The 55,275-nt window shown below is 64.9% G+C and carries 55 protein-coding genes and 1 pseudogene (1 of these 56 only partly in view); 17 read left to right on the top strand and 39 right to left on the bottom strand.

All coding sequences use genetic code 11. The annotated features are described in order from the left end of the window. Window positions 1–539, bottom strand: partial view of a helix-turn-helix transcriptional regulator gene (locus XI08_RS37105; protein ID WP_271578210.1) — the 5' portion only. The gene continues 442 nt to the left of window position 1, outside the view; only the first 539 of its 981 coding nucleotides appear in the window; the start codon lies at window positions 537–539; its stop codon lies beyond the left edge, outside the window. 87 nt (window positions 540–626) lie between these two features. On the opposite strand from XI08_RS37105, the pseudogene XI08_RS37100 reads away from it, so the two are divergent. Beyond that, window positions 627–1,270: pseudogene (locus XI08_RS37100) on the top strand (glutathione S-transferase family protein). Window positions 1,271–1,287: 17 nt separating this feature from the next. Beyond that, a complete protein-coding gene (locus XI08_RS37095) occupies window positions 1,288–1,713 on the top strand; it encodes a DUF6157 family protein (RefSeq protein ID WP_271578209.1) in 426 nt (141 codons plus the stop codon). On the opposite strand, the gene XI08_RS37090 is transcribed toward XI08_RS37095, so the two are convergent. From XI08_RS37090 to XI08_RS37070, 5 genes are all read right to left on the bottom strand, one after another. Then, window positions 1,714–2,499, bottom strand: coding sequence for an enoyl-CoA hydratase/isomerase family protein (locus XI08_RS37090; RefSeq protein WP_271578208.1), 786 nt, complete (start codon window positions 2,497–2,499; stop codon window positions 1,714–1,716). It lies immediately after the preceding gene. 12 nt (window positions 2,500–2,511) lie between these two features. Continuing rightward, window positions 2,512–3,621, bottom strand: a complete 1,110-nt coding sequence (locus tag XI08_RS37085; protein WP_027543360.1) for a cyclic nucleotide-gated ion channel — start codon at window positions 3,619–3,621, stop codon at window positions 2,512–2,514. Between the two features lie 145 nt (window positions 3,622–3,766). Next, window positions 3,767–3,985, bottom strand: a complete 219-nt coding sequence (locus XI08_RS37080) for a hypothetical protein (protein WP_271578207.1) — start codon at window positions 3,983–3,985, stop codon at window positions 3,767–3,769. Between the two features lie 123 nt (window positions 3,986–4,108). Next, a complete protein-coding gene (locus tag XI08_RS37075; protein WP_271578206.1) occupies window positions 4,109–5,554 on the bottom strand; it encodes a TAXI family TRAP transporter solute-binding subunit in 1,446 nt (481 codons plus the stop codon). A 158-nt stretch (window positions 5,555–5,712) separates the two neighbouring features. Next, window positions 5,713–5,973 carry a hypothetical protein gene (locus tag XI08_RS37070; RefSeq protein ID WP_198033715.1) on the bottom strand — a complete coding sequence of 87 codons (261 nt, stop codon included), beginning with the start codon at window positions 5,971–5,973 and terminating at the stop codon, window positions 5,713–5,715. Between XI08_RS37070 and XI08_RS37065 the strand changes: the two genes are divergently transcribed. After that, a complete protein-coding gene (locus XI08_RS37065; protein ID WP_049823259.1) occupies window positions 5,960–6,307 on the top strand; it encodes a DUF3307 domain-containing protein in 348 nt (115 codons plus the stop codon). The two genes, XI08_RS37070 and XI08_RS37065, sit on opposite strands and share 14 nt — an antisense overlap. A gap of 221 nt (window positions 6,308–6,528) precedes the next feature. Then, window positions 6,529–6,927: a hypothetical protein gene (locus XI08_RS37060; protein ID WP_271578205.1), complete on the top strand. Its 399-nt coding sequence runs from the start codon at window positions 6,529–6,531 to the stop codon at window positions 6,925–6,927. Here XI08_RS37060 and XI08_RS37055 read toward each other — a convergent pair. Next, a complete protein-coding gene (locus tag XI08_RS37055; RefSeq protein ID WP_177234507.1) occupies window positions 6,924–7,247 on the bottom strand; it encodes a YkgJ family cysteine cluster protein in 324 nt (107 codons plus the stop codon). The genes XI08_RS37060 and XI08_RS37055 overlap by 4 nt on opposite strands. A gap of 5 nt (window positions 7,248–7,252) precedes the next feature. Continuing rightward, the gene (locus tag XI08_RS37050; RefSeq protein WP_027543355.1) at window positions 7,253–7,951 is read right to left on the bottom strand and encodes a helix-turn-helix transcriptional regulator; all 699 of its coding nucleotides are present in this window, start codon (window positions 7,949–7,951) and stop codon (window positions 7,253–7,255) included. Between the two features lie 124 nt (window positions 7,952–8,075). On the opposite strand from XI08_RS37050, the gene XI08_RS37045 reads away from it, so the two are divergent. Together XI08_RS37045 and XI08_RS37040 are read left to right on the top strand one after the other, a co-directional pair. Next, window positions 8,076–8,339 carry a hypothetical protein gene (locus XI08_RS37045; protein ID WP_271578204.1) on the top strand — a complete coding sequence of 88 codons (264 nt, stop codon included), beginning with the start codon at window positions 8,076–8,078 and terminating at the stop codon, window positions 8,337–8,339. A gap of 35 nt (window positions 8,340–8,374) precedes the next feature. Continuing rightward, a complete protein-coding gene (locus XI08_RS37040; RefSeq protein ID WP_025575322.1) occupies window positions 8,375–9,103 on the top strand; it encodes a glutathione S-transferase family protein in 729 nt (242 codons plus the stop codon). A 151-nt stretch (window positions 9,104–9,254) separates the two neighbouring features. Here XI08_RS37040 and XI08_RS37035 read toward each other — a convergent pair whose 3' ends face one another. The 10 genes from XI08_RS37035 to XI08_RS36990 all read right to left on the bottom strand — a co-directional run bounded on the left by XI08_RS37035 (window position 9,255) and on the right by XI08_RS36990 (window position 18,853). Further along, window positions 9,255–10,406 carry an ABC transporter substrate-binding protein gene (locus XI08_RS37035; RefSeq protein ID WP_025575320.1) on the bottom strand — a complete coding sequence of 384 codons (1,152 nt, stop codon included), beginning with the start codon at window positions 10,404–10,406 and terminating at the stop codon, window positions 9,255–9,257. An 81-nt stretch (window positions 10,407–10,487) separates the two neighbouring features. Then, the gene (locus tag XI08_RS37030) at window positions 10,488–10,907 is read right to left on the bottom strand and encodes an acyl-CoA thioesterase (protein WP_271578203.1); all 420 of its coding nucleotides are present in this window, start codon (window positions 10,905–10,907) and stop codon (window positions 10,488–10,490) included. 10 nt (window positions 10,908–10,917) lie between these two features. Then, window positions 10,918–11,679 carry an SDR family NAD(P)-dependent oxidoreductase gene (locus XI08_RS37025; RefSeq protein WP_025575316.1) on the bottom strand — a complete coding sequence of 254 codons (762 nt, stop codon included), beginning with the start codon at window positions 11,677–11,679 and terminating at the stop codon, window positions 10,918–10,920. Between the two features lie 25 nt (window positions 11,680–11,704). Then, window positions 11,705–13,588, bottom strand: coding sequence for a feruloyl-CoA synthase (locus XI08_RS37020; protein WP_271578202.1), 1,884 nt, complete (start codon window positions 13,586–13,588; stop codon window positions 11,705–11,707). Then, window positions 13,585–14,394 (bottom strand): crotonase/enoyl-CoA hydratase family protein, encoded by an 810-nt coding sequence (locus XI08_RS37015; protein WP_027543352.1) that lies wholly within the window; start codon window positions 14,392–14,394, stop codon window positions 13,585–13,587. Before XI08_RS37015 ends, XI08_RS37020 begins: the two co-directional genes overlap by 4 nt. 127 nt (window positions 14,395–14,521) lie before the next feature. After that, on the bottom strand, window positions 14,522–15,193 hold the full coding sequence (locus tag XI08_RS37010) for a DUF2270 domain-containing protein (protein ID WP_333929064.1): 672 nt from the start codon (window positions 15,191–15,193) through the stop codon (window positions 14,522–14,524). Between the two features lie 88 nt (window positions 15,194–15,281). Continuing rightward, window positions 15,282–15,743 carry a DUF3237 domain-containing protein gene (locus tag XI08_RS37005; protein ID WP_271578200.1) on the bottom strand — a complete coding sequence of 154 codons (462 nt, stop codon included), beginning with the start codon at window positions 15,741–15,743 and terminating at the stop codon, window positions 15,282–15,284. Window positions 15,744–15,755: 12 nt separating this feature from the next. Next, entirely contained in the window at window positions 15,756–17,075 is a 1,320-nt protein-coding gene (locus XI08_RS37000; protein ID WP_025575307.1) for a TRAP transporter large permease, read from the bottom strand. Between the two features lie 2 nt (window positions 17,076–17,077). Continuing rightward, window positions 17,078–17,587, bottom strand: a complete 510-nt coding sequence (locus tag XI08_RS36995; RefSeq protein ID WP_271578199.1) for a TRAP transporter small permease — start codon at window positions 17,585–17,587, stop codon at window positions 17,078–17,080. 249 nt (window positions 17,588–17,836) lie between these two features. Further along, complete coding sequence (locus XI08_RS36990; protein WP_027543347.1) at window positions 17,837–18,853, bottom strand: TRAP transporter substrate-binding protein; 1,017 nt, start codon at window positions 18,851–18,853, stop codon at window positions 17,837–17,839. A gap of 261 nt (window positions 18,854–19,114) precedes the next feature. Between XI08_RS36990 and pobA the strand changes: the two genes are divergently transcribed. Together pobA and XI08_RS36980 are read left to right on the top strand one after the other, a co-directional pair. Further along, window positions 19,115–20,284, top strand: coding sequence for a 4-hydroxybenzoate 3-monooxygenase (gene pobA / locus XI08_RS36985; RefSeq protein ID WP_271578198.1), 1,170 nt, complete (start codon window positions 19,115–19,117; stop codon window positions 20,282–20,284). A gap of 255 nt (window positions 20,285–20,539) precedes the next feature. Beyond that, complete coding sequence (locus tag XI08_RS36980; protein WP_271578197.1) at window positions 20,540–20,959, top strand: PaaI family thioesterase; 420 nt, start codon at window positions 20,540–20,542, stop codon at window positions 20,957–20,959. A gap of 151 nt (window positions 20,960–21,110) precedes the next feature. Here the strand turns inward: XI08_RS36980 and XI08_RS36975 are convergent, their stop codons facing one another. Continuing rightward, window positions 21,111–21,995: a LysR family transcriptional regulator gene (locus XI08_RS36975; RefSeq protein ID WP_027543344.1), complete on the bottom strand. Its 885-nt coding sequence runs from the start codon at window positions 21,993–21,995 to the stop codon at window positions 21,111–21,113. A 123-nt stretch (window positions 21,996–22,118) separates the two neighbouring features. On the opposite strand from XI08_RS36975, the gene XI08_RS36970 reads away from it, so the two are divergent. Continuing rightward, a complete protein-coding gene (locus tag XI08_RS36970; RefSeq protein WP_271578196.1) occupies window positions 22,119–22,745 on the top strand; it encodes a pyridoxamine 5'-phosphate oxidase family protein in 627 nt (208 codons plus the stop codon). 166 nt (window positions 22,746–22,911) lie between these two features. Here the strand turns inward: XI08_RS36970 and XI08_RS36965 are convergent, their stop codons facing one another. From XI08_RS36965 to XI08_RS36955, 3 genes are read right to left on the bottom strand one after another with little or no spacing between them, the layout of a single operon-like run. Next, complete coding sequence (locus XI08_RS36965; protein ID WP_271578195.1) at window positions 22,912–23,643, bottom strand: ABC transporter ATP-binding protein; 732 nt, start codon at window positions 23,641–23,643, stop codon at window positions 22,912–22,914. Next, a complete protein-coding gene (locus tag XI08_RS36960; RefSeq protein WP_271578194.1) occupies window positions 23,640–25,409 on the bottom strand; it encodes a branched-chain amino acid ABC transporter ATP-binding protein/permease in 1,770 nt (589 codons plus the stop codon). Before XI08_RS36960 ends, XI08_RS36965 begins: the two co-directional genes overlap by 4 nt. A 7-nt stretch (window positions 25,410–25,416) precedes the next feature. Next, a complete protein-coding gene (locus XI08_RS36955) occupies window positions 25,417–26,457 on the bottom strand; it encodes a branched-chain amino acid ABC transporter permease (protein ID WP_025575788.1) in 1,041 nt (346 codons plus the stop codon). 177 nt (window positions 26,458–26,634) lie between these two features. Here XI08_RS36955 and XI08_RS36950 point away from each other — a divergent pair, with 177 nt between their 5' ends. Beyond that, window positions 26,635–27,162: a MarR family winged helix-turn-helix transcriptional regulator gene (locus tag XI08_RS36950; RefSeq protein WP_027543341.1), complete on the top strand. Its 528-nt coding sequence runs from the start codon at window positions 26,635–26,637 to the stop codon at window positions 27,160–27,162. A gap of 245 nt (window positions 27,163–27,407) precedes the next feature. Here the strand turns inward: XI08_RS36950 and XI08_RS36945 are convergent, their stop codons facing one another. The 9 genes from XI08_RS36945 to XI08_RS36905 all read right to left on the bottom strand — a co-directional run bounded on the left by XI08_RS36945 (window position 27,408) and on the right by XI08_RS36905 (window position 37,331). Then, a complete protein-coding gene (locus tag XI08_RS36945) occupies window positions 27,408–28,691 on the bottom strand; it encodes a glycerate kinase type-2 family protein (RefSeq protein WP_271578193.1) in 1,284 nt (427 codons plus the stop codon). Window positions 28,692–28,885: 194 nt separating this feature from the next. Then, complete coding sequence (locus XI08_RS36940) at window positions 28,886–30,115, bottom strand: ABC transporter substrate-binding protein (protein ID WP_271578192.1); 1,230 nt, start codon at window positions 30,113–30,115, stop codon at window positions 28,886–28,888. Between the two features lie 238 nt (window positions 30,116–30,353). Further along, window positions 30,354–31,580, bottom strand: a complete 1,227-nt coding sequence (locus XI08_RS36935; RefSeq protein ID WP_271578191.1) for an ABC transporter substrate-binding protein — start codon at window positions 31,578–31,580, stop codon at window positions 30,354–30,356. A gap of 121 nt (window positions 31,581–31,701) precedes the next feature. Next, on the bottom strand, window positions 31,702–32,937 hold the full coding sequence (locus XI08_RS36930) for an ABC transporter substrate-binding protein (protein WP_027543338.1): 1,236 nt from the start codon (window positions 32,935–32,937) through the stop codon (window positions 31,702–31,704). A 40-nt stretch (window positions 32,938–32,977) separates the two neighbouring features. Continuing rightward, the gene (locus tag XI08_RS36925) at window positions 32,978–33,997 is read right to left on the bottom strand and encodes a branched-chain amino acid ABC transporter permease (protein ID WP_027543337.1); all 1,020 of its coding nucleotides are present in this window, start codon (window positions 33,995–33,997) and stop codon (window positions 32,978–32,980) included. Window positions 33,998–33,999: 2 nt separating this feature from the next. Beyond that, window positions 34,000–34,878, bottom strand: coding sequence for a branched-chain amino acid ABC transporter permease (locus XI08_RS36920; protein ID WP_027543336.1), 879 nt, complete (start codon window positions 34,876–34,878; stop codon window positions 34,000–34,002). 12 nt (window positions 34,879–34,890) lie between these two features. Beyond that, entirely contained in the window at window positions 34,891–35,604 is a 714-nt protein-coding gene (locus tag XI08_RS36915; RefSeq protein ID WP_014498266.1) for an ABC transporter ATP-binding protein, read from the bottom strand. Beyond that, complete coding sequence (locus XI08_RS36910) at window positions 35,601–36,398, bottom strand: ABC transporter ATP-binding protein (protein ID WP_271578190.1); 798 nt, start codon at window positions 36,396–36,398, stop codon at window positions 35,601–35,603. Before XI08_RS36910 ends, XI08_RS36915 begins: the two co-directional genes overlap by 4 nt. A 66-nt stretch (window positions 36,399–36,464) precedes the next feature. Continuing rightward, window positions 36,465–37,331, bottom strand: a complete 867-nt coding sequence (locus tag XI08_RS36905) for an IclR family transcriptional regulator (RefSeq protein WP_025575806.1) — start codon at window positions 37,329–37,331, stop codon at window positions 36,465–36,467. Between the two features lie 130 nt (window positions 37,332–37,461). Between XI08_RS36905 and XI08_RS36900 the strand changes: the two genes are divergently transcribed. The 5 genes from XI08_RS36900 (at window position 37,462) to pimD (ending at window position 45,237) form a co-directional block, all read left to right on the top strand. Then, a complete protein-coding gene (locus XI08_RS36900; protein WP_271578189.1) occupies window positions 37,462–39,558 on the top strand; it encodes a 3-hydroxyacyl-CoA dehydrogenase NAD-binding domain-containing protein in 2,097 nt (698 codons plus the stop codon). A gap of 151 nt (window positions 39,559–39,709) precedes the next feature. Then, window positions 39,710–41,392 carry a dicarboxylate--CoA ligase PimA gene (gene pimA / locus XI08_RS36895; protein ID WP_271578188.1) on the top strand — a complete coding sequence of 561 codons (1,683 nt, stop codon included), beginning with the start codon at window positions 39,710–39,712 and terminating at the stop codon, window positions 41,390–41,392. Beyond that, entirely contained in the window at window positions 41,389–42,576 is a 1,188-nt protein-coding gene (locus XI08_RS36890) for an acetyl-CoA C-acyltransferase (RefSeq protein WP_271578187.1), read from the top strand. The genes pimA and XI08_RS36890 overlap by 4 nt, the downstream gene beginning before the upstream one ends. A 146-nt stretch (window positions 42,577–42,722) precedes the next feature. After that, window positions 42,723–43,913: a pimeloyl-CoA dehydrogenase large subunit gene (pimC, locus tag XI08_RS36885; RefSeq protein ID WP_271578186.1), complete on the top strand. Its 1,191-nt coding sequence runs from the start codon at window positions 42,723–42,725 to the stop codon at window positions 43,911–43,913. A 181-nt stretch (window positions 43,914–44,094) separates the two neighbouring features. Next, window positions 44,095–45,237: a pimeloyl-CoA dehydrogenase small subunit gene (gene pimD / locus XI08_RS36880; protein WP_271578185.1), complete on the top strand. Its 1,143-nt coding sequence runs from the start codon at window positions 44,095–44,097 to the stop codon at window positions 45,235–45,237. A gap of 172 nt (window positions 45,238–45,409) precedes the next feature. Here pimD and XI08_RS36875 read toward each other — a convergent pair whose 3' ends face one another. From XI08_RS36875 to XI08_RS36850, 6 genes are all read right to left on the bottom strand, one after another. After that, a complete protein-coding gene (locus tag XI08_RS36875) occupies window positions 45,410–46,498 on the bottom strand; it encodes a TRAP transporter substrate-binding protein (RefSeq protein ID WP_027543329.1) in 1,089 nt (362 codons plus the stop codon). 183 nt (window positions 46,499–46,681) lie between these two features. Beyond that, on the bottom strand, window positions 46,682–47,995 hold the full coding sequence (locus XI08_RS36870) for an NAD(P)H-dependent oxidoreductase (protein ID WP_271578184.1): 1,314 nt from the start codon (window positions 47,993–47,995) through the stop codon (window positions 46,682–46,684). Between the two features lie 158 nt (window positions 47,996–48,153). Beyond that, window positions 48,154–48,954: a phytanoyl-CoA dioxygenase family protein gene (locus tag XI08_RS36865; RefSeq protein ID WP_271578183.1), complete on the bottom strand. Its 801-nt coding sequence runs from the start codon at window positions 48,952–48,954 to the stop codon at window positions 48,154–48,156. Between the two features lie 117 nt (window positions 48,955–49,071). Next, the gene (locus tag XI08_RS36860) at window positions 49,072–49,749 is read right to left on the bottom strand and encodes a GntR family transcriptional regulator (protein ID WP_027543326.1); all 678 of its coding nucleotides are present in this window, start codon (window positions 49,747–49,749) and stop codon (window positions 49,072–49,074) included. 193 nt (window positions 49,750–49,942) lie between these two features. Then, window positions 49,943–51,199: a M20/M25/M40 family metallo-hydrolase gene (locus XI08_RS36855; protein WP_271578182.1), complete on the bottom strand. Its 1,257-nt coding sequence runs from the start codon at window positions 51,197–51,199 to the stop codon at window positions 49,943–49,945. Window positions 51,200–51,286: 87 nt separating this feature from the next. Continuing rightward, on the bottom strand, window positions 51,287–52,144 hold the full coding sequence (locus XI08_RS36850; RefSeq protein ID WP_271578181.1) for a sigma-70 family RNA polymerase sigma factor: 858 nt from the start codon (window positions 52,142–52,144) through the stop codon (window positions 51,287–51,289). Between the two features lie 99 nt (window positions 52,145–52,243). On the opposite strand from XI08_RS36850, the gene XI08_RS36845 reads away from it, so the two are divergent. Continuing rightward, complete coding sequence (locus XI08_RS36845) at window positions 52,244–52,699, top strand: carboxymuconolactone decarboxylase family protein (protein ID WP_135175592.1); 456 nt, start codon at window positions 52,244–52,246, stop codon at window positions 52,697–52,699. 179 nt (window positions 52,700–52,878) lie between these two features. On the opposite strand, the gene XI08_RS36840 is transcribed toward XI08_RS36845, so the two are convergent. Together XI08_RS36840 and XI08_RS36835 are read right to left on the bottom strand one after the other, a co-directional pair. Next, entirely contained in the window at window positions 52,879–53,691 is an 813-nt protein-coding gene (locus XI08_RS36840; protein WP_271578180.1) for an alpha/beta fold hydrolase, read from the bottom strand. A gap of 2 nt (window positions 53,692–53,693) precedes the next feature. Then, on the bottom strand, window positions 53,694–54,512 hold the full coding sequence (locus XI08_RS36835; protein ID WP_271578179.1) for an alpha/beta fold hydrolase: 819 nt from the start codon (window positions 54,510–54,512) through the stop codon (window positions 53,694–53,696). Between the two features lie 138 nt (window positions 54,513–54,650). Here XI08_RS36835 and XI08_RS36830 point away from each other — a divergent pair, with 138 nt between their 5' ends. Continuing rightward, complete coding sequence (locus XI08_RS36830; RefSeq protein WP_271578178.1) at window positions 54,651–55,193, top strand: methylated-DNA--[protein]-cysteine S-methyltransferase; 543 nt, start codon at window positions 54,651–54,653, stop codon at window positions 55,191–55,193. Window positions 55,194–55,275: the final 82 nt, after the last annotated feature.

The following is a 55,275-nucleotide window of genomic DNA, read 5'->3' as shown; positions in this document are numbered from 1 at the left end:
CTGCCGCCCTTCAGCACGAGGCCGAGCGGCGCCACGCGGCGCTGCTTCTCGGCGCGCCAGCTCTGGTAGCGGATCTTGATCAGCGTCCCGCGCAGGGCCGCACCGGCAATGGCGCGCAGGTGCTTTGGCTCCTCCGCCTCGCCGAACCAGCCGGGGGCGTCGAGGTGAAAACGCTCCTGCATCCGCCCGGCGTCCTCGCGCAGATTGGCGGGCAGCGCCGCCATCAGCTTGTTCTGCGCGGCGATCATCGCTGCATCCAGCCCGAGCGCTGCCGCCGGCCCCGGCAACCCGGTCAGGAACAGCGCTTCCGCCTCGTTCTGAGACAGGCCGTTCAGCCGCACGCGATAGCCGCCGAGCAGGCGATAGCCGCCCTCCGCGCCGCGGTCGGCATAGACAGGGACGCCTGATGCCGCGAGTGCGTCGATGTCGCGATAGATCGTGCGCACCGACACCTCGCAGGCCTCCGCGAGCTCGGGCGCGGTGATTTGCCCCCTGGCCTGGAGGGTGGTGAGGATCGACAGCATCCGGCTCGCGCGCATGATCCCTTAAACCATACCTGACACAGAATGTCAGGTATGGATCGCTAAAAGGTGCGCACCGCCAGACGGCGCCCGAGGAGACCTGCCATGACCGATCCGAACCGCATCACGCTGTATTATTCGCCGCAAAGCCGCGCCACCGGCACGCGGGTGCTGCTGGAGGAACTGGGGGCTCCCTACGATCTCCATGTCCTCAACATGAAGGCCGGCGAGCAGCGGCAGGGCGCCTATCTCGCGATCAACCCGCTCGGCAAGGTGCCGGCGATCCGCCATCGCGATGCGCTGGTGACCGAACAGGTCGCGATCACCATCTATCTCGCCGACTTGTTTCCGCAGGCGGGATTGACGCCCGCGCTGAACGATCCGCTGCGCGGCCCCTATCTGCGCTGGATCGCCTATTACGGCGCATCGTTCGAGCCGCGCTGATCGACAAGTTCATGCAGCGCGAGCCGGCGCCGATTACGCAATCGCCCTATGCCGATTACGACACCATGTTGGGTGCGCTCGAGGCGCAACTGTCGAAGGGGCCGTATCTGCTCGGCGAGCGCATGACCGCCGCGGATGTCCTGTGGGGCGTCGCGTTCAGCTGGACGATGATGTTCGGTATCGTGCCGAAAAAAGATGTATTCGTTCGCTATGCCGAGCGCATGACCTCGCGGCCCGCGTTTGAGCGCATCAATGCGGCGGATGAGGAGATGGCATCGCAGCATGCGGCGGCTGTTGGTGGTTGAATGATCCGGGGTTGCAGATGATACACACGACCAACTGCTTCAACACCTTCATCCGGGTTGCTGAAGACTGTCCCGCGCGTGCTGGCGAGGAGCCGCCGCTCCGCGGGGGAAAGCAGACGGTGGCGTGCCTGCAATACGAGATGATCGCCAAGGCGCCCTACAAATACACGTCCGACGACGTGATCTTCGCGACGTCTGCGCCGGGACGCGAACTCGATGTGAAGGCAACGAAGACGGACAAGCGTGCGGCCCGTGAAGCGTTCTTCTCCCGGGGGCAGGCGTGCATGAGGGCGTCGAGCCTCGGCAAGCGCTTTGGCTGGGGCGTTCATGCCGACAGTGAGGGCCGGATCGCGATTTACGCCGTCGACAGCAAACGCTACCAGGCGCTGGTCCGCGATCCCAAGCTCACGCAGGTGCGCGCGATGCGGTCGAAGCGGGCGTGATCAGAATTTTGGCGCCCGCTTCTCTGCGAACGCCTTGATGCCTTCCTTGATCTCGTCGCCGCGCATGCTGTCGCGGTGGCGCTGGTCGGCAGCTTGTTCGTCCAATTCGCCGCGGGCGAACTCGTTGATGGCGCGCTTCATGCCGCGCATCGCTTGTGGCGCGTTGCCGGCGAGGACGCCGGCGAGCTTGTCGACCTCCTCGTCCAGGAATTCCACCGGCACCATGGCGGTGAGATAGCCGATGCGCAGCATCTCCGGCGCGCTGATCTTCTGCGCGGTCAGGAACAGCCTCTTGGCATTGTCGACGCCGAGCCGCGTCACGTAGCGTTTGATGCCGCTCCTGTAATAGTGCAGCCCGAGCCGCGCCGCCGGCATGAACATCTCGGCGGTGTCGACGCCGATGCGGAAATCGCAGGCGAGCGCGAGGTCGGTCGAGCCGCCATAGACGCCGCCATTGAGCCGGCAGATCGTCGGCACGCCGAGATCCTCCAGCCGGTTGACGACCGCCTCGAAGGCGGAGCCCGCGCTCTGCTGCTCGTTTGCGCTCACCGCGCGCTCGGCGACCGAATTCAGATCATAGCCCGCCGAGAAGGCGCGCCCGGTGCCGGTCAGCACTAGCACGCGGATCGCGGGATCAGCCTCGATCCGGTCGAACAGTTTGACGAGCTCGCCGAGGTCTTCCGCCTGGAGCCGGTTGAGATGCTTGGGACGGTTGAGGCGGATGGTGGCGCGCGCGCCGTCGATGTCGAGCACGGGGCCGCTGGCCGCCTCGGCGGTATCGGACATTCTTGTCTCCGTTTACTTGTTCTCGAGCGTGCGCCGTTTCGCCTCGGCGTCGATGGTCTCGGCGAGATCCGGATGCCGCGCCATCAGCACGCGGAAATCGACGAGGTCGAGCACCAGGAGCCGCGACACCTTCGTGGTCGAGACATTGGCGCCGCGCATGTTGTTGCCGAGCAGCGCCATCTCACCGAAGAAGGCGCCTTCGCCGAGCTGCACCTTCTTGCCGGGCAGGTCGACCTCGACCTCACCTGCGGCGATGAAATACATGCAGTCGCCCTGCGCGCCCTTGCGGATGATCATGGTGCGCGCCGGCAGCTCCATAGTGCGCAGCATGTGGGTGACGTCGGCGATGGCCGCCGGTCCAAGCGCTGCGAAGAACGGCACCTTGCTGACGGATTCCCAGGTCTTGAGGAAATTGTCGCGCCGGGTCTCCGCGGCAAAGCCGGTGGCCAGGATACCGGTCCAGAGGCCGAACACGCCGAGGCCGGAGATCATCACCAGCGCCGCCACCATGCGTCCCAGAGGCGTCACCGGCACGACGTCGCCATAGCCGGTCGTCGTCAAGGTCACCACCGCCCACCACAGCGCCGCCGGCACGCTGCCGAAGGTCTGCGGCTGCACGTCCCGCTCCAGGAAATATTCGGCGACGGAGGCGAGGAAAACCACCATCAGGAAGATCACGAGCACGCTGACCAGCGGCCCCGATTCCAGCACCAGGACGCGGCGCAGCTGGCGCAGGCCCGGAATGCCCGGCACCACCTTCAGCACCCAGAGCACGCTGAGCAGCCAGGCCGTCCGGAGCTCGACGCCGAGCATCAGCGCGACCGGCACGGCCAGCGCTCCGATCGCATCGACGATGCCGGCGGAGGAGGACATGTACAGCGCAAGGCGCTCGGTTCGCCTCATGTGGCGCAGCCGGACGACCCATTCGAACACGAAATAGGCGAGGCAGGCCCAGAGCAGGGCATCGACCCAGCGGGGCGCCGTCTCATAGGCCGGGCCAACCGTCAGCAGCACCATGCTGAGCACGCCGACACCGACCGCCACATAGGCCGCCTTGGTCATGTTGCGGCCGGCCGTGGCGGCCACGAACTGGGCCAGTGCGGAGATCAGCGGCTTGGACATGCGGGAAGGCGGCTCGGTGGTGGCTTTTGCGGTCCCGGCTGGGACTTCGCTGCCAAAGTGCCCGCCCGGGCCGAGGCCGTCAACGACGGGCGCGGGCCGCGGCAAATGGGAAGACGAAGGCGGGGTGCGGCAGCCGGCCGAGCCGCTACCTGAAATGCGGCGGCTCGTCGTAGCCGCGGCGGCTGCTGAAGAACAGCAGGACCATCAGGCCGACGCCGACGACGACGGAAAATCCCGCCCCCAGCGCGAGGGCCACATAGCCTTCCGTCGGGATCGGCTCGCCTTCGACCGCCATCGCTGAATAAGCGAAATAGCCAACCGCTGCCAGCATTCCCAGGAGGCAGATCACGAGGAGTATACGCATGGCGCGTTCTCCGGCTGTATCCGGAAACCAACGGTTGCGGATGGGGTGGGTTCCAGAGTTCCGGCCGTTGATCCAGCGGCAAGGCTTCCGCCAGCCCTGCCCTGAGGGCGCCGGCCCGGCGGATCAAGCGCTCTGCGCGGTCTTGACCACCACGACGTTGCTGTCGTCGTGCGGCGGAGGGCCGGCATCGTGGGTGGTCTTGTCGATCTCGCCGGCACGGCGTTTCAGGTAGTCGCGACGCATGCCGATCTCATCGCGGACGAATTCGTAGCCGAGCTTGAAGGTGTCGAGCCCGTCGGTACTGATCGTGCCGTCCCGGAGCCCGATGACCGCGCCGCGCAGGATGCCTTCCAGCTCGTCCTGGAGACATTCGAGCTGATCCAGCGAGTGGGCGTGCTCGATGCGCTCGCCGATGTCGAGGATGGCGGTGGAGAGCTCGCTGGCCTTCTCCGGCGCGATCCGGGTGATCTTGGCGTAGATCGCGGCGAAGATCGAGCCGATGACGCTGAGCGCGGCGGCGCCGAGATACATCAGGTCGCTGTACTTATCCATGAACGACTTGGTGTCGTCGTTGATGTAATCGGCCGCGCCCCGATGCGCCATCACATAGGCGTCCTTCTCGACGGAGGCCGGCTCGATCCTGCTGGCGAAGCCGCTGTCGAGCCCGAGGGCGGACTTGTTCTCGTAGACGGTTCGCGCCAGTTCGCCGGCCGTGGTCGCCGACATCCTGGATTGCGCGACCAGCAGCCATTCGAGCCCGATCGTTTCGAGATCGTCGTCGGGAATCTCAGGCGAGGCCGACAGCGTGCCAGCCGTCAGCGTCTCGTCGGAAATGCCGGGGAATTTGCGTGCCAGCGCCTTGGTCTCGTCGATTGCGTTGAGCGTGAAGCCGCCGCGTTTGGCGACCTGCTCATAGGCCTTGTCCCGCACCGCTTTCGAGGCGTGGACGATGGCGATCACCGCGCCGAAGCCGGCTCCCGGCGCAAACAGCTTGTCGAGCGTTGCGCCCTGCGGCGCCATCAGGATCTTCGCGGCGTCCGGACCGTCGGGGATGTCGAGGATGCTGCGGACGAAGGCGAGCGAGGATTCGTTCTCGGCGAGGACTGCGACCTTCTTCTTCTTCAGCTCGGCAAGCGACTTGATCTTCTTGTTGCCGGGTCCGAGCAGGAGGACGAGATCGTGCTCGAGGATCGCGAGCGCGCGCGCCCGCAGCGGCACCTTGGCGTCGGTCCGCAGCACCGCGAGATCGGCCTGCTTGCGGTCGAACTGGGCGAGCGCCTTGGCATTGTCAGGGTTGTTGACGATCTTGATGCGGAAGCGCGAGGCGTTGTCCTTCAGCAGTGCGGCGAGCTTGGCCGCGAACAGCGCCTCGTCGCTGTTGGGTGCGCCGACGGCAAAGGTCAGCGTCTCCGAATTGTGCACCAGCGTGCGGCCGGCCCAGACGGTGGCAAGCGACAGCAGCAGGGTCAGCACGACGTACAGCAGGACTTGCTGCTGATTGGTCTTGATCACCTTGGGACGCCGGGGCGGCGGTTCGACCGACGATATGGTCGGGCCTTCAGTACTCATGGCAGCACTCTGGCCTTATTCTCGGTCTCGGGCGGCTCGCGGATCTGATCGCTGCGTGCGGCCCTGCAATTCGTAAACGCCTGAAAAAAGAACGATATTCTCTACCGCCAATGATAGCGCTAAGGTCACGGAATGCAAATTTCGAGCCGAAGGTAACCTTACTCGGCGCCGGCGCGGCGATTGGTCATGCTATCACCAGTTAGCCACAGTTGGCGATTTTCCGGTTCCCCCCGGCTGCATTCCGCCGCGGGAGGTGTCATAAATCGGAGGTCCCGGCGATTTGACCGGCCCAAGAAGAAGTTGCGCTGAACGCTCCAATCTTTCTTGATCACGTCAATGAGGGCGTCAGCTTTGTCGTTTCCACCCATGTCATCGGCGGTTCCGGTTGAGGCGCTCATTGGCTGGATGTTGTTGCTCACGTTCAAGCACATCATCGCTGATTTCGTCCTCCAGACCGCCTGGATGGCGCATGGCAAGGACCAGAAGCACGGCTGGGCCCTGCCGCTCCTGGTGCATTGCCTGGTTCACCTTGCGGTTGCGCTGCCGCTGATCCTGATCGTGGCGCCGAAATTCTGGTTCGTGGCGCTGATCGATTTCGTGATCCACATCACGATCGACCGGGCCAAGGGCTTCGTCTCGGCCAATTTCGGTGTCGACCTCGCGCATCCCTGGTTCTGGACCCTGATCGGTATCGATCAGGCGCTGCATCATCTCACCGGGTTCGGCCTCTCCATCTACATGGCGGCGAACTGATTGCTTGCATCCGTCATTCCGGGGCGGTCCGCAGGACCGAACCCGGAATCTCGAGATTCCGGGTTCTCTCTTCGCGAGCCCCGGAATGACGGCACGTAGCAATTCCCGTCCGCCTCTGATTCGCGGGGCGCGCGCACGCACCCCGGGTGACTACCGTCCCGGGTGGTTAACCTTTCGTTAGAGAATTGCGCTGCATCTTCCCCACACGAGGGAGAACTGCAATGTTTTCAAGCCGCGACGCCTTTGAAAGCGATTTCTGCCCGGTCCACGACGAGCTCCTTGGCGAGATGTATCGCGCCAGCGCGAGCGGGCTGCCGAGGCTGGTTGAGAGTGTTTCCCCTGACGCACGCGCGAAGCTGGCGCTGTTCTGCTATCGCCGCAGCCATTTGCACTCGCTGGCGGTCGCGATCGCAGGCAGCTGCAGCGAGCGCGACCTGATCGAGAACGGCGGCCGTGTCGGCTCGACGCTCTACGCGCTGTCACGCGAAAGCGTCACCAAATCCTCGCCGTCGCTGTCGGGAGGCCGCAAGCCGATCACGCTGTCGACCAAGCCGCTCTCGGTGCTTGCACCGCTCGATGACGAGCTCGACGACGAGATCAGCGAAGCCGTCCCCGCTTAAGAGTTCGCGATCATCGGCAGCCCGAACTTCCGCCGCGCCATCGCGCATTCGGCATCGCCCGGCATGCAGGTGCGACAGACCTCCGGCCGCACGGCGTAGATGCCGCAGGCGGTCTCTTTCCCGATCTCCCCACGCAACGCCGAGCAGCGGTCGCCTTCGCAGCGCATGCCGGACTGCCGCGCATTGACGAGCGCCTCCGGGATCGCCGCAAGCTCCTCGTCGCTCTCGATCGAGAAGCGCGGCCAGTTCTCCGAATAGCCGCAGCAGGCGCCGCAGCTCTGGCAGCAGCTCGACAGGTCGATGGGGGATGTCTCGTCCATCGTCGTCATGTGTCCTTTGGCGGGCCCCAGACCAGGCTCTGGCGCCATTTTGCGCGCAGCACGTCGCGCCGCTCCGGATATTTCTCGTCGAGATAGGTCGCGTCCACGACGCGGTCGGTGCGGAAGCTGCGGAAGTCACTGCGCAGCTCGCACCAGGCCGCGAGCAGGCGCACGGCTTCGAGATAACCGACCGAGATCGGCCAGATCATGCGCTCGCTGGGGCGGCCCTGCTCGTCGCGATAGCGCAGCATGATCTTCTTGCCTTCGTGGATCTGGGTGCGCGTGCGCGCCATGTCGAGGCGGTCCGGCTCCCTGTTCCAGCTCGGCCGCGCGCGGCTCGCGGGCTCCAGCACGAAGGGACGCAGGCGCTCGGGCACGGTGTCGGCGATCTTGGCCATCAGATCTTCGGCCGCGCGCGCCAGTGTGGAATCGGCATGGCCCGCGACCCATTGCGCGCCCAGCACCGCCGCCTCGATCTCGTCGGGTGTCAGCATGAGGGGCGGCAAGTCAAAGCCCTTTTCCAGGATGTAGCCCATGCCGGCCTCGCCGCGGATCGGCACGCGCTGGCCGATCAGCGTCGCGATGTCGCGATAGATGGTGCGCTTGGAGGTCTCGAGTTCGGCCGCGATCGCATCCGCCGTCAGCGGCTTACGCGTGCGCCTCAGCACCTGGATGATCTGAAACAGCCGGTCGGCGCGTCTCATGACAATTCTCTTTCCAAATTCCTGACCGCGGCCCGCTCAAAATCCGGCGCGTGGATGCTGACAGGATGTTGGCAGCAGGGGGGTTCTATACCGGGACAACACATCGACTGAAGAGGATTTGTCCATGATCGTCCCAACTCATTTCGGCCCGGCCGGTCCGCTGTGGCGGGCGCAGGCCGTGCTGCACGCTTTGGCCTTCAGCCGGCTCATGTTTTTCGATCTCACCGTCGTCGACCTCCGCGTTGCGTTCGCGACCATGGTGACACGCTCGCTGATCCAGGCTGCGGACGCGCTGGTCCGCCACGTCATGTGCCGCGCCTGGCGAGGGGCCCGTTTCGCAGAAGATATCACGGCTGCTGCCACCATGGTGGCAGCAGCCCGTCATTAGGTTCCGTCGACTTTCGCAGGTTCAGGAGAGCTCGCATGATCACGCTTTACGGCTTTGGCACCGGCTTCGGCCTGCCGGAAATCAGCCCCTTCGTCACCAAGACGGAGGTGCAGCTCAAGATGGCGGGACTGCCCTACCGGAAGGAGCGCGCGATGCCGCCCGCCTCGCCCAAGGGGCAGCTGCCGTTCATCGACGACGGCGGCGAGGCGGTGGCCGATTCTACCTTCATCCGCGCCCATATCGAGCGCCGCTACGGCTTCGATTTCGACGCCGGCCTGTCACTGGCCGAGCGCGCGCAGGCCTGGGCGTTCGAGCGCATGATCGAGCATCACCTCTATTGGGCGGTGGTCGGCGCGCGCTGGGTCGATCCGGTCAACTTCGCCAAGGGCCCGTCGCATTTCTTCGACGGGGCGCCGGAACACAATCGCGAAAAATTGCGCGAGGATGCGCAATTCCGTGTCGCCGAGAACTATCTGCTCTCCGGCCTCGGCCGTCACGCGCCCGACGACGACGTCGATCTCGCGGTGCGCTCGCTGTTCGCGCTTTCGGTGCAGCTCGGCGACAAGGCCTATCTGATGGGCAACAAGCCCTGCGGTGTCGATGCCACCGCCTTTGGTATGCTCGCCGGAATGCTGACGCCATTCTTCGAATCCGGCTTGCGGCAGCGGGCCGAGGGCTTCCCGAACCTCACCGCCTATGTCGACCGCATGATGGACGATTACTATCCGGAGTTCGCCTGGACGCCGCTGCGGCAGGCGGCCTAGCGCTCACAAGACCGTAGGTCTCGAGGCGCTGAACTCTCCACATCGTCATGGCCGGGACAAGCCTGGGCATGACGACCCGAGAGTCTGGAAGTAAAAGGAAAAGAGCCGGCCCAACGGGCCGGCTCTTGCCGTCTTAGAACTCTCGTCGCGCTTACTTCACCAGCGTGTACTTGCCATTTTTCACGGTGAGCAGGATGCGCGAGCGCTCGTCGAGGCCGTAGCGGTCCTTTTCGGTGAAGTTGTAGACGCCCTGGCTCGCCGCCAGCTCCTTCTCCGACAGCAGCGCCTGGCGGATGGCTTCGCGGAATTCCGGCGTGCCGGGTTTTGCGGTTTTCAGCGCCGTCGGAATGACGCGCTTGAGGATCTCGAACGCATCGTAGGAATGGCCGGCGAACTGGCTGCGGCTGTTCGGGCCGTACTTCGCCTCATAGGCCGAGTTGAGCGCAAGGCCCGGCTTCTTGGTGGCGGCTTCGTCCGGCTGGTCCTCGGGATCCATCACCGGGCCCGAGGCCATCAGCACGCCTTCGGCCGCTTTGCCGGCGATGCGGATGAAGTCCATGCTGGCCGCGCCATGGGTCTGGTAGATCAGGCCCTGATAACCGCGCTCGCGCAGTTCGGTCTGCGGCAGCGCGGCTGCGGTGCCGGAGGCGCCGACCAGGATCGCGTCGGGATTGGCGGCGACGAGCTTGAGCACCTGTCCGGTCACCGACGTATCGGGACGAGCGAAGCGCTCCTCGTCCGCGATGGTCATGCCCATCGGCACGGCCTGCGCCTTCAGGTCGTTGAACCAGAGGTCGCCGTAGGAATCGGAGTAGCCGATATAGCCGAGGGTCTTCACACCCTTCGACTTCATGTGATCGTACAGCACCTTGCCCACGATCGGGATCGGCTGCGGCATCGCCACCGACCACTTCATGCGTTCCGGCGTGATCGGGAACGGCGCGAGGCCGAAATGCGGGATGCCGGCTTCATTGGCGACATTGGAGACCGCGATGGTCGGGGGCGTCAGTGCCGAGCCCATGATGATGTCGGCTTTGGATTCCGTCACGAAGCGGCGGGCATTGGTGGTTGCGGTGGTGGGATCGCCGCCGTCGTCGAGCACGATCACCTTCAGCGGCACGCCGCCGATCTCCTTCGGCACGAATTCCAGCGCGTTACGCTCGGGAATGCCGAGGGCGGCGCCGGGGCCGGTCGTGGTGGTGGTGATGCCGATGGTGATTTCGCTGGTCTGCGCCAGGACGGGCAGGGCCGGCAGGGCAAGCGTCGCCGCGGCGATGGCGGCGGTCAGGTAAAAGCGTTTCATCTATTATTTCTCCCTTGACGTGTTTCTTTGAAAGCAGAAATCGGGGGGTAATTCAGCCCCCTCTTTTGGTGATGCGGCGATTTAGCTCTCCGTGAACTTGGTCACCATTTCCGCCGGAAACGGTGCCGATTTCAGCTTCTCCGGATTGGCCGGGTCGCGGCCGACCAGGACGCGGGTCTCGAATGCCTCGATGGCGAGATCGGCGGCCTTGTAGACGTTGTGCTTCACCTCGAAGCTCGAGCGCTTGATGCTTTCGATCTTCGTCTCGATGGTGATCCAGTCGCCATGGGTCGAGGGGATGTAGAACTTGGCCCGCGTGTCGACCATGGGGATACCGACCAGGCCGTATTTGTGGACCAGGTCCTGTTTCGAGAAGCCGGCGACCTCGAACAGGGTCGAGGTCGAATCGTCGAACATCGCGAAATAGCGCGGGTAGTAGACGATGTTGGCGGGGTCGCAATCGCCCCACTGGATCTGTACGTCGCGCCGGTTCACGAACATGGAGCGTGCCTTACTTCGGCGCCATGCGCAGCGAGCCGTCGAGGCGCACCACCTCGCCGTTCAGGTACGAATTCTCGACCATGTGCAGCGCGAGCGCGGCAAACTCGTCGGCGTTGCCGAGCCGGCGCGGGAAGGGGATCGCGGCCGCGAGCGAATCCTGGGCTTCCTGCGGCAGGTTGGCGAGCAGCGGGGTGAGGAACAGGCCGGGCGCGATCGTCAGCACGCGGACGCCGAACTGTGCGAGCTCGCGCGCGATCGGCAGCGTCATGCCGACGATGCCGCCCTTCGAGGCCGAATAGGCCGACTGCCCGATCTGGCCGTCATAGGCGGCGACGGAGGCGGTGTTGATGATGACGCCGCGCTCGCCGGTCGCCTGCGGCTCGAGCTTTGACATCTCGGTTGCGGCGAGGCGCAGCATGTTGAAGGTGCCGATCAGATTGACCTTGATCACCTTGTCGAAATCGGCGAGCGCCATCGGGCCGTCGCGGCCCACCACGCGCTTGGCAACGCCGATGCCGGCGCAATTGACCAGCACGCGCGCGGGGCCGTGGGCCTTGGTCGCCTGCGCGATCGCAGCTTCAGCGGAAGCGGCATCGGAGACGTCGCAGGTCACGGCCACGCCCTTGATCTCGGCGGCAACGGTTTCTGCGAGCTTGGCATTGAGGTCGAACACCGCGACCTTGGCGCCCTGCGCCGCCAGTTTTCGCGCGGTCGCCGCGCCCAGCCCCGATGCGCCGCCGGTAACGATGGCTGCCTGATCCTTCAACAACATGGCGTTCTCCTGTAGCGATGGTTTCTTAGCCGACCGATATCACACGGTCCGACGGATTGGCAGCGTAGAGCTCCTCGATCAGGGCGCCGCGATGCTCCAGCACCGCGCGCTGGTTGATCGAGCCCTTGTCGGTGACCTCGCCCTTGTCGATCGAGAGCGGCGTATCCATCAGGATCGCGCGCGTGATCCGCGTCGAGGAGCCGGTGGCCGAGCCGAGGAAACGGGTCAGGCGCTCGCGAAAGGCCTCGCGCACCAGCCGGTCGCGCGTCGCGACGACGAGATCGTCGGCCGGCAGCGTCGGGTTGATCAGCCGGCAGCCATCGAGGTCGAGCACGACCAGCGCGGAAACCTCGTCGCGGTTGATGCCGGCAATGACGACGTCGCGCACCAGCGGTGCGCAGGCCGCGACGAAGCGCGCGCGCAAGGGGCCGACGCTGACCCAGGTACCGCTGCCGAGCTTGAAATCCTCGCTGACGCGGCCATCGAAATCGAAGCCGGCGTTGAGATCATCGGGATCGGCGGGCTTGAGCGCATCGCCCATCATGTAAAATCCTTCCTCGTCGAAGGATTTTGCGGTGATGTCCGCCTCGCGCCAGTAGCCGGGCATCACGTTCGGCCCCTTGGCGCGGACCTCGAGCTTGCCGTTGTTCGGCACCAGCTTGGCGTCATTGCCTGAGACCGGCAACCCGACATGGCCGGAGCGGCTGGTGCGCGGATTGACCGACATGAAGAACGGCGCGGTCTCGGTGGCGCCAAGGCCGGTCAGCATCGGCACGCGATAGCCCTTTTCCTTCACCGCGAGCTCGTCGAGGCTGTTCCAGACGAACGGCGACAGCGCCGCGCCCGAGAAGAACATCGCGTGCAGCCGGTCGAAGAATTTTGCGCGCAGGCCCTGGTCGTCGCGCAAATACGGCAGCAGGGACTCGTAGCCCTTGGGTACGTTGAAATAGACGGTCGGCGAAATCTCCTGGAGATTGCGCACCGTCTCCTCGATGCCGCCCGGCATCGGCTTGCCGGCGTCCAGATACATCGAGCCGCCATTGTAGAGCGTCAGCCCGATATTGTGGTTGCCGCCGAAGGTGTGATTCCAGGGCAGCCAGTCGATGATGACGGGCGGCTCGTCCTTGAGGAAGGCAAGCGTCTCGCGCAGCATCACCTGGTTGGCGCAGATCATGCGCTGGGTGTTGATGACGGCCTTGGGATTGCCGGTAGAGCCCGACGTCAGCAGGAATTTCGCGATCGTGTCGGGGCCGATCTTGCCGTGGACCTGGTCGAGATCGCCTCGGATCGGCGTCGCCATGAGGTCGGCGAGCAGGGTGACGTCGCGGCCCGGCACGGTGCCGTAGGACGCGGCGATCTCGGTGCCGAGCGAGACATTGGCGGCGAGCGCATCCGCGAACTTGTCGGCGTCCTCGGCGAAGACGAGGCCGGGCGTCAAGAGCTTCATCAGATAGGACAGCTTGCCGTAATCCTTCGACACCAGCGAATAGGCCGGCGACACCGGGCAGAACGGAACGCCGGCATAGAACGCGCCGAAAGCCAGAAGCGCATGGTCGATCGAATTGCCGGAGAGGATGACGAGCGGCCGCTCCGCCGACAGGCCGCGCTGGATCAGCCCGGAGGCGATGTGCCGGCTCGCGGTGAGCAGCTCGGCATAGGTGATCTTGCGCCAGCCGCGGCCGCCTTCGCGCTCGGCCATGAAGACGCGGTCCGGCGTCGTCGCCGCCCAATGATGCAGGCGGTCGGTGATGCGGACGGGATAGTCGCCGAGCGGCTGCTTCGGCCGCAGGTAGATCGTCCCGTCCTCGCGCCGTTCGATGTTGACGACGGGATCGCCGAACGAAATGGGTCGCAGCGGGAAAGTGCTTGCGCCGCGCTCCGTGTTGGAAGAGGACGGCTGTGCACTCATGACTTTGGCTTCACCTTGGCGGTCTTGTGCTCGAGGAATTCGCGGATCCTGCGTTTTGCCTCTTTGTCGCTCTGCGCCACCGTCGCCATCAGCGATTCCATCAACAGGCCGGCCTGCGGATTGGCCTCTGCGATCATCGGTAGCGCCTGGAGCACGGCGAAATTCGTCAGCGGCGCGTTGGAGGCGACCTTGGTTGCAAGCTCCAGCGCCTTGCCGAGCCCGTTGCCGGCCTCCGTCACATATTGCGCAAAGCCGTAGGAGGCGCCTTCGGTCGCGCTATAGACGCGGCCGGTCAGCATCATGTCCATCATCCTGGCAACGCCGATCAGCCGCGGCAGCCGCACCGAGCCGCCGCCGCCGACGAAGATGCCGCGCTGTCCTTCCGGCAGGGCGAAATAGGTCGACGGCTCGGCGACGCGGATATGTGCGGCGCAGGCGAGTTCCAGCCCGCCGCCGATCACCGCGCCCCGGAGCGCCGCGATCACTGGCACGCGGCTGTACTGGATGCGGTCGAACACCCGGTGCCACATCTGCGAATGGAGGAGACCGCCGGTCGCGTCGTGGTCGGTCAGCTCGGAGAGATCGAGGCCGGAGGAGAAGTGATCGCCGATGCCGTGGATGACGACCGCGCCGATATCCTCGGGCAGGGAGGCAAAACACTCGCCGATTTCCAGGATAATGCCGTCATTGAGCGCATTGCGCTTGGCCGGCCGGTTCAGGCCCACGGTCAGAACCCGGTCCGCCCTCTCGATCCTCAACAGCCCGGAGGCGCCCGCGTCAGCGGTCTCGGCGTTTCCCTGTGTCATTTGCGTCCTTATCAGAATAGTTATGTTGTATAACGAATTTACAGGGAGTCAACAAGGGAAGCCCTCCCTGGCGTCGGGGCAGCTACGCTCGTCTCGGCTCCCCAGGAACGGGTAGCCGCCGATGTCATCAGCCCATCGCCACCTGGTCGCCCTTGGTCCCGTGCTCGCGTTGGTCGAGCCACATCGTGCCGAGCGCAAACGCCAGCCACCCGAAATTGTAGGCAAAGCCCCCGATCAAAACGACCCAGCCGGGAATCGGTCCGACGGCGGCGCGATCGATAAGTTCCGTCAAGGTCACTGCAGGCGTCGGATGGATTGCAATCTTGCCGTAATAGGCGGTCGCCTGGATGGCGAGAATCCAGACGTAGTTGCGACGTAACCGCCGTCCGGCAGCGCGGACAAATGAAATGTGATAGCGGGGCGCAGTGTAGTCGCGCGCGAGAACAGCCTTCCAACTATCATCGTGCGCTTCTCCGGTGAAGATTGGCGCATAGAAATTCCTCTCCAACCAACGAGCCCGGGCACGCCAGACATTGAAATAGCGATAACGCCGTGCCTCCATACCAAGGAACACGGCAAGGAGCAGTCCGACGAGTACGAGTGGTAGAGGCGAAGCCTCCGGGCTCGAAAATGTCGTCGACAGCGCGATGCCCATCGTGACGATCGCCCAATTGGTCGTGTTGTCGAGCCGCGTTCGCCAGATCGTCGATCGATAGACCTCGCCGCGGTAGAGATGAGCGATAGCGCCCATTTCGGCGGAGTCGAAGGTGTGTTGGGGGACTGGTTCGCTGGAAGCCATAAGAGACATGGTGGGACTCCCGTGGGCTGCACAACTTGGCGCAGATCACATTCTGAACCAGGTTCGCCCTGGGTCAAAGACCGATTCCTCACATCACCTGATGCACGTCGATCACCACGCGGTCCGCGTGGCGCGCGGCTGAGGCGACAAAAATGTGCTGCATCAGCCAGCGATAGTTTTCATGCCCCGTCTCGAACTTCGGCACGGTGCGGAAATAGATCAGTTTCGGATCGACTGCCTCGCCGCGCTTGAGCTTCTGCAACAGCTCGACCGGGCCGAAGCGGATGCCCTTGTTCTCGACATAGACGACGGCGCCGTCGTCGGTCTCGAAGGCGTATTTGGCTTCAAGGTCGATCAGCTCGTTGGGGCGGATGGTCTGGAAGTCGGCGCCGAAGGGAAGAACCTTGCCGGTGATCGCGCCCGTCACCTCGCCGCCGACGATCGGGATGATGCGGCGCACGCCGATGCCGGTCTCGCCCGCGGTGACGACGTCACCGATGCGCGCGGTGATGGTGAAGACGTATTTCGTCTCTAACGTCGGCGTGGTCATCGCTTCACCTCGTCAATGCGCCATCATCCGTGTCGGCAGCCAGGTCGCCAGCAGCGGGAAGGCGATCAGGATCACCAGCCGCACCAGATCCGTCGCCACGAACGGGATCACGCCCTTGAAGATGGTGGAGAAGGAGACGTCCTTCACCACGCTTTTGATGACAAAGACGTTCATGCCGACCGGCGGGTGGATCAGGCCGAGTTCGACCGTCATCACGATGATGACGCCGAACCAGATCGGGTCGAAGCCGAGATGCATGATGACGGGGAAGATGATCGGCACGGTCAGGATGATCATCGCCATGGCGTCCATCAGGCAGCCGAGCACGAGATACATCACCATGATCAGCGCCAGCACGCCGTAGGGACCGAGGCCGAGGCCGGTGAGGAATTCCGTCACCTTCTGCGGGGTCTGCGTCACCGTGAGGAAATAACCGAAGATCAGCGCGCCGATCAGCACGGTGAACACGGCGGCCGCGGTGCGCGTCGCCTGGAGCAGCGAGGCCAGAATCTTCTCGCGGTCGAGCCGGCCGGTCAGCACGCCGATGATGAAGGCACCGGTGGCGCCGACGCCGCCGGCTTCCGTCGGCGTGAAGCGTGGCAGGAAGGGCAGGCCGTAGAGGCCGCCGATGACGAAGACGAACAGCAGGACCGGCGCCCAGATCTCCTTCAGCCCGGCAAAGCGCTCGCGCCACGGCAGCACCTTGCCCTTGGGCAGGAAGTCCGGCCGGAAGTATCCGATCAGGGCGATCGTGATCATGTACATGGTCATCGCCAGCAGGCCCGGAATGATGCCGGCGATGAAGAGCTTTCCGATGTCCTGCTCGGTGATGATGCCGTAGACCGCCAGCACGGTGGAGGGCGGCAGCATCGCGCCGAGCGTGCCGCCGGCCGCGATCACGCCGGTGGCGAACGACTGCGGATAGCCGAAGCGGCGCATCTCGGGATAGGCGACGGCGGAGAAGGTCGCGGCGGTCGCAACCGAGGAGCCGCAGATCGCGGCAAAGCCGCCGCAGGCGCCGACGGTGGCGATGCCGAGCCCGCCGCGCAAATGCCCGACAAAGCCGTTGGCGGCGCGGAACAACTCGCGGCTCATGCCGGAATTGCTGACGAAGGAGCCCATCAGCAGGAACATCGGGATGACGCCGAACGTGTAGTCGGTGACCGTTCGCATCGAGGTCTGGCCGACCAGCTTCAGTGCCGGCGTGGCGCCGACCAGATAGGAGAAGCCGGACACGCCGACGAGGCCCATGGCCATGCCGACGGGCACGCGCAGCAGCATCAACGCAAACAGGGAAACGAAGCCGATAACGGCGACGGCATCGGTGCTCATGATTACTCCGTCGCCTTCAGCTTGGGGTCGTGCATTTCTTCGGGATGGAAGATCAGCCGGTAGGTGCGGATCGCGATCAGCAGCACGGCCGAGACGTCGCCGATCCAGGCGATCGCGAAGAACGGCCAGGTCGGCATGTGCATGTCGAAGGTCTGGACGTTGTCGTTGTAGGTGCCGCGCACCTTGTCGAACAGGGTCCAGGTCTGCACCGTGACGACGAACAGCAGCACCATGGTTGCGAACACGTCGATCCAGCGCTGATAGCGCGGCCCGACATTGCCCCAGACAAGGTCGACCGTGATGTGGGTGCCGCGATAGGAGGTCGCGGCGATGCCCCAGAAGATCAGGATGCCGAGCAGCATGCGGCCGATGTCGAAGCTGTCGGGGATCGAATAGTTCAGCGTGTTGCGCAGCAGAACCGACACGAAGATGTCGAGCGCGACGAGGCCGACGAAGCCGGCCGCGATCCATTCGATCGTGTCGATAAAGCGATCCATCCAGGCGCGCTTCATGGGAGATCCTTAAGTGCTGTCATTCTTGCTTTCGACCCGGCGCGCCCTTCGCCTCTCCCCGCTTGCGGGTGAGGGGGACTCTCCGCGAGTCCAATTGTCACCGTCCCCGCGGAGACTCCCCCTCACCCCAACCCTCTCCCCGCAGGCGGGGAGAGGGGGACGAAGCAGAGTGCGCTCCTCACCTTCAACCCGCTTGCAGAACAACAGCGGCGAGATGTCTCCCCCCGCCGTGTTCTTAGTGACCAGGCCTCACTCCGCCAGCGCGTTGTACTTCTTCAGCGACGCCTTCAAATCCGCGAGTGCTGCGTCCGGATCGGCGCCGGCCTTTTTCGCGCCCTCGGACCAGGTCTTGACCAGCGGCTCAGCGGCCTTCTTCCAGGCGGCGGTCTGCTCGGGTGTCAGCTTGTAGACTTCATGATTGGATTCCGCCTTGACCTTGTCGATGCCGGCATCCTCGAACTTGCCCCAGTGCTCGCCGACGACGCCCGCCATCTCGACCGAGCAGTTCTTGTCGATCGCGGCCTTCTGCTTGTCGGACATCGCGTTGTACTTGTCCTTGTTGATCACGAAGACGAAGGTCGTGGTGTAGAGCGGCGCCTCCATGTCGTACTTGGTCACCTTGTCGATGCCGAACAGCACCAGCGAGCCCCAGGGGAAGGTGACGCCGTCGGCGACGCCGCGCTCGATGATGTCACGCACTTCGGGCGCGGAGGACTGCACATTGGTGCCGCCGAGCGAGGTGACGAAGTTCGCCATGGTGGCGTGCGCCGGGCGGATCTTCAGGCCCTTCACGTCCTCCGGCGTCACGATCTTCTTGGTGCGGGAGTGGAAGGAGGAGGGCGAGTGGACGAAGGCGAGGCAGTACTTGACGTCCTTCATCTCCTTCTCGGCATATTTGCGATACCAGGCGTCCAGCCCCATCGAGCCGCCCTTGGCATCCGAGATCAGGAACGGCAATTCGCCGGCGCCGACGATCGGGAAGCGGCCGGGCTGATAGCCGGGATTGACATAAGTGACGTCGGCGATGCCATCGCGCGCCATGTCGTAATGATCGAACGCCTTGCCGAGCTGCTGGGCCGGAAACACCTTGCCCTTGATGGTGCCGCCGGAATCCTTCTCGACCGCAGCCGCCCAGTCTTCCAGCGATTTCTGGAGGGGATGCGAAGCGGGCACCCAGTGCGAGATCTTCAAATCGAAGGTCTTGTCCTGCGCGAACGCGGGCGTCACGCTTGCTGCGAGCAACAAAGCCAGACAGGCTTTCCTCATCACACGTCTCTCCCTGTTTTCGACGGCGGGCTTCGATGGCCCGGTCTCGTTATTTAACATGTTATCTAATTTGCCGGCGCGTTCAAGCCGGAACTGGCGCGGCGTGCCGCCGCGTCATCTACGTCAGCCATGTTGCATGGATTTGTCGGTGCTCGGGCGCACTCCCCTTTTGCCCAACGATTATGTTATATAATTATCTTGCGCGGACCGACGCGACAAGCGAGCCGCAGCGAAAGCCTACAGGATCGGGTGGAGCAAGTATTGCGGACAAAAGTCGCAATCATCGGGGCCGGGCCGGCTGGATTGTTGCTTGGGCAACTGCTGCACCATTACGGCATCGACAATTTCATCCTGGAGCGGCAGAGCCCGGACTACGTGCTCGGCCGCATCCGCGCCGGTCTCCTCGAGGAAGGAACCGTCGCGCTGCTCGACCAGGTCGGCGCCGGTGCGCGGGCGCATGCCGAAGGCCTGGTGCATGAGGGCATCGAGCTCGCCTTTTCCGGCCGCCGTCATCGCATCGACATGAAGGCGGCGACCGGCAAGACGGTGATGATCTACGGCCAGACCGAGGTCACGCTCGACCTGATGAACGCGCGCAAGGCGGCCGGCCTCAATTCGGTCTACGAGGCCAGGGACGTGCAGCCGCATGATTTCGACAGCAATCATCCCCGCGTAACCTGGGTCAAGGACGGCGTCACCCACACGCTGGATTGCGATTTCATCGCCGGCTGCGACGGTTTTCACGGCGTCAGCCGGACCAGCGTCCCGGCCACGGCGATCGAGGAGTTCGAGCGGGTCTATCCGTTCGGCTGGCTCGGCATCCTCTCCGAGACGCCGCCGGTCAGCCACGAGCTGATCTACTCCAACCACGCCCGCGGCTTTGCGCTCTGCACCATGCGCTCGATGAAGCGCAGCCGCCACTATGTGCAGTGCTCACTGGACGACCACGTCGACCAATGGCCGGACGACCGCTTCTGGGACGAATTGAAGCGCCGGCTCGACCAGGAGGCGGCTGACGGCCTCGTCACCGGTCCCTCGATCGAGAAGAGCATCGCCCCGTTGCGCAGCTTTGTCGCCGAGCCGATGCGCTTCGGCAGGATGTTCTTGTGCGGCGATGCCGCCCACATCGTGCCGCCGACCGGGGCCAAGGGATTGAACCTGGCTGCCAGCGACGCGCATTATCTGTCGAGCGCGCTGCGCGAATTCTACGATGAGAAGTCCAGCGCCGGCATCGACGCCTATTCCGCCAAGGCGCTGGCGCGCGTCTGGAAGGCCGTGCGCTTCTCCTGGTGGATGACCTCGATGCTGCACAAATTCCCCGACACCGGCAGCATCGGCGCCCGCATCCAGCTCGCCGAGCTCGACTACGTCACGCACTCGCAGGCCGCGATGACCTCGCTGTCGGAGAATTATGTGGGGCTGCCGTTCTAGGAAACGTGGCGGTCCCGCACCCTCCGTCATTGCGAGCCAACGGGTCCGCGCAAAGCGCGGCCCGATGACAGGCTCCGCGAAGCAATCCAGAGACCCTCCGAGGACACAGTCTGGATTGCTTCGTCGCAAGAGCTCCTCGCAATGACAACGGAGCCCATTTCAAACACCCGCGCAAATTCCGTTTAAAACTTTGTAGGTGATGCGTCCGTCACGCCTATCGCGTTCAATGCCGCCAACCAGCAACGCGAGACAGCCATGACCCCCACCGACATTCCCGCCGGCTTCGAGCCGCATTTCCGCAAAGCCCCGCTCACCGATCCCTGGGAGCCGCTCTATTCGAAGAAAACCGACAAGGCCGTGATCATCGGCCTGCGCCTGGCCAGGCCGCATACCAACGCGCGCGGGTTGATCCATGGCGGGCTGATCGCGGCGCTCGCCGATGCCGCCATGGGTTACAGCTGCGCACAGGCGACCGGCTGGACGACGTCCTTCGTGACGATCTCGTTGTCGGTCGACTTCGTCGGCGCCGCCGAGATCGGCCAATGGCTCGCGGTCGAGGGCGAGGCGATCAAGACCGGCAGCACGATCTGTTTCGCGCAGTGCCTGGTCAAGGCCGACGACACCGTGATCGCGCGCGCCAGCGGGACGTTTCGGGTGGTGCCGAAGAAGGGATAGCACCGCTCTCTCCATCGTCATGCCCGGGCTTGTCCCGGGCATCCACGTTCTTCGAGCCTTGTGAGAAAGACGTGGATGGCCGGGACATAGGCGAGCGGAAGCGACGCCGTCCTTCGGACGGCTATGCCCGGCCATGACGGAGAGGGTGAGGCTATCCAAACCGCCACTCCGCGGTCTCCACCACGAGATCGATGAAGGCGCGCACCTTGGCCGAGAGCAGGCGCGAGGTCGGATAGACGACATGGATCGGCAGGGCCGGCTGCTCGTATTTCGCCAGCACGATTTTCAATCGTCCCCGCTTCAGCCCCTCGGCGGCCTGGTAGGCCAGCACCCGCGTCACGCCACCGCCGGCCTCGGCATATTGCAGCGCTGCATCCGCGCTGTTGCTGATGAAACGGGGCGACGGCGTCACCTCGATGTCGCGGCCGTCATGCGGGAAACGCCATTCGGTCGCCGGGCCGAACTGGATGGTCTGGTGCGAGGCGAGCGCTTCCGGCGTCTTCGGCTCGCCATGGCGCTTCAGATAGCTCGGCGCGGCCACCACGATCCGCCGCATCTCGCCGACCTGGCGGGCCACCAGCGTGGAATCGGCGAGATGGCCGATCCGCACCGCCACGTCGACGGCGTCTTCCACGAGATTGACGAGATGGTCGGACAGCCGCAATTCGCCGGCAACCTCGGGATAGCGCTTGAGATAGGCCGTCATGACCGGCCCGACATGCAGCCGGCCGAAGCCGACCGGCGCCGACACCACCAGCCGCCCGCTCGGCCGGTTGCGCTCCTCCCGCGCCGAGCCGTCAGCCTCCTCGACATCGGCGAGGATGCGCCGGGCGCGTTCCAGGTAGCGCGTGCCGACGTCGGTCAGGGTCACCTGCCGCGTGGTCCGCTGCAACAGCCGGGCGCCGAGATGCTCTTCCAGCGCCGCGATCAGCCGCGTCACCGCCGAGGGCGACAGGTGCAGCTTGCGCGCCGCCGGCGCAAAGCCGCGCAGGTCGGCGACGGTGACGAAGACGTGCATGGCGTCCAGGCGGTCCATGGACATTATTGCATATATTGCAATGATGAAGTGTCAAGCCGGCTGATTGTTTTAGAAGCCGAAGGTTGCCACCTTAGCGGTCGAAAGACGCAGATTTGCGCCGGAATTCCAGGAGAGCTTCCGATGACGGCAACTCATACCTACGCCAGCGACGTGGCGTTCACGCCGGCGGTGAAATCGATCCAGACCCGAAAGGGATCACGCGAAGGCTATGCGCAGGCCGAGCAGCGCGGCTGGCGCACCGAGGTCGACGAGAACCTCGCAACGTTCCTCGCTGAAGCCAACAGCTTCTATTTCGCCACCGCCGCGGCGGACGGCCAGCCTTACATCCAGCACCGCGGCGGCCCGAAGGGCTTTTTGAAGGTGCTGGACAAGCAGACGCTGGCTTTCACGGACTATGCCGGCAACCGGCAATACATCACGCAGGGAAACCTGTCCGAAAATCCAAAAGCCTACATCTTCGTGATGGACTACGCCCATCGCCGCCGGGTGAAGATCTGGGGCGAGGCGCGCGTGGTCGAGGACGACGATGCGCTCACGACGTCGCTGATGCCCAAGGGATACCGCGCGCGGCCCGAGCAGGTGATCCTGTTCAAGATCGCGGCCTGGGACACCAACTGCCCGCAGCACATTCCGCAGAAATTCGACGCGGCGGATGTCGCGGCCGCGCTGGCGGCGAGGGATCAGCGCATCGCCGAGCTGGTAGCGGAGGTGGCGGCGTTGAAGGAGGAGAAGGCGGCGAGCATCTAGGTGCGCATCTCGTCGTATTCTTCGGTGTCATGCCCCGCGAAGGCGGGGCATCCAGTACGCAGCGACCTATCGATTCGACCACAGTCTTCTCGGAGTACTGGATCGTCCGCCTTCGCGGACGATGACAGTTTTGCGGATGATACGCCAGTGAGCGCCGCTAGCAGACCTACGACACGCTCGCGCCTTCGTGCTGGAAGCCGAGATAGCTCGCCGCAACGCGTTCGTTCGCGGCGATGTCGCTGGCCTTGCCGCTGAGCACGAACTCGCCGAGCTCCATCACATAGGCCTGGTCCGCGATCTTGAGCGCGGCCTGCGCGTTCTGCTCGACCAGCAGCACCGAGACGCCGCTGGCGCGCAGCTCGGTGACGATGCGGAAAATGTCGGCGACGATGATCGGGGCGAGGCCGAGGCTCGGTTCGTCCAGCATCAGGAGCTTCGGCTCGCCCATCAGCGCGCGGCCCATCGCGAGCATCTGCTGCTCGCCGCCGGAGAGCGTGCCGGCGAGCTGCTTGCGCCGCTCCTTCAGCCGCGGGAACAGCGTGTAGACCCGCTCCATCGAGGCTTTCGCCTTGCCCCGCTCGATGCGGAAGGCCCCGAGCTCGAGATTGTCCTCGACATTCATGGTCACGAACAATTCGCGGTGCTCCGGGACGAGGCCGAGGCCCATCGCGACGCGGTCCTCGATGTCGAGCCGCGCGAGGTCCTGGCCGGCAAAGACAACGCGGCCCTTCAGCGGCAAAATGCCCATGATGGCGGACAGCAGCGTCGTCTTGCCGGCGCCGTTGGCGCCGACGATGGTGACGATCTGGTTCGCCCCGACCTCGAGCGAGACCGAGCGCACCGCCTCGACCTTGCCATAGGCGACATGCGCGTCGGTGACGGACAACAGCGCGCTCATGCCGCCACTCCGAGATAGGCCTTGATCACTTCGGGATTGGTCTTGATCGTGGCGGGCGTGCCCTCCGCGATCTTGGTGCCGAAATCGAGCACGACGATGCGGTCGGCCAGGTTCATGACGAAGCCCATGTCGTGCTCGACCAGCAGCACGCTCATGCCGCCGTCGCGCAACTCCCGCAGCAGCTTGGCAAGCTGCTGCTTCTCCATGTGGCGGAGGCCCGCGGCAGGCTCGTCGAGCAGCAGCAGCATCGGATCGACGCACAGCGCGCGCGCGATCTCGACGATGCGCTGCTGGCCGAGCGAGAGCGAACCTGCGAGCTGGTGCATCTGGTCGGCGAGGCCGACGCGCTCGATCTGACGGGCGGCTTCCGCCAGCAGTTTTGCTTCATCGGCGCGGTCAAGCCGCAGCATCGAGGCGATCGGCCCCGAATGGCCGCGCAGATGCGCGCCGATCGCGACGTTCTCCAGCACGGTCATGTCGGGGACCAGCTTCACGTGCTGGAAGGTGCGGGAGATGCCGAGCTTGACGATCTCCTGCGGCGGCGCGTTGTCGACCTTCTTGCCGAGCACCGAGATCGACCCTGATGTCGCCGACAGCACGCCGGTGATCAGGTTGAACGTCGTGCTCTTGCCGGCGCCGTTCGGCCCGATCAGCGCGACGATCTCGCGGGCCTGGACGTCGAAGGAGACGTTGTTGACCGCGATCACGCCGCCGAACTGCTTGCGCGCCTTCTCGACCTGGAGCAGGACACTGGCCTCGCCGGCCGCGCGGGTGCGCTGCTCCAGCTTCAGTGAGGTGTCCGGCTTCCTGCCACTGGTGCGCTCGGGCAGGAACGACATCAGCCACGGCCAGACGCCGCCGGGCGCGAGTTGCAACAGCGCCACCAGCATGATGCCGAACACGATGGTCTCGACCTGGCCGGAACCCGGCAGGAGCAGCGGCAGATAGCTTTGCAGCACCTCTTTCAGGACCACGACGATCGCCGCGCCCAGCACGCCGCCCCAGACATAACCGGCGCCGCCGACCACCGCGATGAAGAGATATTCGATGCCGGCCTGCGCGCCGAACGGCGTCGGGTTCACCGCGCGCTGAAGGTGCGCGTAGAGCCAGCCGGAGAGGCCGGCCAGCACCGCGGCATGGATGAACACCAGCAGCTTTGCCCGCGGCGTGTGCACGCCGAACGCCTCGGCCGCGATATGGCCGCGCCGCAGCGCCCGGATGGCGCGGCCGGTGCGGGAGTCCAGCAGGTTCATCGTGAGCAGGGCCGAGAGGATCACGGCGACCCAGATCGCGTAATAGATCGAGCCGGGCGAGAGCATCTTGTACGCGCCGATCGACAGCGGCGGGATCGCCGAGATGCCGTCGTTGCGGCCCAAAAACTCCAGCTTGCTGAAGAGATAGAACAGGCCCAGCCCCCAGGCGAGCGTGCCGAGCGGCAGATAGTGGCCGGAGAGGCGGACGGTGACGAGGCCAAGCAGCACCGCCAGCGATCCGCTGACCACGAGCGACAACGGCAGCGTCAGCCAGGGCGACAGGCCGTAGCTCGTCGACAGCACCGCGGTGGTGTAGGCGCCGAAGCCGACGAAGGCGGCCTGGCCGAACGAGGTGAGGCCGCCGACGCCGGTCAGCAGCACGAGGCCCATCGCGACCAGGGCGGCAAGGCCGATATTGTCGAGCAGCACGATCCAGAACGGAGGCATGCCAGGTACAAACGGGATTGCCGCCATGACAAGCGCGAAGACGAGGATGGGAAGCCGGCTCTGCATCTTGGCGTCAGTCCTTCTCTTCCTCGACCGCGGGCGCGGCGAGCGAGCGCAGCAGCAGCACGGGGATCAGCAGCATGAAGACGATCACTTCCTTGTAGTTGGAGGCGTAGAAGGACGAGAACGCCTCGACGATGCCGACGAACAGCGCCGCGACGGCGGTGAGGGGGTAGCTGACGAGGCCGCCGATGATCGCGGCGACGAAACCCTTCAGCCCGATCAGGAAGCCGCTGTCGTAATAGAGCGTCGTGATCGGCACGATCATGATGCCCGACAGCGCGCCGATGACGGACGCCAGCAGGAAGGCGATCTGCCCGGACAGCGTGGTGCGGATGCCGGCCAGCCGCGCCCCTAACCGGTTCACGGCGGTCGCGCGCAGCGCCTTGCCGTAGAGCGTCAGGCCGAAGAACAGCCAGAGCCCGACGATGAAGGCGATGGTGATGCCGTAGACGGTGATGCTCTGGCCGGTGAAGCGCAGCGCGCCGGCGGTGAAAGAGCCGGACAGCACGGCAGGTCCGCGCTGGCCTTCGGCGCCGAAGAACAGGAGGCCCAGTCCCTGCAGCGCGAGGTGAACGCCCACCGAGGCGATCAGCAGCACCAGCACGGAGGTGTGCGCCAGCGGCTGGAACGCGACGCGGTAGAGATAGAGGCCAATCATCGCCACGATCACCAGCGACAGCACGATGCAGATCGCCACCGGCGGCTTCTGGGCGGCGAAATAAACGGTCAGCGCCAGCACGATGCCGGGCAGCACGATATTGGTGAGGACGCTGCGCAGGATCAGCCGGCCATGCAGCGCCTTGCGGGCCACGAACAGGTCGAAGGCGAAGGCTCCGATGCCGAGGGCGAGCGCGAGTTTTGCCGTGCCCGGCATCTGGCCCGCGGCCAGCGAGGCATAGGTCAGCGCGCCATAGGTGACGAACTCGCCCTGGGGAATCAGGATCACGCGGGTAACGGCGAACACCAGCACCAGCGCGAGGCCGAGCAGCGCATAGATCGCGCCATTGGTGATGCCGTCCTGCACCAGGAACAGCATGATAGTGGTGTTCAAGACCGGACGCTCCCCCTCAAAGATTAAGGACCGGTCTCCGCAATTGCGGTGGACGGTCCGCTCACAGCCATTGAAATGCGCTGGCGATATTTGATATGGTCCATAACAATTATCAAATATAACTTCAAGGGGCGGGGCGACCCGTCCCGAATTTAGCGGGATTACGAGCACGAGGCGATGACCGTTTCCAAATCCGCTGAAAAGTCCTCTGAAAAGCCTGCCGACACGGCCAAGGGCCGCAAGGACGCGGCCGAGGCCCAGGGGGCAGCCGAAGCCCTCCAGCTCGGCGAGCTCTCCGAGCAGCTCGGCTACGTCCTGAAGCGGGCGCAGCTCAAGGTGTTCGAGAACTTCCTGCGCTGCATGGCCTCGCTCCAGCTCACGCCGGCGCAGTTCTCGGTGCTGCTGCTGGTCGAGAAGAACCCGGGGCGTAACCAGACCGAGATCGCCTCCACCCTCGGCATCCTGCGCCCGAATTTCGTGGCCCTGCTCGACAATCTCGAAAGCCGCGACCTTTGCGCGCGGATCCGCTCCACCAACGACCGCCGCTCGCATATCCTGGTTCTGACCGACAAGGGCAAGGCCGTGCTGACGCGGGCGAAAAAGCTCGTCGCCACCAAGCACGAGGCGCGGCTGAACGACCTGCTCGGCCAGGCCAACCGCGAAGCCCTGATCGAGATGCTCTCGAAGATCGCCAACGAGTTTTGAGGCGCGCGGCTGTGGGGCGGCCGCCGGCTTGCGGCAAGCCCAATCCACAAACTCCGCCGTCATCGCTCGCGAAGGCGGGCGATCCAGTATTCCAGAGACGGTTGTGGGATACGGAGAAGCCGCGGCGTACTGGATTCCCCGCTTGCCGCCTACGCTAAAGCTTCGGCGCCCCTGGACCTCAACCCCGGCGAAGCTTTGGCGTAGCCGGGTCGCGGGGAATGACAGCGGAGCGTGAGGCGCGCGCCTCAATCCACCAGGATCACCCGGATATCGTTCACGTTGGTCAGCGTCGGGCCGGGCATCAGCAGATCGCCGGTCGCCTCGAAGAACGCCGTCGCGTCGTTGTTGTCGAGATAGGCCTGCGGCTGGAGCGCCAGCGCCTTCATCTTCGCAAACGTCGCCGCGTCGATCAGCGCACCTGCGGGGTCGGTGGGGTGGCCGGCGCCACCATCGGCGCCGTCGGTGTCGCCCGCGAGCGCGGAGATGCCGGCCGTGTCCTTCAGCAGGGCGGCGAGCGCCAGCGCGTATTCCTGGTTCGGACCGCCGCGCCCCTGGCCGCGCACGGTGACCGTAAGCTCGCCGCCGGAGAGGATCGCGATGCGCTTGCCCTGCGCGCGCGCCTGCAACGCGAGTTCGGCATGACTGGCCGCGACCTCGCGCGCCTCGCCTTCGAGATCGGCGCCGAGATCGATCGTCTCGTAGCCGGCCTCTTTGGCGAGCTTCACCGCGGCGTCGAGCGACTGCTTGGGCCGCGCGATCAATTCGAACGACGCGCGCGCGAAGGCGGCATCATCAGGCTTGCAGCTCTCGTTGTTGGGATCGTCGAGCGCGCGGCGCACGGCATCGTCGATATCGAGCTTGTACCTGGCCACGATCGCGCGCGCATCGGCCAGCGTGGTCGGATCGGGCACGGTGGGGCCGGAGGCGATCGCGGAGGGATCGTCATGCGGCACGTCGGAGATCGCGAGCGTCACGATCTCGGCGGCGTTCCTGCCGGCGCGCGCCAGCCGTCCGCCCTTGATCCGCGACAGATGCTTGCGCACGACGTTCATCTCGCCGATCGGCGCGCCCGAGCGCAAGAGCGCCCTGTTGACCGCCTGCTTCTGCGCAAAGCTGATGCCGTCCACCGGCGCGATCCAGTTCGCCGAGCCGCCGCCGGTGAGCAGCACCAGAAGCAGATCGTCGGGCCCGGCCTCGCCCGCGAGCGCGAGCGTGTCGGCCGCGCCCTTGAGGCCGGCTTCGTCTGGCACGGGATGGCCGGCTTCGACCACGCGGATGCGGCGGGTCGGCACACCGTAGCCGTGGCGTGTGGTGGCGATGCCGACCAGCCGCTCCGGCGCGAGCTTCAGCACGTCGAGATAATGCCGCTCGGCGGCCGCGGCCATCGCGCCGGCGCCCTTACCGGCGGCGAGGCAGATCACGCGTCCTTTTGGGGCCGGCCGCAGATGCGGCGCCAGAATTGTATTCGGATGTGCGGCGGCAACGGCGGCGTCGTAGAGCGCGCGGAGCAGGGGACGTCGGTCGGTCATGACGATGGCCTTGAGCAGACTGAAGCGATGGCGGCGAATTCGCCGTTCACCTGCCTACCGTATCATGCGCGAAAGCGTAAGCAGCGTTTACCATCATTCGATTGTGCAATCGCGTGATCATAATCGCCGTGCAGCAAAAAGCCCCCCGCGAGAGGCTCGCAGGGGGCTTTCGCATATTTGGATCCTGCTGGCGGCTAGCCGCCGACGTCGGCGCTGATCACGTCGCCGAACAGCTCCCACTTCTCGCCCTTGAACTTCTCGAGCTGCAGCTGGCTGATCGGTGCGAAATCGGTCGGCGAGGTGTTGATCTTCACGCCCGGCAGCAGCGCCTCGGTGCGGAAGTCCTGCAGGTTCGCCGCCTGCTTCATGACGTTCTCGCGAGTGAGATTGTCGCCGCACTGCTTCAGCACCTGGACCAGCGTCTGTGCCACGGCATAGCCGACGATGGTGCCCTTATCGAGCTTGTCGCCCTCGGGGAAGTATTTGGTCATGAATGCCAAAAACTCCTTCATGCCGGGATCGTTGTTCCACGCGGGATCCGACACGTCCTTCAGATAATCGGCCGAGATGATGTCCTGGCCGTTCTCGAAGCCGGCGGGCTTCATCACGCTGCCGACGGAGGCCGAGACGTTGTTGAGGAAGTGCAGCGGCTTCCAGCCGATCTCGGAATTCTTCTTGATCGCCTGCGCGGCGAATTTCGGCGTCGTGATGTTCATGAACACGTCGGCACCGGTCGATTTCAGCTTGACGATGTGGTTGTCGATGGTCGGCTCGGAGGTCTCATAGCTCTCCTCGATCACGATCATCGAGGCAGCCTTGGCGCCCAGGCCGTCCTTCAGGCCCTTCAGATAGTCCTTGCCGTAATCGTCGTTCTGGTAGAGCACGGCGATCTTGGCGTCCGGCTTGTTCTTCAAGAGCCACTTCGCATAGATCTGCGTCTCGCTCTGGTAGTTGGGCTGCCAGCCCATCGTCCAGGGGAAGTTCTGCGGATCGTTCCACTTGGTGGCGCCGGTGGCGACGAACAGCTGCGGCACCTTCTTCGAGTTCATGTATTTCTGGATCGCCGAGTTCGGCGGCGTGCCGAGCGAGTTGAAGATGAACAGCACCTCGTCGCTCTCGACCAGCTTGCGCGCCTGCTCGACCGTCTTCGGCGGCGAATAGGCGTCGTCGTAGCTGATATAGTTGATCTTTCGGCCGTTGATGCCGCCCTCTTCGTTGATCTTCTTGAAATAGGCGGCTTCGGTCCGCCCGATGATGCCGTAGGCGGAGGCCGGTCCGCTGTAGGGCATGATGTTGCCGATCTTGATCTCGGTGTCGGTTGCGCCGGTATCGTATTTCTTCTGGGCCGATGCAGTGGAGGCCGAGGCCGCAATGAGCGCAAGCGCCAGTGACGCGGCCGCAAGTTTGCCGGTGACAGCGGGCATTCCTATCTCCCTATTTTCTTGGTGTGTGCGCCCCGTTTCTTGTCTTGATTGTTTTTGGCGACGCGGTCGCAATTCAATACGATTTGTCCTGTGCCTTCAACAGAAAGCCCCTGCAACTGCGTCGCAGGGGCTGCTTCTTTAGTAGTCAAGGACGGGCGCGGTCTCGTGTGCGAGTGCGAGACAGCACGACTGTCTTGAGTTGCTTAATTCATACAGGGCGATTTTGAGTTGAGCTGGTTCAGTTGCCCATCTCGCTCGAGATGATGTCGCCGAACAGCTCCCATTTCCTGCCCTTGAACCGCATCATCTGGAGCTGTTCGATCGGGGCGAAATTGTCCGGTGCGGTGTTGATCCTGATACCGGGCAGCAGCGTGTCCGGCGCGAAATCCTTCAGGCTGGCGGCCTGCTTCATGACGTTCTCGCGGGTGAGGTCGTCGCCGCACATCTGCAGCACCTTCACCATGGTCTGGGCCGCGGCGTATCCGAACACCACGCCGGTATCGAGCTTGTTCGCCTTGGGATCGTAGTGCGCGAGGAAGTCATAGAACTTCTTCATGCCCTCATCGGCGTTCCATTGCGGGTCGGAGCCGTCCTTGGTGTAGCTGGCCGACAGGATGCCTTGCGAGATTTCGAGCCCCGCCGGCTCCAGCACGCCGCCGACCGAGGCCGAGACGTTGGAGAGGATGTGGGTCGGATGCCAGCTGATCTCGGCCGCCTTCTTGATCGCTTGCGCGGCGAATTTCGGCGTGGTGATGCTGATCAGGACATCAGCGCCCGAGGCCTTCAGCTTCACGACGTGCTCGTCGACCGCCGGCTCCGAGGTGTCGTAGGCCTCTTCCATCACGATCATCGACGCCTTGGTCCCCAAGCCGGCCTTCAGCCCCTTGAGATAGTCCTTGCCGAAATCGTCGTTCTGGTAGAGCACGCCGATCTTCGCGTCCGGCTTCTCCTTCATGATGTACTTGGCATAGATGCGCGCCTCGCTCGCGTAGCTCGGCTGCCAGCCCATGGTCCAGGGATATTGCCTGGGATCGTTCCACTTCGAGGCGCCGCTCGCCACGAACAATTGCGGCACCTTCTTCTCGTTCATGTATTTGCGGATCGCACCGTTGGTGGAGGTGCCGAGCGAGCCGAAGATGAGCAGCACCCCGTCGCTCTCGACCAGCTTGCGCGCCTGCTCCACCGTCTTCGGCGGCGAATAGCCGTCGTCGTAGGAGACGAACTTGATCTTGCGGCCGTTGACGCCGCCCTCGGCGTTGATCTTGTTGAAATAGGCTTCCTCGGTCCTGCCGATCGCGGCATAGGCGGAGGCCGGCCCGCTATAGGGCATGATGTTGCCGATCTTGATCTCGGTATCGGAAGCGCCGCTGTCGTATTTCTTTTGCGCCAGCACCGGGCCAGTCATCGCAGTGCACAACGCGAGTGCGGCCGAAAGGGCCGCAATCTGAAAACGACCGGCAGTCATTGTTCTCCTACCCCGAGCTGGATCAGGGCCGCATTGAACAAGATTGACGCCCGACGTCAACAAAAAGCCCCCGCGAGCGATCGCGGGGGCTTCTTTGCGGTTGGACTATTGCGTCAGCGTGTCACTCGGAGGCGACGTCGCCGCTGATGATCTCGCCGAACAGTTCCCACCTCTCGCCCTTGAAGCGCTGCATCTGGAGCTGCGCGATCGGGGCGAAGTCGGTCGCGCCGGTGTTGATCTTGACGCCGGGCAGCAGGGTGTCCGGTGCAAAGTCCTTCAGGCTCGCCGCCTGCTTCATGAGGTTGGCGCGGGTGAGATCGTCACCGCACATTTCCAGCGCCTTGGCGAGCGTCGACGCGGCGCCATAGCCGTAGACCATGCTGGTGTCGGACTTGTCGGCACCCGGCATGTACTTGTCGACGAACTCGTTCCACTTCTTCATGCCGGGGTCGTTGTTCCACTGCGGATCCGTCGAGTCCTTGGCATAGGCTGCCGACAGCACGCCCTGCGCATTCTCGAAGCCGGCCGGCTTCATCACGCTGCCGACCGAGATCGACACGTTGGTGAGGATCTGGAGCGGCTTCCAGCTGAGCTCGGCGGTCTTCTTGATGGTCTGCGCCGCGAACTTCGGGGTCGCATAGATCAGCAGCACGTCGGGATTGGCGGCCTTGATCTTGACGATGTGGCCGTCGATCGACGGCTCGGACACCTCGTAGCTCTCCTCCATGATGATGGTCGACGCCGCCTTGGCGCCGAGCCCATCCTTGGTGCCCTTGAGGTAGTCTTTGCCGAAATCGTCGTTCTGGTAGAGGATCGCGACCTTGGCGTCCGGCTTTTCCTTCATCAGCCATTTCGCATAGATCTGCGCTTCGCTCTGGTAGGAGGGCTGCCAGCCGATGGTCCACGGGAAGTTCTTCGGGTCGTTCCACTTGGTGGCGCCGGTGGCGACGAAGAGCTGCGGGATCTTCTTGGCGTTCAGGTATTTCTGGATCGCGCTGTTCGAAGGCGTGCCCAGCGGGTTGAACACGGCCAGCACTTCGTCGCTCTCGACCAGCTTGCGGACCTGCTCCACAGCCTTCGGCGGCGAATAGCCGTCGTCATAGGTGACGAAGTTGATCTTGCGGCCGTTGATGCCGCCCTTGTCGTTGATCATCTTGAAATAGGCTTCTTCGGTCTTGCCGATGATGCCATAGGCCGACGCCGGACCGCTATACGGCATGATGTTGCCGATCTTGATCTCGGTGTCGGAAGCGCCGGTGTCGTATTTCTTTTGGGCAAATGCCGCGCCGGAGTTGAAAGTGATGACCGCCGTTGCCGTGACCAGCGCGGCGGCTCGCAGTGTTCTTCCAAAAAGCAATTCGGTCTCCTTCGTCGATGACAGTCTTGGTGAGAGTATTTCAGTTCTTTTTGAGCTTGCCGAGGAGCTGCTGGCCCACGATTGCAACCTGCCTTGCGCCGTGCGGCACGAGGTAGATGACGGCGAACAGGAGCACGCCGAACACGGCGCCGGAGAGGCCCTTGGAGATGCCCTCCGCGATGTTCGGCACGAAGATGATGAAGGCGGCGCCGACGATCGAGCCGGGCAGCCAGCCCACGCCGCCGACGACCATGCCGAGGAACAGCGAGATCGCCAGCGTGATGGTGTAGCTGTCCGGGGCCACGAACTGCACCGCGATGGCGCCGAGCGAGCCGGCGACGCCCGTGATGGCGGCGGACACGCCGAAGGCCAGGGTCTTGTACAGCGCGACGTCGACGCCCATGGCGGAGGCCGCGATCTCGTTGTCGCGGATCGCCATGAAGGCGCGGCCCGAGCGGGAGCGCAGCAGGTTCACCGAGAAGATGTAGATCGCAATCACGACCACGAGCGTGAAGTAGTACAGCCACATGTCCTGCGACATCGGCAGGCCGAACGGCGCGTCCGGCTTGGTGACGACGAGGCCCTGCACGCCGCCGGTCCAGTGCTCGAGGAAGTTCAGCTTGAGGAGCTGCGGCATGGCGGTGGCGAGCGCGAAGGTCGCGAGCGCGAGGTAGACGCCGGAGAGCCGCAGCGCCGGCTGCCCGAACAGGAAGCCGAAGCCGAAACAGACGACGCCGGCGATCGGCAGCGTCAGCGCGTAATTGACGTTGAAGTGCTCCATCAGCACCGCGGTCGTATAGGCGCCGACGGCGTAGAAGGCGCTCTGGCCGAGCGAGAACTGGCCGGAGCCGCCGGTCAGGATGTTCAGCGCCAGCACCGCGAGCCCGTAGATCAGGAGCATCGTCATCTGGAAGATGATGAAGTTCTTGACGAAGACGGGCGCGATCAGCAGTGCCGCGAGCACCACCAGCGAGGTGCCGGTGCCCAGCGTCATGGCCCGCTTTGGAACGGCCTCGACCGCCTGGTGGCCTTCTGCAACGACTTCTTCTGCTGCGCTCATGATCAAACTCGCTTGACGATGTGCCGGCCGAACAGGCCAGCGGGTTTGACGACCAGGACGGAGATGATCAGCGCGAGCGCGATCGGCAGTTTCAGCTCATTGCCGACGCCGGGGATGTAGGTGCCGGCGAGGTTCTCGAAGATGCCGACCAGGAAGCCGCCGACCACGGCGCCGAACGGGCTGGTGAGACCGCCGAGCACCGCGGCGGCAAAGCCGTAGATCAGCACGCCGCCCATCATGTTCGGCTCCAGGAACACGACGGGGGCGATCAGCATGCCGGCGATCGCGCCGATCGCGGTCGCCATGCCCCAGCCGAGCGCGATCATCCAGGACGTGTTAATGCCGACGAGGCGGGCCGATTCAGGCACCGAGGCGGCCGCGCGCATGGCCAGGCCGATGCGCGTGTACTGGAAGAAGAAGTAGAGGCCGAGCAGCAGCAGCACGGTGACGCCGATCATGCCGGCCTGGTGGGTCGAGATCAGCTGGCTGCCGAGGAACGGCGAGGAGCCGAACGGGGTCGGATATTGCTTGATGGTGAAGTCCCAGATCAGGCCGGCCGAGGAGTTGATGATCGCGAACAGCGCGATGAAGCCGGCGACGTTGGTCAGCACCGGCGCCTTCGCCAGCGGCTTGAACAGGATGCGCTCGATCGCGATGCCGGCGACGAAGGAGAGCGCCAGCGTGAGGATGAAGGCGGCCCAGTAAGGCACGCCCCACTGCATCAGCTGCCAGGAGATGAAGGTCGAGAACATCGCCATCTCACCCTGCGCGAAGTTGAGATGGTCGATGGCCTGGTAGATCATGACGACCGCGAGCGCCATGCAGGCATAGATCGCGCCGGTGGCGATGCCGGCCAGCACTTGGTTGGTGAACAGCTCCATCGTGCCGGCTCCTCAGTAACCCAGATAGGATTTGCGGATTTCTTCGTTGTTCGCGATGTCCTTGGCATTGCCCGACATCACGATGCGTCCGGTCTCGATCACGTAGGCCTGGTCGGCGAGCTCGAGCGCGAGCTGGGCGTTCTGCTCGACCACCAGGATCGACACCTTGTCCTCGCGGTTGATCTTGCCGAGGATGCCGAACAGGTCGCGCACCACCAGCGGCGCGAGGCCGAAGGACGGCTCGTCCAGCAGCATCAGCCGCGGTCGCAGCATCAGCGCGCGGGCGACCGCGAGCATCTGCTGCTCGCCGCCCGAGAGCGTGCCGGCCTGCTGGGTGTGGCGCTGCTTCAGCACCGGGAAATGCGCATACATGCGCTCGATGTCGGAAACGATGCCGGCGCTGTCCTTGCGGGTGATGGCCCCGAGCTGGAGGTTCTCCTCGACCGTCATCGTCGTGAAGGTGCCGCGGCCCTGCGGCACGTGGGCGATGCCGAACCGCACGATGCTCTCGGTGGAGCGGTTGCTCAACGGCTTGCCTTCGAACTCGATCGCACCGGTGGAACGCACCATGTTGCAGATCGCGCGCAGCGTGGTGGTCTTGCCGGCGCCGTTGGCCCCGAGCAGCGTCGTCAGCGAGCCCTCGTTGAGCGAGAAGGACAGGCCATGGAGCGCCTGGACCTGGCCGTAATAGGCGCGCAGGTCCTTGACGTTGAGCAGCGTCGTCATTGGTCCTTGCTCCCGAGATAGGCCTTGATGACGTCGGGGTCCGCCTGCACCTGGGCGGGCGTGCCTTCCGCGAGCTTCTTGCCGAAATTGAGCGCGACGACGTGGTCGGCGATCGACATCACGAGGCCCATGTGATGCTCGACCAGCAGCACGGTCATGTGGCGGTCGTCGCGGATGCGGCGGATCAGTTCGCCGAGCACGTAGACTTCCTCGTGGTTGAGGCCGCCGGCCGGCTCGTCGAGCAGCAGGATCTTCGGATCGGCCGCCAGCGCGCGCGCCAGCTCGACGCGCTTCTGGGTGCCGAAGGGCAGGCCGGACACCACGGTGTGGGCGACGTCCTCGAGGTCGAGATAGGCGAGGATCTCGTGCACCTTCTTGTTGACGTCGGTCTCGCTGCGGCGAATCCAGGCGAGGCGCAGCGAGTCGCTGATGATGTCGCTGGAGGTGCGCGCATGCGTGCCGACGCGGACGTTGTCCATCACCGACAGGTTCGGAAACAGCGCGACGTTCTGGAAGGTGCGGCCGATGCCGATCTCGGCGATCCGGTGCGGCGGCCGCGACAGGATGCTCGCGCCCTCCATCAGGATGTCGCCGGACGACGGCTGGTAGAGCCGCGACAGGCAGTTGAAGAGCGTCGTCTTGCCGGCACCGTTGGGGCCGATCAATCCGAGGATCTGGCCCTTGTGCATGTCGAAGGACACGCCGTTGAGCGCAATGATGCCGCCGAACACGACGCTGACGTCGCGAACCGCGAGCAGGGGCGATGTCCCCTGCGCGAGCTGTGCCTGCGTCATCTCGTCTCGCCCGCGAATTTCAGTGGGCGACGGGGCGATGCGAACCGCTCCCGATCATGACAAAGGCTATCTGAACCCCTCGGCCACACGCGCAACTTTTCCTCCTGATTTCAGCTTTTTGCTGACTTCTTTTTTGGAATGCGGCATCAGACCCCCGAGTGCCGCTTCGATGTTCCTTACCATCGCAAGCAGACGCGGTCCAATGTCGTTGATCAAACGCTCTTCCGTGAAGCGGAATGCGGGCGCGCCGCAATTGAATGCGTAAGGTCCGGTTCCATCGTTGAGCTTGAGCGCGACGCCGGCGGCGCCGATGTCGTCGTGCCAGTCGCCGACGGAAATCGCAAAGCCGTATTTCGCGACGGTCTCGCCGGAACGTTCGAGGCCATCGCGCATCTTCGGCCAGCGGCTGCCGTAATGCTCGCGCAGGACGCGCGACAGCTCGGCGCGATCTTCTTCGGCCAGCGCCCAGAAATAGGCGCGGCCCATTGCGCTGGTTGCAATCGGCACGCGGGAGCCGACGTCGAGTTGAACGCCGACCGTCTCGCTGCCGCGGCTCTGCCCGAAATAGATCATGCTGTGACGGTCGCGGCCCCCGATCGCGACCGCGCCGCCGGTCGCGCGCATCACTTCCTCGCGAAACGGCTCGGACAAATGTCGAACGCCGAGATTGGACAATGCCGCATAACCAAGCGCCATCGCGGCCGGCGCGAGCTGATACTTCTCGAAGCGGGGAACCGGCGTCAGATAACCGAGCTTCGTCAACGTATAGGTCAGGCGCGAAACGGTCGGCTTGGGCAGGTTGGTGCGGGCCGCGATCTCCTGGTTGCCGAGAAGGCCGTCGCTGGGTTGGAATGCGCGCAACACATCAAGTCCGCGGGAAAGCGCGACGACGAAATTCCGATCGGTCGCAGTCTTCTTTCCTGTACGCTTCATCCCTGATCTGCTTCTTGCGCGGAGTCGTTGACAACGTGCGTGCTTCAAAATAACCCTGCCGTCAAGATGCGGAATTAAATTCCGCACCGCGAAATCGAACAAAAGTAAATCCCCACCAAGGAGGGAAACCGTGAGCGAAGTGGTCAAGCTTGAGCGTCATGACGAAGTTGGGATCGTCACGGTCAACAGCCCTCCGGTCAATGCGCTGAGTGCCGCAGTCCGCGGTGGCATTCTGGACTGCATCAAGGCCGCAATCGCCGATCCCGCGATCAAGGGCATCGTGCTGACCTGTGCCGGCCGCACCTTCATCGCCGGTGCCGACATCACCGAATTCGGCAAGCCGCCGAAGCCGCCCGCCCTCAACGACGTGCTGTCCGAGATCGAGAACTCGCCGAAGCCGGTCGTTGCCGCAATTCACGGCACCGCGCTCGGCGGCGGCCTCGAGGTCGCGCTGGCCTGCCATTTCCGCGTTGCGGTGAAAGAGGCCAAGCTCGGCCTGCCCGAGGTGAAGCTCGGCCTGCTGCCGGGCGCCGGCGGCACCCAGCGCCTGCCGCGCGCGGTCGGCCCCGAGCTCGCGGTCAAGATGATCGTCGGCGGCGATCCGATCGGTGCGGCGGAAGCGCTCAAGAACGGCCTGATCGAGGAGATCATCGAAGGTCCGGCCTCCGGCGGCGAGGCCTTCGTCCGCAAATTGCTCGCCGAGAAGCGTCCGCTGCGCCGCCTGCGCGACGACGATTCCAAGATCGCGGCCGCCAGGGCCGACCGCTCGATCTTCACCAATGCGGTTGCCGCCATGACCAAGAAGGCGCGCGGCCTGGAAGCGCCGTTCGCGGCCGCCGACGCCGTCGGCTACGCCATCGATTTTCCGTTCGACGAGGGCCTGAAGAAGGAGCGCGAGGGCTTCCTCAAGCTCGTCGCCAGCGACCAGTCCAAGGCGCAGCGCTACGCCTTCTTCGCCGAGCGCGAGGCCAGCAAGATCGCGGGCGTCCCTGAAGGCACCAAGTCGCGTCCCGTCAACCGTGTTGCCATTCTCGGCGCCGGCACCATGGGCGGCGGCATCGCGATGTCGTTTGCCAATGCCGGGGTTCCCGTCACCCTGATCGAGACCGGCGAGGAGCAGCTCAAGCGCGGCCTCGGCATCATGCAGAAGAACTGGGAGGCGACCGCGGCGCGCGGCGGCATCCCGGCCGATGCGCCCGCCAAGCGCATGGCGCTGATCAACGGCGTCGTCGGCATCGAGAATGTCGGTGATGCTGACCTGGTGATCGAAGCCGTGTTCGAGACCATGGCGGTGAAGAAGGAAGTGTTCGGCAAGCTCGACCAGTACGTCAAGCCGGGCGCGGTCCTCGCCTCCAACACCTCGTATCTCAACATCGACGAGATCGCGAAGTCGACCAAGCGTCCGCAGGACGTGCTCGGCATGCACTTCTTCTCGCCGGCCAACGTCATGAAGCTGTGCGAGATCGTGCGCGCCGACAAGACCGCGCCGGATGCCCTCGTCACGGCTGTCACGATCGCGCGTAAAATCGCGAAGGTGCCGGCCGTGGTCGGCGTCTGCGACGGGTTCGTCGGCAACCGCATGCTGGCGCAGCGCGGCAAGCAGTCCGAGAAGCTGCTGTTCGAAGGCGCCTTGCCGCAGCAGGTCGACGCCGTCGTCACCAAGTTCGGCATGCCGATGGGGCCGTTCGCGATGGGCGACCTTGCCGGCCTCGACATCGGCTGGCGCTCGCGGAAAGACCGCGGCATCAAGTCGGAGATCGCGGACGCGCTCTGCGAAGCCGGCCGTTTCGGCCAGAAGACCGGCAAGGGCTACTACAAGTATGAGGCGGGCTCCCGTTCGGCGCTGCCCGATCCTGAAGTCGAGAAGCTGATCGACGAGACGCTGCTGCGTCTCGGCCGCAAGAAGCGCGCCGTCAGCGACGAGGAGATCCTCGAGCGCATGATGTATCCGATGATCAACGAGGGCGCGAAGATCCTCGAAGAGGGCATCGCGGCGCGTCCCTCCGACATCGACGTGGTCTGGCTCTACGGCTATGGCTGGCCGATCTATCGCGGCGGCCCGATGTTCTGGGCCGACACCGTCGGCCTCAAGCACATCGCCGATCGCCTGGCGTTCTACGCCAAGGAGACCAACGACCCCAGCCTCGAGCCCGCACCGCTGCTGAAGAAGCTCGCGGCGGAGGGCAAGACCTTCGCCTCGCTGGCGGCGGCGTCGAAAGCGGCGTGATGGTCGCTGGCGCCTCTATGGGGGTCATTCCGGGATGGCCCGTAGGGCCAGGCCCGGAATCCATTTCGCCTCCGAGTGCGCTGCCTGATGGATTCCGGGTTCGATGCTTCGCATCGCCCCGGAATGACGGTCTGTGTGGTTAAGGGAAGCAATGACCCATCCCGGCGAACAGTTTTATCCCGAGGGCGTGCGTTGGGACGACACCATCGTCCAGGGCTCGCTGCCTGACCTCTTGTCGAAAGCCGCCGCCGATTACGGCCCGCGCACGGCGCTGGAGTTCCGCGACCGTCCGATCACCTACACCGAGCTCGCCGCGATGGCCGAGCGCGCGGCGGCGGCGTTCCTCCGGGCCGGCTGCGGCAAGAACACCTCCGTCGCGCTGTTCCTCGGCAACACGCCTGATCACCCCGTCAATTTCTTCGGCGCGCTGAAGGCAGGCGCCCGCGTTGCGCACCTGTCTCCGCTCGACGGCGAGATCGCGCTGACGCACAAGGTGTCCGACTCCGGCTCGCGCGTGCTGGTCACCTCCAACCTCGCCGCGCTGCTGCCGACCGCGCTGAAATTCCTGGAGAAGGGCCTGATCGACCGCCTCGTCGTCTGCGAGGACGACAATTGGGGCAAGGTCGGCACGCCGCAGGCGGCGATCCCCGACAATCCCCGCATCGTCACGTTCAAAGCCTTCGTTGAGGGCGCGGCCGCGCCGGCAGAATGGCCGAAAGTGACAGCGGACGACGTCGCCCTGCTGCAATATACCGGCGGGACCACCGGCCTGCCCAAGGGTGCGATGCTCACCCACGGCAACCTCACCTCGGCGGTGTCGATCTACGACGTCTGGGGCAAGCCGTCGCGCGCGAGCCGCGGCGACGTCATCGAGCGCGTGATCTGCGTGCTGCCGCTGTTTCACATCTATGCGCTCACCGTCGTGCTGCTGTCCTCGCTCCGCCGCGGCAATCTGATCTCGCTCCACCAGCGTTTCGACGTCGAGGCCGTGATGCGCGACATCGAGGTCAAGCGCGCGACATACTTTCCGGGCGTGCCGACGATGTGGATCGCGATCGCGGCGCTGCCGGATCTCGACAAGCGCGATTTCTCCTCGCTTGCCACCATCGGCTCCGGCGGCGCGCCGCTGCCGGTGGAGATCGCCAGCTTCTTCGAGCGCAAGGTCGGCAAGAAGCTGCGCAGCGGCTGGGGCATGACCGAGACCTGCTCGCCCGGCACCGGCCATCCGCCTGTTGGCCCCGACAAGCCCGGCTCGATCGGCCTGATGCTGCCCGGCATCGAGCTCGACGTGGTATCGCTGGACGATCCGTCAAAAGTGCTGCCGCCGGGCGAGGTCGGCGAGATCCGCATCAAGGGCCCGAACGTCACCAAGGGGTACTGGAACAAGCCAGCGGGATCCGCGGAGGCTTTCATCGACGGCCGCTTCCTCACCGGCGACATCGGTTATGTCGATACCGACGGCTATTTCTTCCTGGTCGACCGCAAGAAGGACATGATCATCTCCGGCGGCTTCAACGTCTATCCGCAGATGATCGAGCAGGCGATCTACACCATTCCCGGCGTGCACGAGGTGATCGTGCTCGGCATTCCCGACCAGTACCGCGGCGAGGCCGCCAAGGCCTTCATCAAGCTGAGGCCCGACGCCAAGCCGTTCTCGCTCGAGGAGCTGCGCACCCAGCTCGCCGGCAAGCTCGGCAAGCACGAATTGCCGGCCGAGGTCGCCTTCGTCGACGATTTGCCGCGCACGCCGGTCGGAAAGCTGTCGCGCCACGAATTGCGCCAGCAGCAGAAATCGTCACAATCCACCAAAACCGTATCAGGAGGTCGCTCTTGACCGACGCCGTCATCGTTTCCACCGCCCGCACGCCGATCGGCAAGGCCTATCGCGGCATGCTCAACGCCACCGAGGGCGCCACGCTGCTCGGCCACGCCATCGGCGAAGCCGTCGCCCGCGCCAAGGTCGATCCGAAGGAGGTCGAGGACGTCGTGATGGGCGCCGCCCTCCAGCAGGGCGCGACCGGCGGCAACATCGCGCGCAAGGCGCTGCTCCGTGCCGGTCTGCCCGTCACCGTCGCCGGCACCACCATCGACCGGCAATGCGCCTCGGGCCTCCAGGCCATCGCGCTCGCCGCGCGCTCGGTGATCTTCGACGGCGTCGAGATCGCGGTCGGCGGCGGCGGCGAGTCGATCAGCCTCGTGCAGAACGACAAGATGAACGGCTTCCACGCCCAGGACCCTGCGCTGCTCAAGATCAAGGGCGAGGTCTACATGCCCATGATCGACACGGCCGAAATCGTCGCCAAGCGCTACGGCATCTCGCGCGAGAAGCAGGACGAATATTCGCTAGAGAGCCAGCGCCGCACCGCGGCAGCCCAACAGGGCGGCAAGTTCAAGGACGAGCTCGCGCCGATCACCACGCAGATGGCAGTCACCGACAAGGCGACCGGCGCCGTGTCGATGAAGGAGGTGACGCTATCGCAGGACGAGGGCCCGCGCCCCGAGACCACGGCCGAAGGCCTTGCCGGTCTCAAGCCCGTACGTGGCGAAGGTTTTTCGATCACCGCCGGCAATGCCAGCCAGCTCTCGGACGGCGCCAGCGCCTCCGTCATCATGAGCGACAAGGAAGCGGCGAAGCGCGGCTTGCAGCCGCTCGGCATCTTCCGTGGCTTCGTCTCCGCCGGCTGCGAGCCGGACGAGATGGGCATCGGCCCGGTCTTCGCCGTGCCGCGCCTGCTCAAGCGCCACGGCCTCACCGTCGACGACATCGGTCTCTGGGAGCTGAACGAAGCCTTCGCCGTGCAGGTGCTCTATTGCCGCGACAAGCTCGGCATCGACCCCGAGAAGATCAATGTCGACGGCGGCGCGATCTCGGTCGGTCATCCCTACGGCATGTCCGGCGCGCGCCTGACCGGCCACGCCCTGATCGAAGGCCGCCGCCGCAAGGCCAAGTACGCGGTCGTCACCATGTGCGTCGGCGGCGGCATGGGCGCGGCAGGATTGTTCGAGGTGTTGCAGTAGTTGTCGTCCCGGCGAAGGCCGGGACCCATACTCCGCGGCAGGAGTATGGGGCACAGTCAATAGTGGCCTGTGCAAGACAACAAAGACATGTGGTTGTGGGTCCCGGCCTTCGCCGGGACGACGAGGGAAGCTCACAGGAGGATCCGATGGATCTCGCATTCACGAAAGAAGAGCAGGCGTTTCGCGAGGAAGTGCGGTCATTCTTCCGCGACAACGTGCCGCCGGATACGCGCCGCAAGCTGGTCGAGGGCCGCCACCTCTCGAAGGACGAGATGGTGACGTGGTGGCGCATCCTCAACAAGAAGGGCTGGGGCGTCAGCCACTGGCCCAAGCAGTATGGCGGCACCGGCTGGACATCCGTGCAGCACTACATCTTCAACGAGGAGCTGCAGTCCTATCCGGCGCCGCAGCCGCTCGCCTTCGGCGTCAGCATGGTCGGCCCCGTCATCTACACCTTCGGCAACGAGGAGCAGAAGAAGCAGTACCTGCCGCGCATTGCCAACGTTGACGATTGGTGGTGCCAGGGCTTCTCCGAGCCCGGCTCCGGCTCCGATCTCGCCTCGCTGAAGACGAAAGCCGAGCGCAAGGGCGACAAGTGGATCATCAACGGCCAGAAGACCTGGACGACGCTGGCCCAGCACGCCGACATGATCTTCTGCCTCTGCCGCACCGATCCCGGCGCCAAGAAGCAGATGGGCATCTCCTTCATCGTGTTCTCGATGAAGTCGAAGGGCGTCACCGTGCGCCCGATCCAGACCATCGACGGCGGCGTCGAGGTCAACGAGGTGTTCTTCGACGACGTAGAAGTTCCCTACGAGAACCTGATCGGCGAGGAGAACAAGGGCTGGGATTACGCCAAATTCCTGCTCGGCAATGAGCGCACCGGCATCGCGCGGGTCGGCGTCTCCAAGGAGCGGCTGCGCCGCATCCGCGATCTCGCCTCCAAGGTCGAATCCGGCGGCAAGCCGATCATCCAGGACGCCGCCTTCCGCGATAAGCTGGCGGCGTGCGAGATCGAGCTGAAGGCGCTCGAGCTGACGCAGCTCCGCGTCGTCGCCGACGAAGGCAAGCACGGCAAGGGCAAGCCCAATCCGGCCTCGTCCGTGCTGAAGATCAAGGGCTCCGAGATCCAGCAGACCACCACCGAGCTCTTGATGGAAGTGATCGGCCCGTTCGCAGCGCCCTACGACGTGCACGGCGACGACGGCTCCAACGAAGCCATGGAGTGGACCGCCCAGATCGCGCCGAGCTACTTCAACAACCGCAAGGTCTCGATCTACGGCGGCTCCAACGAGATCCAGCGCAACATCATCGCCAAGGCGGTGCTGGGGCTGTGATCTGCTCCCTCTCCGCGGAGGCGGGGAGGCAATTTTTCACCGTCATTCCGGGGCGCGACGAAGTCGCGAGCTCGGAATCCATCGGGCCGCATACGCTGAGGCGAAATGGATTCCGGGCCTGGCCCTTCGGGCCATCCCGGAATGACGAAGCCAAATAGTCCGGGTACGAGGAACCAAAGAAATGGATTTTGATCTGTCCGAGGAGCAGCGGCTTCTCAAGGAAAGCATCGACGGCCTGCTGACCGATTCCTACGATTTCGAGAGCCGCAAGAAGTACATGAAGGAGAAGGGCGGCTGGAGCCAGGCCGTCTGGGGCAAGCTCGCCGAGCAGGGCCTGCTCGGCCTGCCGTTCAGCGAGGCCGATGGCGGCTTCGGCGGCGGCGGCGTCGAGACCATGATCGTGATGGAAGCGCTCGGCAAGGCGCTGGTGCTCGAGCCCTATCTCGCAACCGTCGTGATCGGCGGCGGCTTCCTGCGCCACGCCGGCAGCGATGCGCAGAAGGCTGCGCATGTGCCTTCGATTGTCGACGGCAGCAAGACGCTTGCGTTTGCCCAGCTCGAGAAGAACTCCCGCTACGATCTGTTCGATGTCTCGACGACCGCCAAGAAAAAGGGCGACGGCTGGATCATCGACGGCGAAAAATTCGTCGTGCTCAACGGCGAGAATGCCGCCACGCTTCTCGTCACCGCGCGCACCAAGGGTGACCGCCGCGACAAGACCGGGATCGGCGTGTTCCTGGTGCCCGCGAATGCCAAGGGCGTCACCAGGAAATCCTACCCGACCCAGGACGGCCTGCACGCCGCCGACATCACCTTCACCGGTGTCGAGGTGGGCGCGGATGCCGCGATCGGCAATCCTGAGGATTCGCTCGCGCTGATCGAACGCGTCGTCGACGAAGCCCGCGTCGCGCTTTGCGCCGAAGCGGTCGGTCTGATGGACGAGTCGCTCAAGACCACGGTCGAGTACATCAAGACGCGCAAGCAGTTCGGCGTCGCGATCGGCTCGTTCCAGTCGCTCCAGCACCGCGCCTCCGACATGTTCGTCGCGGCCGAGCAGGCGCGCTCGATGTCGATGTTCGCAACCATGGCGAACGACTTCGAGAACGCCAAGGAGCGCTCGAACGCGATCGCCGCGGCCAAGGTGCAGATCGGCAAGTCGCTGAAATTCGTCGGCCAGCAGTCGATTCAGCTCCACGGCGGCATCGGCATGACCATGGAGGCGAAGATCGGCCACTACTTCAAGCGCCTGACCATGATCGAGAACACGTTCGGCGACACCGACTATCACCAGCGCCGCGTCGCCGACGCGGGCGGGTTGATCTAGTCGCCACCTCGCGCGTGGACGCATTGATAGACCAAAGCGAAAGCCCCGGAGAGATCTCCGGGGCTTTCGTCGTTTGATCTTGCCGTTCCACCACAGTCTCTGGGATACTGGATCGCCCGGTCGAGCCGGGCGATGACACTTTCAGCGTGGTTCGACCTATCGGCTCACTGCCTCACGTCCGCGTGCGCATCCGCATCATGAAGCTGTCGTAGCTGAGCTCGGCGACCTGCATCCAGGCGAGCGATTCGTTCCGGAACGCGGACAGGCTCGCGTACATCTTGGCGAAGTGCGGGTTGGTCTTGGAGAGATCCGCGTAAATCTCGTTCGCGGCGGTGTAGCAGGCCTCCAGCACCTCCTGCGGGAACGGCTTCAGGATTGCGCCGGCCACCAGCAGGCGCTTCAGCGCCGGCGGGTTGACGTAATCGTATTTCCCGGTGACCCACGTGAAGGTATCGCGTGAGGCCATCTCGATCGCGGCCTGGTAGTGCTTGGGCAGCGTGTTCCACTTGTCGAGATTCATGATGTTGTGGCCCTGGCCGGTGCCTTCCCACCAGCCCGGATAGTAGTAGAATTTCGCGACCTTCACGAAGCCGAGCTTCTCGTCGTCATAGGGCCCGACCCATTCGGCGGCGTCGATCGTTCCCTTCTCCAGCGCCGGATAGATGTCGCCGCCCGCGATCTGCTGCGGTACGCCACCGACCTTGGCGATGATGGTCCCGGCGAAGCCGCCGACGCGGAATTTGAGGCCCTTGAAATCCTCCATCGACTTGATCTCCTTCCGGAACCAGCCGCCCATCTGGGCGCCGGTCGAGCCGGTTGGAACGCCGATCGTGTTATGCTCCTTGAGCAGATTGTTGAGCAGGTCCTGCCCGCCGCCGAACAGCAGCCAAGAGATATGCGCGCGCGTGTTCAGGCCGAACGGCAGCGACGTGCCGAAGGTGAAGGCCGGGTTCTTGCCCCAATAGTAATACAGCGCCGTATTGCCCATCTCGACGGTGCCGTTCGACACGGCGTCGAGCACCTGGAGGCCCGGGACGATCTCGCCGGCAGCGAACGGCTGGATCTGGAATTTGTTGTCGGTGACTTCGGCGACGCGCTTGCAGAAATATTCGCAGCCGCCATAGAGCGTGTCGAGCGCCTTGGGCCAGCTCGCGGCGAGCCGCCACTTCACCTCCGGCATCGATTGTGCGATCGCCGGCGCAGCAACGGCACTCGCGGCAAGGCCCAATCCGCCTGCCGTCAGGAATTTACGACGTTCCATTCGTGTCCCCTCTGGGTGTTGTCGAGTCCTCGACGAGGGATCGCGGTCTTGTTGCCGCTTTGATGTTCGCCGCAGGTCGACGTTTCCTGGTGTCCGAAATTCAGTATTCCCGGATCCCATTCAGGATGACGAAAGGGGTTCCGCAAATCAAGCGCACTTTGGTTGCGCTACCGGCGCGGCCGTTCAATGCTGCGCTGCGAAGGCGGCCTCCATGGCCTTGCGGATCTTCACCGTCTCGTTGGCGGCGTCGAATTCGACGTCGCTCCAGCGCACGACCGCGCCGTGCGCGACGTCATGCCTCAGCTTCAAGCGATGCGCGAGGCCGATCGGCAGGGCGCCCGCCTTGAGGCTCGCGGCGGCCCGCACCAGCTTGCCCCACACCGTGTAGCCGCCTTCGCCGTCCAGCATCTCGCCGGCGCGCAGATCGCGTTTTGCCACCGCCGCGACGTCGCCGCGGAAGCCGTAGGGCTGGCCGGTCGGCTCGCCCCGCAACGCGGCCGACAGCACCGAGATGTTCAGCTCGAGCCCGATCAGGTGATAGGGCTTGTACATCGCCGCAAAGCGTCCGCTCGCATCGGTCTTGAGGCCGTACTGCTTGAAGCAGTCCGCGGCATAGTCGTTCGGAGCCTCCAGCACGACATAGACGCCCCAGCGCAGGTCGCGAAACACCGGCCGTCCGTCGCGCTCGAGCGAGGAGACGACTTCCACCACGCCGGAGCGCTCCAGCACGCCGCCACGCGATCGCGGCCGCATGATATGCGGCAGGTCGTCGACGCCGCAGGGCGGAAACAACAGTCCCTCCGCCGGCACGTCGAGGCCGCAGGCATTGGCGATCGCGGCCATCTCGATCGCCGATTTGGTGCCGTCGAGGAATGAGTTGAACATCTGCGGATTCATGCCGGCGGACTGCGCTTCGCCCGCAGTCAGGCCGTAATGCTGCCAAACGCCGTCCGGCGTCACGTCGTGATAGGCCGGCAGATATTTCGTGCCCTTGCCGGCGGCGACGACGCGAAAGCCGGTGGCGCGCGCCCAGTCGACCATCTCCGCCGTCAACGCCGGCTGGTCGCCATAGGCAAGCGAATAGACCACGCCCGCCTTGCGCGCTTCCTCGGCGAGCAGCGGGCCCGCCAGCACGTCGGCCTCGACATTCACCATCACGATATGCTTGCCCGTCGCAATCGCGGCGCGCGCGTGCCTGATGCCGACGGCGGGATTGCCGGTCGCTTCCACCACCACGTCCATTGCGCCGCCGGCAATCGCGCGTGCGCCGTCATCGGTGAAGACAGTCGCGGCGATGCGCGCCGCATCCCAGCCGACCGTGCGGCAGGCCTCGCGCGCGCGATCGCGGTCGATGTCGACGATGATGGGCACCTCCAGCCCCGGCGTGTGCGGAACCTGCGCCAGAAACATCGAGCCGAATTTGCCCGCGCCGATCAGCGCGACACGCACAGGCTTGCCGGCGGACGCGCGGGCCTGGAGGAGGCGGAAGAGGTTCATGGGAATGTCCGAGAGTGCAATGGCTGTTGGGCGATGCGAACTATCAGAGTTCGTCATTCCGGGGCGCGCGAAGCGCGAGCCCGGAATCCATTTATCCGCGGTCTCTGCGGCTCAATGGATTCCGGGCTCGACGCTACGCGTCGCTCCGGAATGACAGCTTACTCCGCCGCCTGCCGCGGCGCACGTGCGAGCCGCAGCAGGGCGTCGTCGTCCACCGTCTTGATCGGCGCGAAATCGCGGTGGGCGATGTACTCGGGCCGCGTGGGGTTGCGGATATGGTTCGAGACCGCGTTCAGCGTCAGGTACACGATCTTGCGCGGGTAGGGCGTGATGTTGCCGGCCGAGCCGTGCACGAGATTGCCGTGGAACATCAGCATGCCGCCGGGCTTCCCCGTGGGCGCGACGATGCCGCCCTGCTTGACGAGGCGCGTCACTGTGTCCTCGTCCAGCGTCCAGAGCGGGTAGGATGTGGTGGCAAGGTCATGCGAGGCTTCGAGATCGCCGGCATTCTGGCTGCGCGGCACCAGCATCAGGGGGCCGTTGATCGGCATCACCTCGTCGAGGAAGATCGCGATGTTCATCGCGCGCGGCTCCGGCATGCCGTCGTCGCGCTTCCAGGTGCCGTAATCCTGGTGCCATTGCCAGACGTCGCCGGTGAAGGCCGATTTCGCGTTGATCTTGAACTGGTGCATGTAGACAGGCTCGCCGAACAATTGCTCGACCGGGTCGATCATGCGCGGATGCGCGCCCAGGATGCGGAAGGCCTCGTTGTAGAGATGCGCGGCAAACGCCGTGCGCGGCGCGCCGCTCTTTTCGCGCCAGACCTCCGGCCGGTTGGCATCGTAGATGCCGACCGCCTCGCGCGCGAGCAGATCGACCTCCTCCTGGCTGAACAATTCGGGCAAAAACAGCCAGCCCTCGCGGTGGAAGAACTCCAATTGCTCCTGCAACAGTTTCATGGGTCGTCCTCCTGTTGTTTTGTTTTTGTTGTCGTTCCGGGGCGGTCCGCAGGACCGAACCCGGAACCTCGAGATTCCGGATCGCGCTTCGCGCGTCCGGAATGACGGCGCAAACAGCTACGCCGCCGCCTCGTCCGTCGCCCTCAATCTCTCCTCGGTCATCCGTCCCGCCGTCTGCGCATGCGCGAGTGCCGCGCGTTCGGCGGCATTCGCCTCGCCGGCGAGAATGTGTCCGGCGATCGTCGCATGCTCGGCCCAGGCGCTGCCGCGATAGTCGAGCTCCGACAGCACCGTCGCCATCGAGCGGCGCATATGCGGCCATTGCGGCGCGATCGTCTCCTCGATCACGGGATTGCCGGCGAGCTGGTAGATCGCGCGATGAAAATCGACGTCGAGGGTGATGAGCTCGGCAAGCGACGTCTTGCGATCGATGCGGCGCCCGGCGGCGAGCGCCGCCTCGAGCCGCGTGCGCCCTGCCGCATCGCTTGCGGCGCGCGTCGCGGCGAGCCTGGCGGCGAGTGCATCGAGGGCGCCGCGCACCTCGTAGAGCTGGCGGATGCGCGCGGGATCGAGCTGGGTGACCTCAAAGCCGCGCCGGCCGCTTTCGGCGACGAGGCCCTGCCGATGCAGCAGATGCAGCGCATGGGACACCGGCTGGCGCGACACGCCGAGCTTGTCAGCGAGCTCGTTCTGCCGGATGCGCTGGCCCGGCTGCAGCGTGCGATCGGAGATCGCCTCCAGGATCCGTGCATAGACCTGGTCGATCAGGTTCGGGAGCGGGTCGAGAGGGATCACGCTGGCGACTCCGAAACATGAGAGGGAATACGGAATTCCGTATTCGAGGCTACGCGGTATGGCAGAGGGCGTCAAGCATGGCCCAACGCGGCCACAGCGGCTATTCGGGGGCCCACTAAGCCATTGATATCGCTAGGGCCGTCTACTGTGCATGGGGTTGTTTTCGCGACAATGATTTGGCCCGGTCTGGCGCCTATTTTTTCTTGCCCTGCTCGACCAGCATCCGGCTCATCAGATAGAGCCGCGGCACGACCGAGTTGGTGTCGATGAATTCGTCGCGGGCGTGGTAGCCGAAGCCCGCGAGGCCGAAGCTCTCGACCACGACCGCCTTGCCGCTGCGGTTGGCGTAGCCGGCGTCGGTGGCCCCGCCGGTCATCTCGGCGATGTCGAGCTTGCGGTCGATCTCGGCATAGATCGCCTGGCCCATCTCGGCGAGTGCGCGGCCGCGATCGCTGGCGACGAAGGGCGGGCGGCCCGGCGTGATCGTCACCGTCGTCTCGGTGTCGGGAACGAGCTTCTCTTTCAGCTTGGCGTCGAGCGCTGCCTGCAATTTGGCGATGCCGTCAGGGACGGTGAGGCGAACGTCGCCGCCGGCCTCGGCCTTTTCCGGGATCTGGTTGCGCACGGTGCCGGCCTGCGCGGTGGTCCAGTTGAGCTGCGTGCCGGGAATCGATTTGGCGACATCCCTGGTCTGCACCAATTGGTGCCCGAGCTCGATCAGCGCATTGCGGCCGAGATCGGGAGCGGCACCCGCATGCGAGGCCCGGCCCTTCACTTCCATTTTCGCCGTCGCAGTGCCGCTGGCCCCGAGCAGCAGCCCGTCATTTTTGGCCACGGGCGTAGCCACCGTCGGCTCGCAGGAGAGCACGACGTCGTGCTGATCGGCGAGCTCAGCGATGATCTCGCCCGACCCGATCGAGCCGACCTCCTCATCCGGATTGAACGACACGGTGAGCGTCGCGTAGTCCTTCCAGCCGGCGTCCTTCAGGATCTTGAGCGCATGCAGCACCACGGCGATGCCGCCCTTGTCGTCGGCGATGCCGGGGCCGTAGATGCGGTTGCCGTCGACACGGTACGGCTCGCTGCCGAGGATGCCGCGCTGATAGACCGTGTCCATATGCGCGATCAGCATCAGCTTTCGCGTGCCCGAGCCCTGGAACGTTGCGATCACCATGTCGGCGCGCGTGCCCGCGGTGGTCTTGCGCCGCTCCGTGGTGGCGCCCAGCGCCTTCAGGCGGGCTTCCGTGAAGTCGGCCATCTTCTTCAGGCCTTCGGCGTCGCTGCTGCCGCTCTCGATCATCACCATGTCGCGCAAGGTCTCGATCAGCGGTGCCTTCTCCTGCTCGGCGGCGGCTTTCAGCTTCTCGTCGGCGGCCGCAAGCGCGGTGGTGCTGCCGGCGGCGAGGCCGAGCAGGGATAGTGCGAGCAGGGGAATGAGGCGGGGTGTCATGACTTGCGTCCTTTCGCGTCTTGAGCGCCGGCAGCGCGCGATTGTGCGGAAAGCCTAGCATCCGGACAGATGCGATGCCACGCCGGCCTAGCGCTCCAGCACCTCGACCTCGATCGCCGCGATCTCTTCTGCATCGGCCACCGCCTCGATCGCCGCGATCCGGTCGCCGCTGAAGCTCACGCGCAGCGCGATGCGCAATTGCCCGCCGAGGATGACCGCAACACCCATCTCGCCATCGACCAGCGCCGCGCGCGCTGCCTGGGCGCGGCCCTTGTAGAGCTGCGCGACCGCATCCGCGCCGCGGATCTCCGGCAGCGTACCGAGCCGCACCGCGGCCTGGTCGGCGCGAAAGACGACGTCGGGATCGAGCACGGCAAGCAGCCCCTCGAAATTGCCTTCGCGCGAAGCTGCGAGGAAGGCATCGACGATCTTGCGTTGACGCCACAGGTCCGTCTCGGGCACCGGCGCGCCCTGCACGCGCCGCCGGGCACGGCTGGCAAGCTGGCGCGAGGCATCGACGGAGCGCCCGACGATCGGTGCGATCTCCTCGAAGGGCACGGCGAACATGTCGTGCAGCACGAAGGCGAGCCGCTCGGCCGGCTGCAACGTTTCCAGCACGATCAGCAGTGCCGCGCCGACGGAATCGGCCATCTCCGCTTCGCGCTCCCGCGTCTCGTCGACCGGCTCCGGCACATGCGGGCCCATCGGGTCCTCGCGGCGCGATTTGCGCGCGCGCAGCATGTCGAGGCAGATGCGCGCGACCACGGTGGTCAGCCAGCCGCGCAAATTCGCGACATCGGACGTATCGTAGCGGCTGACCCGCAGCCAGGCCTCCTGCACGGCATCGTCGACCTCGGCGCGGGAGCCCAGCATCCGGTAGGCGACCGCGCGCAAATGGTCCCTGCTGGCCTCGAACTGGTGGCTGAGAAGATTTTCTTCGCTCATCGGTCACATTCCCTCGTCGCGATCCGTCATGCCCATGACGAAGCCAATCCGGCCAATGTGACCGGAACCTTCGAAATTCGACAGATGGAGACGACAATGATGCACGCCCGCATGAATCACCCCGTCATGGTCCTGCCCGAGGCCATGAATGTCCTGCAATCTCTCGGCAATTTGACCAAACAGGGCCTGCCGGAAAAGCTCCTGGAACTGGTGCACCTGCGCGCCAGCCAGATCAATGGCTGCAGCGTCTGCGTCGACATGCACCCGAAGATCGCCCGCAAGGTCGGCGAGACCGACGAGCGCCTGTTCGCCGTTTCGGCCTGGCGCGACACCCCCTATTTCACCGAAGCCGAGCGCGCCGCGCTGGCTCTGACCGAGGCAGTCACCCGTATCGCCGACCGTGAGGATCCGGTCCCCGATGCGATCTGGAACGAGGCCGCCAAGCATTTTGACGAGCGCGAGCTCGCAACCCTGATCCTCTCGATCGCGACCATCAACGTCTGGAACCGCCTCAACGCGACGATCAAGATGCCGGTCGGTGTGTGGAAGGTGTGAGGCTCTTCCTTCGCCTCTCCCCGCTTGCGGGGAGAGGCCGGAATTTGCATCGCAAATTCCGGGTGAGGGGGAGTCTCCGCGAGTCTAACTCTTACCGTCCTCGCGGAGGCTCCCCCTCACCCCACCCTCTCCCCGCAAGCGGGGCGAGGGAGATCAACGGCGGTGCGCTCCTTACGAGATCATTCCGCCAGAAACCTGTTCACCACCTCGCCATATTCCAGCGGTGCCTGTTCGAACATCCAGTGGCCGGCATTCGGGATCACCGCCGTCTTGGCTCCTGCGATGTGCTCCGCCAGCACGCGACACATCACCGACAGGCTTCCCGTCGTCGCGCCGCCGCCGATCAGGAGCGTCGGCGTCCTGATCGCCTGCGCATCCGCGAGTGTATAGGGCCTGCGCTGCTCGTTGATCTGGCCGAGGAAGGTGATGGCGTTGTCGCGCAATTGCTGCTTCGCCGCCGCCGGCACGCGCCGCCACGAGCCGTCGCCTTCGATCCCCTCGTAGAAAATCTGCAGCGCGCCCTCGATGTCGCCGGCGCGGATCATCTCGACCGAGCGCGCCGTGCGCGCCGCCAGCGGCGGATGCGCCGGCGTGCCTTCAGGCGCCGGCAGGCTGGCGTCGAGATCGCCACCGGGCTCGGCCAGCACCAGCTTGCGCAACAGGCCAGGCCGCGCCTGCGCCACGCGAAAGGCGATGTGTCCGCCGCGCGAATGTCCCATCAGATCGACGGGTGCGGGCCTCACCTGCTCGATGAAGGCGATCACATCCGCGACGTGCTGCGCCATCTTGTAGTCGTCGCCGATGGCGTCCCAATGCTCGGGAAAGAAATGCCGCAGGCTGATCGAGATCACCCGATGGCTCTTCGACAGCGGGCCGAGCACGGAATACCAGGTGCGGAAATCCCCGAGCGTGCCATGCACGCAGACCAGCGGCGGGCCTTCTCCGACTTCGAGATAGGCCATGTCGTAACCGTTGACACGAAAGCTCTGCATGCTCAGCTCGCCAGAAAGTCCAGGACAACTTCGGAGTATTTTTGCGGCGCCTGCTCGAACATCGGATGCGTCGCGTTCGGGATGATCGCCGTTTTGGAATAGGGCACGTGCGCGGCGAGCGCATGCAGCACCTTCGGCAGCGGGCCCTTGGTCCGCGCGCCCAGGATGAACAGCGTCGGCATCAGAATCGATTCCGCATCGGCCTTCGAGAACGGCGGGCGGTTGTCGCGGACCTGGCCGATCAGCGTATAGGCGTTGTCGCGCAGGTTCTGCTTCACCATCGCCGGCAGCCGCGGCCAGGTGCCGGCGCCCTCCAGCGTGTCCACAAAGACAGCAAGGCCGCCGTCGACATCGCCGGCCGCGATCTTCTCGGCCGAGGCCGTGAACCGCGCCAAGAGCGGCGAGGGGCCACCGGCGTAATCGGGATCGAGGCTCGCATCGAGCTCGCCGCCGGGCTCGGCCAGGATCAGCCGCCGCAACAGGTCGGGGCGCGCCTGCGCCACGCGAAAGCAGATGTGCCCGCCGCGGGAATGGCCCATCAAATCGACCGGGCCGAGGTCGAGTTTTTCGATGAAGGCGATGACGTCGTCGACATGCTGGGCGATCGAATAGGTGTCGCCGACGCCGTCCCAGCGGTCGGGGAAAAAGTGCCGCAGGCTGACGGCAATCAGCCGGTGCCGTTGCGTCAGCGGCCCGAGCACGCAGCCCCAGATGCGGAAGTCCGAGAGCGAGCCATGCACGCAGACCAGTGGTGGTCTCCCCCTGTCTTCGCCCACGTCGAGATAGGGCATGTCGTATCCGTTGACGTGGAGGCTCTGCATGCTTGGCTCGCGAGAAGGGAGACGGAACTCCTGTGCAAGATTCCCGGAAACCGGGTGGATCGCAACTATTTCCAAGCCTAGATTTGCCCAGAGATCACATTGGGGGCATGCGACAAGGACGCAGCCAGGAACCAAGCCATGACCGACCAGCATTTTGCCCTGTTCGATACCCGGATCGGCCTCTGCGCCATCGCCTGGGGTCCGCGCGGCATCAACGGCACGCAGCTGCCGATGGGCGGCGAGCAGAAGATCCGCACCCGCATCAGCCAGCGCCATGCCGACGCCACCGAAGCGGAGCCGACCGCCGAGGTGCAACAGGCGATCGACCGCATCGTCAAGCTGCTCGCCGGCGAGCCGGATGACCTCACCGACATCCCGCTCGATCTCGACGGCGTGCCCGACTTCAACCGCGGCGTCTACGAGATCGCCCGCACCATCCCGCCCGGCAAGACCATCACCTATGGCGATATCGCCAAGCAGCTCGGCGGCGTCGAGCTGTCGCGCGATGTCGGCCAGGCGCTGGGCCGCAACCCGTGCCCGATCGTCGTGCCCTGCCACCGCGTGCTGGCGGCCGGCAACAAGCCCGGCGGCTTCTCGGCCAATGGCGGCGTCGTGACGAAGCTGAAGATGCTCGAGATCGAAGGCGCGCTGGTGAACCACACGCCGAGCCTGTTCGATTGAGGCGCGGAATCGTAGGGTGGGTTAGCTGTGGAATCTCAACAGGTCGTCCTTCGGGAGACCGAGGCGGCTGATGGGTGGTTTG

It is taken from the genome of Bradyrhizobium sp. CCBAU 11361 (genome assembly GCF_028128935.1).
GTDB classification, from domain to species: Bacteria; Pseudomonadota; Alphaproteobacteria; order Rhizobiales; family Xanthobacteraceae; genus Bradyrhizobium; species Bradyrhizobium niftali.
Note: the sequence above shows the minus strand (reverse complement) of the source record. Positions and strands in the feature narration are given on the sequence as shown.

Excerpts from the sequence above, each read along its gene's own strand:
- XI08_RS36910 (WP_271578190.1), bottom strand. The coding sequence starts at position 36,398 with ATGACGCAGGCACAGCTCGCGCAGGGGACATCGCCCCTGCTCGCGGTT.
- XI08_RS36950 (WP_027543341.1), top strand. The coding sequence starts at position 26,635 with ATGACCGTTTCCAAATCCGCTGAAAAGTCCTCTGAAAAGCCTGCCGAC.
- XI08_RS37080 (WP_271578207.1), bottom strand. The coding sequence starts at position 3,985 with ATGCGTATACTCCTCGTGATCTGCCTCCTGGGAATGCTGGCAGCGGTT.
- XI08_RS36945 (WP_271578193.1), bottom strand. The coding sequence starts at position 28,691 with ATGACCGACCGACGTCCCCTGCTCCGCGCGCTCTACGACGCCGCCGTT.
- XI08_RS37005 (WP_271578200.1), bottom strand. The coding sequence starts at position 15,743 with ATGACCACGCCGACGTTAGAGACGAAATACGTCTTCACCATCACCGCG.
- XI08_RS36915 (WP_014498266.1), bottom strand. The coding sequence starts at position 35,604 with ATGACGACGCTGCTCAACGTCAAGGACCTGCGCGCCTATTACGGCCAG.
- XI08_RS36935 (WP_271578191.1), bottom strand. The coding sequence starts at position 31,580 with ATGACTGCCGGTCGTTTTCAGATTGCGGCCCTTTCGGCCGCACTCGCG.
- XI08_RS37075 (WP_271578206.1), bottom strand. The coding sequence starts at position 5,554 with ATGAGTACTGAAGGCCCGACCATATCGTCGGTCGAACCGCCGCCCCGG.
- XI08_RS36865 (WP_271578183.1), bottom strand. The coding sequence starts at position 48,954 with ATGAAACTGTTGCAGGAGCAATTGGAGTTCTTCCACCGCGAGGGCTGG.
- XI08_RS37055 (WP_177234507.1), bottom strand. The coding sequence starts at position 7,247 with ATGGACGAGACATCCCCCATCGACCTGTCGAGCTGCTGCCAGAGCTGC.
- XI08_RS36830 (WP_271578178.1), top strand. The coding sequence starts at position 54,651 with ATGACCGACCAGCATTTTGCCCTGTTCGATACCCGGATCGGCCTCTGC.
- XI08_RS36850 (WP_271578181.1), bottom strand. The coding sequence starts at position 52,144 with ATGAGCGAAGAAAATCTTCTCAGCCACCAGTTCGAGGCCAGCAGGGAC.
- XI08_RS37085 (WP_027543360.1), bottom strand. The coding sequence starts at position 3,621 with ATGTCCAAGCCGCTGATCTCCGCACTGGCCCAGTTCGTGGCCGCCACG.
- XI08_RS36960 (WP_271578194.1), bottom strand. The coding sequence starts at position 25,409 with ATGCAGAGCCGGCTTCCCATCCTCGTCTTCGCGCTTGTCATGGCGGCA.
- XI08_RS36845 (WP_135175592.1), top strand. The coding sequence starts at position 52,244 with ATGCACGCCCGCATGAATCACCCCGTCATGGTCCTGCCCGAGGCCATG.
- XI08_RS36925 (WP_027543337.1), bottom strand. The coding sequence starts at position 33,997 with ATGAGCGCAGCAGAAGAAGTCGTTGCAGAAGGCCACCAGGCGGTCGAG.
- XI08_RS36975 (WP_027543344.1), bottom strand. The coding sequence starts at position 21,995 with ATGGACCGCCTGGACGCCATGCACGTCTTCGTCACCGTCGCCGACCTG.
- pimC (WP_271578186.1), top strand. The coding sequence starts at position 42,723 with ATGGATCTCGCATTCACGAAAGAAGAGCAGGCGTTTCGCGAGGAAGTG.
- XI08_RS37030 (WP_271578203.1), bottom strand. The coding sequence starts at position 10,907 with ATGTTCGTGAACCGGCGCGACGTACAGATCCAGTGGGGCGATTGCGAC.
- XI08_RS36940 (WP_271578192.1), bottom strand. The coding sequence starts at position 30,115 with ATGCCCGCTGTCACCGGCAAACTTGCGGCCGCGTCACTGGCGCTTGCG.
- XI08_RS37045 (WP_271578204.1), top strand. The coding sequence starts at position 8,076 with ATGATCGTCCCAACTCATTTCGGCCCGGCCGGTCCGCTGTGGCGGGCG.
- XI08_RS36875 (WP_027543329.1), bottom strand. The coding sequence starts at position 46,498 with ATGGAACGTCGTAAATTCCTGACGGCAGGCGGATTGGGCCTTGCCGCG.
- XI08_RS36905 (WP_025575806.1), bottom strand. The coding sequence starts at position 37,331 with ATGAAGCGTACAGGAAAGAAGACTGCGACCGATCGGAATTTCGTCGTC.
- XI08_RS37010 (WP_333929064.1), bottom strand. The coding sequence starts at position 15,193 with ATGGCTTCCAGCGAACCAGTCCCCCAACACACCTTCGACTCCGCCGAA.
- XI08_RS37065 (WP_049823259.1), top strand. The coding sequence starts at position 5,960 with ATGTTGTTGCTCACGTTCAAGCACATCATCGCTGATTTCGTCCTCCAG.
- XI08_RS36980 (WP_271578197.1), top strand. The coding sequence starts at position 20,540 with ATGACCCCCACCGACATTCCCGCCGGCTTCGAGCCGCATTTCCGCAAA.
- XI08_RS37015 (WP_027543352.1), bottom strand. The coding sequence starts at position 14,394 with ATGACACAGGGAAACGCCGAGACCGCTGACGCGGGCGCCTCCGGGCTG.
- XI08_RS36920 (WP_027543336.1), bottom strand. The coding sequence starts at position 34,878 with ATGGAGCTGTTCACCAACCAAGTGCTGGCCGGCATCGCCACCGGCGCG.
- XI08_RS37035 (WP_025575320.1), bottom strand. The coding sequence starts at position 10,406 with ATGAAACGCTTTTACCTGACCGCCGCCATCGCCGCGGCGACGCTTGCC.
- XI08_RS37020 (WP_271578202.1), bottom strand. The coding sequence starts at position 13,588 with ATGAGTGCACAGCCGTCCTCTTCCAACACGGAGCGCGGCGCAAGCACT.
- XI08_RS36855 (WP_271578182.1), bottom strand. The coding sequence starts at position 51,199 with ATGACACCCCGCCTCATTCCCCTGCTCGCACTATCCCTGCTCGGCCTC.
- XI08_RS37050 (WP_027543355.1), bottom strand. The coding sequence starts at position 7,951 with ATGAGACGCGCCGACCGGCTGTTTCAGATCATCCAGGTGCTGAGGCGC.
- XI08_RS36990 (WP_027543347.1), bottom strand. The coding sequence starts at position 18,853 with ATGAGGAAAGCCTGTCTGGCTTTGTTGCTCGCAGCAAGCGTGACGCCC.
- XI08_RS36870 (WP_271578184.1), bottom strand. The coding sequence starts at position 47,995 with ATGAACCTCTTCCGCCTCCTCCAGGCCCGCGCGTCCGCCGGCAAGCCT.
- pimD (WP_271578185.1), top strand. The coding sequence starts at position 44,095 with ATGGATTTTGATCTGTCCGAGGAGCAGCGGCTTCTCAAGGAAAGCATC.
- XI08_RS36970 (WP_271578196.1), top strand. The coding sequence starts at position 22,119 with ATGACGGCAACTCATACCTACGCCAGCGACGTGGCGTTCACGCCGGCG.
- XI08_RS36835 (WP_271578179.1), bottom strand. The coding sequence starts at position 54,512 with ATGCAGAGCCTCCACGTCAACGGATACGACATGCCCTATCTCGACGTG.
- XI08_RS37095 (WP_271578209.1), top strand. The coding sequence starts at position 1,288 with ATGATACACACGACCAACTGCTTCAACACCTTCATCCGGGTTGCTGAA.
- XI08_RS36995 (WP_271578199.1), bottom strand. The coding sequence starts at position 17,587 with ATGAAGCGCGCCTGGATGGATCGCTTTATCGACACGATCGAATGGATC.
- XI08_RS37025 (WP_025575316.1), bottom strand. The coding sequence starts at position 11,679 with ATGTTGTTGAAGGATCAGGCAGCCATCGTTACCGGCGGCGCATCGGGG.
- XI08_RS37090 (WP_271578208.1), bottom strand. The coding sequence starts at position 2,499 with ATGTCCGATACCGCCGAGGCGGCCAGCGGCCCCGTGCTCGACATCGAC.
- XI08_RS37060 (WP_271578205.1), top strand. The coding sequence starts at position 6,529 with ATGTTTTCAAGCCGCGACGCCTTTGAAAGCGATTTCTGCCCGGTCCAC.
- pimA (WP_271578188.1), top strand. The coding sequence starts at position 39,710 with ATGACCCATCCCGGCGAACAGTTTTATCCCGAGGGCGTGCGTTGGGAC.
- XI08_RS37000 (WP_025575307.1), bottom strand. The coding sequence starts at position 17,075 with ATGAGCACCGATGCCGTCGCCGTTATCGGCTTCGTTTCCCTGTTTGCG.
- XI08_RS37040 (WP_025575322.1), top strand. The coding sequence starts at position 8,375 with ATGATCACGCTTTACGGCTTTGGCACCGGCTTCGGCCTGCCGGAAATC.
- XI08_RS36840 (WP_271578180.1), bottom strand. The coding sequence starts at position 53,691 with ATGCAGAGCTTTCGTGTCAACGGTTACGACATGGCCTATCTCGAAGTC.
- XI08_RS36965 (WP_271578195.1), bottom strand. The coding sequence starts at position 23,643 with ATGAGCGCGCTGTTGTCCGTCACCGACGCGCATGTCGCCTATGGCAAG.